The 57,671-nt window shown below is 63.5% G+C and carries 47 protein-coding genes (1 of these 47 running past the window's edge); 29 read left to right on the top strand and 18 right to left on the bottom strand.

All coding sequences use genetic code 11. The features are described 5' to 3' along the window. The 6 genes from ACFHWW_RS10320 to ACFHWW_RS10295 all read right to left on the bottom strand — a co-directional run. Positions 1-1,033, bottom strand: the 5' portion of a protein-coding gene (locus ACFHWW_RS10320; RefSeq protein WP_379938137.1) for an ABC transporter ATP-binding protein. The gene continues 86 nt to the left of window position 1, outside the view; the window shows 1,033 of its 1,119 coding nt (coding positions 1-1,033); the start codon lies at positions 1,031-1,033; its stop codon lies beyond the left edge, outside the window. A 4-nt stretch (positions 1,034-1,037) separates the two neighbouring features. Further along, a complete protein-coding gene (locus ACFHWW_RS10315) occupies positions 1,038-1,895 on the bottom strand; it encodes a carbohydrate ABC transporter permease (protein ID WP_010969796.1) in 858 nt (285 codons plus the stop codon). Between the two features lie 11 nt (positions 1,896-1,906). Further along, a complete protein-coding gene (locus ACFHWW_RS10310) occupies positions 1,907-2,830 on the bottom strand; it encodes a carbohydrate ABC transporter permease (RefSeq protein WP_018095517.1) in 924 nt (307 codons plus the stop codon). A gap of 189 nt (positions 2,831-3,019) precedes the next feature. Further along, positions 3,020-4,465, bottom strand: a complete 1,446-nt coding sequence (locus ACFHWW_RS10305) for an ABC transporter substrate-binding protein (protein ID WP_100671750.1) — start codon at positions 4,463-4,465, stop codon at positions 3,020-3,022. A gap of 115 nt (positions 4,466-4,580) precedes the next feature. Next, positions 4,581-5,540 carry a sugar-binding transcriptional regulator gene (locus ACFHWW_RS10300; RefSeq protein WP_379938264.1) on the bottom strand — a complete coding sequence of 320 codons (960 nt, stop codon included), beginning with the start codon at positions 5,538-5,540 and terminating at the stop codon, positions 4,581-4,583. A gap of 208 nt (positions 5,541-5,748) precedes the next feature. After that, positions 5,749-6,552 (bottom strand): LuxR C-terminal-related transcriptional regulator, encoded by an 804-nt coding sequence (locus tag ACFHWW_RS10295; RefSeq protein ID WP_018095520.1) that lies wholly within the window; start codon positions 6,550-6,552, stop codon positions 5,749-5,751. A gap of 142 nt (positions 6,553-6,694) precedes the next feature. On the opposite strand from ACFHWW_RS10295, the gene ACFHWW_RS10290 reads away from it, so the two are divergent. From ACFHWW_RS10290 to ACFHWW_RS10270, 5 genes are all read left to right on the top strand, one after another. Further along, entirely contained in the window at positions 6,695-7,816 is a 1,122-nt protein-coding gene (locus tag ACFHWW_RS10290) for an ABC transporter ATP-binding protein (RefSeq protein ID WP_379938136.1), read from the top strand. Between the two features lie 51 nt (positions 7,817-7,867). Next, entirely contained in the window at positions 7,868-9,031 is a 1,164-nt protein-coding gene (locus ACFHWW_RS10285) for a spermidine/putrescine ABC transporter substrate-binding protein (RefSeq protein ID WP_379938135.1), read from the top strand. 150 nt (positions 9,032-9,181) lie between these two features. Continuing rightward, the gene (locus ACFHWW_RS10280) at positions 9,182-10,048 is read left to right on the top strand and encodes an ABC transporter permease (RefSeq protein ID WP_379938134.1); all 867 of its coding nucleotides are present in this window, start codon (positions 9,182-9,184) and stop codon (positions 10,046-10,048) included. After that, positions 10,048-10,866 (top strand): ABC transporter permease, encoded by an 819-nt coding sequence (locus ACFHWW_RS10275; RefSeq protein ID WP_379938133.1) that lies wholly within the window; start codon positions 10,048-10,050, stop codon positions 10,864-10,866. The genes ACFHWW_RS10280 and ACFHWW_RS10275 overlap by 1 nt, the downstream gene beginning before the upstream one ends. Positions 10,867-10,870: 4 nt before the next feature. Further along, positions 10,871-11,632 carry an SDR family NAD(P)-dependent oxidoreductase gene (locus ACFHWW_RS10270; RefSeq protein ID WP_379938132.1) on the top strand — a complete coding sequence of 254 codons (762 nt, stop codon included), beginning with the start codon at positions 10,871-10,873 and terminating at the stop codon, positions 11,630-11,632. Between the two features lie 91 nt (positions 11,633-11,723). On the opposite strand, the gene ACFHWW_RS10265 is transcribed toward ACFHWW_RS10270, so the two are convergent. Continuing rightward, on the bottom strand, positions 11,724-12,695 hold the full coding sequence (locus ACFHWW_RS10265; protein WP_275597610.1) for a GlxA family transcriptional regulator: 972 nt from the start codon (positions 12,693-12,695) through the stop codon (positions 11,724-11,726). Between the two features lie 109 nt (positions 12,696-12,804). On the opposite strand from ACFHWW_RS10265, the gene ACFHWW_RS10260 reads away from it, so the two are divergent. From ACFHWW_RS10260 to ACFHWW_RS10220, 9 genes are all read left to right on the top strand, one after another. Next, positions 12,805-13,707 carry a 3-keto-5-aminohexanoate cleavage protein gene (locus ACFHWW_RS10260; RefSeq protein ID WP_018095527.1) on the top strand — a complete coding sequence of 301 codons (903 nt, stop codon included), beginning with the start codon at positions 12,805-12,807 and terminating at the stop codon, positions 13,705-13,707. Between the two features lie 138 nt (positions 13,708-13,845). After that, complete coding sequence (locus tag ACFHWW_RS10255; RefSeq protein WP_379938131.1) at positions 13,846-15,336, top strand: carnitine 3-dehydrogenase; 1,491 nt, start codon at positions 13,846-13,848, stop codon at positions 15,334-15,336. Positions 15,337-15,521: 185 nt separating this feature from the next. After that, positions 15,522-16,682, top strand: coding sequence for an acyl-CoA dehydrogenase family protein (locus ACFHWW_RS10250; RefSeq protein WP_127711286.1), 1,161 nt, complete (start codon positions 15,522-15,524; stop codon positions 16,680-16,682). A 77-nt stretch (positions 16,683-16,759) separates the two neighbouring features. After that, the gene (locus tag ACFHWW_RS10245) at positions 16,760-18,823 is read left to right on the top strand and encodes an acetate--CoA ligase family protein (protein ID WP_379938130.1); all 2,064 of its coding nucleotides are present in this window, start codon (positions 16,760-16,762) and stop codon (positions 18,821-18,823) included. Positions 18,824-18,827: 4 nt separating this feature from the next. Then, positions 18,828-19,610 carry a carnitinyl-CoA dehydratase gene (locus ACFHWW_RS10240; RefSeq protein ID WP_018095531.1) on the top strand — a complete coding sequence of 261 codons (783 nt, stop codon included), beginning with the start codon at positions 18,828-18,830 and terminating at the stop codon, positions 19,608-19,610. A 339-nt stretch (positions 19,611-19,949) separates the two neighbouring features. Then, entirely contained in the window at positions 19,950-21,539 is a 1,590-nt protein-coding gene (locus tag ACFHWW_RS10235; protein WP_018095532.1) for an ABC transporter substrate-binding protein, read from the top strand. Further along, a complete protein-coding gene (locus ACFHWW_RS10230) occupies positions 21,524-22,648 on the top strand; it encodes an ABC transporter permease (protein ID WP_338282489.1) in 1,125 nt (374 codons plus the stop codon). Before ACFHWW_RS10235 ends, ACFHWW_RS10230 begins: the two co-directional genes overlap by 16 nt. After that, positions 22,645-23,472 carry an ABC transporter permease gene (locus tag ACFHWW_RS10225; RefSeq protein WP_379938129.1) on the top strand — a complete coding sequence of 276 codons (828 nt, stop codon included), beginning with the start codon at positions 22,645-22,647 and terminating at the stop codon, positions 23,470-23,472. Before ACFHWW_RS10230 ends, ACFHWW_RS10225 begins: the two co-directional genes overlap by 4 nt. Next, on the top strand, positions 23,465-25,096 hold the full coding sequence (locus ACFHWW_RS10220) for an ABC transporter ATP-binding protein (protein WP_379938128.1): 1,632 nt from the start codon (positions 23,465-23,467) through the stop codon (positions 25,094-25,096). Before ACFHWW_RS10225 ends, ACFHWW_RS10220 begins: the two co-directional genes overlap by 8 nt. A 29-nt stretch (positions 25,097-25,125) precedes the next feature. On the opposite strand, the gene ACFHWW_RS10215 is transcribed toward ACFHWW_RS10220, so the two are convergent. Continuing rightward, positions 25,126-25,920, bottom strand: coding sequence for a helix-turn-helix domain-containing protein (locus ACFHWW_RS10215; RefSeq protein WP_379938127.1), 795 nt, complete (start codon positions 25,918-25,920; stop codon positions 25,126-25,128). Between the two features lie 123 nt (positions 25,921-26,043). Here ACFHWW_RS10215 and ACFHWW_RS10210 point away from each other — a divergent pair, with 123 nt between their 5' ends. Beyond that, positions 26,044-27,633, top strand: a complete 1,590-nt coding sequence (locus tag ACFHWW_RS10210; protein WP_379938126.1) for an ABC transporter substrate-binding protein — start codon at positions 26,044-26,046, stop codon at positions 27,631-27,633. Positions 27,634-27,712: 79 nt separating this feature from the next. Beyond that, positions 27,713-29,710, top strand: coding sequence for a CocE/NonD family hydrolase (locus tag ACFHWW_RS10205; RefSeq protein WP_379938125.1), 1,998 nt, complete (start codon positions 27,713-27,715; stop codon positions 29,708-29,710). A 62-nt stretch (positions 29,711-29,772) separates the two neighbouring features. Here the strand turns inward: ACFHWW_RS10205 and ACFHWW_RS10200 are convergent, their stop codons facing one another. Together ACFHWW_RS10200 and ACFHWW_RS10195 are read right to left on the bottom strand one after the other, a co-directional pair. Further along, a complete protein-coding gene (locus tag ACFHWW_RS10200) occupies positions 29,773-30,186 on the bottom strand; it encodes an ACT domain-containing protein (protein ID WP_018095539.1) in 414 nt (137 codons plus the stop codon). 7 nt (positions 30,187-30,193) lie between these two features. Beyond that, positions 30,194-31,117 (bottom strand): alpha/beta hydrolase, encoded by a 924-nt coding sequence (locus ACFHWW_RS10195; RefSeq protein ID WP_379938124.1) that lies wholly within the window; start codon positions 31,115-31,117, stop codon positions 30,194-30,196. A gap of 120 nt (positions 31,118-31,237) precedes the next feature. Here ACFHWW_RS10195 and ACFHWW_RS10190 point away from each other — a divergent pair, with 120 nt between their 5' ends. From ACFHWW_RS10190 to ACFHWW_RS10145, 10 genes are all read left to right on the top strand, one after another. Next, the gene (locus ACFHWW_RS10190; RefSeq protein WP_018095549.1) at positions 31,238-32,146 is read left to right on the top strand and encodes a LysR family transcriptional regulator; all 909 of its coding nucleotides are present in this window, start codon (positions 31,238-31,240) and stop codon (positions 32,144-32,146) included. A 123-nt stretch (positions 32,147-32,269) separates the two neighbouring features. After that, on the top strand, positions 32,270-33,430 hold the full coding sequence (locus tag ACFHWW_RS10185; RefSeq protein WP_100671764.1) for an ABC transporter substrate-binding protein: 1,161 nt from the start codon (positions 32,270-32,272) through the stop codon (positions 33,428-33,430). Positions 33,431-33,621: 191 nt separating this feature from the next. Further along, complete coding sequence (locus ACFHWW_RS10180) at positions 33,622-34,617, top strand: ABC transporter ATP-binding protein (RefSeq protein ID WP_275597603.1); 996 nt, start codon at positions 33,622-33,624, stop codon at positions 34,615-34,617. Next, the gene (locus ACFHWW_RS10175; protein WP_018095552.1) at positions 34,614-35,564 is read left to right on the top strand and encodes an ABC transporter permease; all 951 of its coding nucleotides are present in this window, start codon (positions 34,614-34,616) and stop codon (positions 35,562-35,564) included. Before ACFHWW_RS10180 ends, ACFHWW_RS10175 begins: the two co-directional genes overlap by 4 nt. Then, positions 35,554-36,369 (top strand): ABC transporter permease, encoded by an 816-nt coding sequence (locus ACFHWW_RS10170; protein ID WP_018095553.1) that lies wholly within the window; start codon positions 35,554-35,556, stop codon positions 36,367-36,369. Before ACFHWW_RS10175 ends, ACFHWW_RS10170 begins: the two co-directional genes overlap by 11 nt. A 27-nt stretch (positions 36,370-36,396) precedes the next feature. Then, positions 36,397-37,824: a gamma-aminobutyraldehyde dehydrogenase gene (locus ACFHWW_RS10165; protein WP_127711318.1), complete on the top strand. Its 1,428-nt coding sequence runs from the start codon at positions 36,397-36,399 to the stop codon at positions 37,822-37,824. A gap of 415 nt (positions 37,825-38,239) precedes the next feature. After that, positions 38,240-40,414, top strand: coding sequence for a TonB-dependent siderophore receptor (locus tag ACFHWW_RS10160; protein WP_379938122.1), 2,175 nt, complete (start codon positions 38,240-38,242; stop codon positions 40,412-40,414). Between the two features lie 28 nt (positions 40,415-40,442). Further along, a complete protein-coding gene (fhuF, locus tag ACFHWW_RS10155; RefSeq protein WP_324763464.1) occupies positions 40,443-41,174 on the top strand; it encodes a siderophore-iron reductase FhuF in 732 nt (243 codons plus the stop codon). A gap of 1 nt (position 41,175) precedes the next feature. After that, the gene (locus ACFHWW_RS10150; protein ID WP_324762078.1) at positions 41,176-42,312 is read left to right on the top strand and encodes an ABC transporter substrate-binding protein; all 1,137 of its coding nucleotides are present in this window, start codon (positions 41,176-41,178) and stop codon (positions 42,310-42,312) included. A 107-nt stretch (positions 42,313-42,419) separates the two neighbouring features. Then, positions 42,420-42,941: a hypothetical protein gene (locus ACFHWW_RS10145; protein WP_379938121.1), complete on the top strand. Its 522-nt coding sequence runs from the start codon at positions 42,420-42,422 to the stop codon at positions 42,939-42,941. Between the two features lie 15 nt (positions 42,942-42,956). Here the strand turns inward: ACFHWW_RS10145 and ACFHWW_RS10140 are convergent, their stop codons facing one another. The 3 genes from ACFHWW_RS10140 to ACFHWW_RS10130 form a co-directional block, all read right to left on the bottom strand. Beyond that, entirely contained in the window at positions 42,957-44,501 is a 1,545-nt protein-coding gene (locus ACFHWW_RS10140) for a trimethylamine methyltransferase family protein (protein WP_275597600.1), read from the bottom strand. Positions 44,502-44,643: 142 nt separating this feature from the next. Beyond that, entirely contained in the window at positions 44,644-47,091 is a 2,448-nt protein-coding gene (locus tag ACFHWW_RS10135; protein ID WP_275597599.1) for an FAD-dependent oxidoreductase, read from the bottom strand. Further along, positions 47,088-49,535 carry an FAD-dependent oxidoreductase gene (locus ACFHWW_RS10130; protein WP_379938120.1) on the bottom strand — a complete coding sequence of 816 codons (2,448 nt, stop codon included), beginning with the start codon at positions 49,533-49,535 and terminating at the stop codon, positions 47,088-47,090. Before ACFHWW_RS10130 ends, ACFHWW_RS10135 begins: the two co-directional genes overlap by 4 nt. A gap of 121 nt (positions 49,536-49,656) precedes the next feature. Between ACFHWW_RS10130 and ACFHWW_RS10125 the strand changes: the two genes are divergently transcribed. Further along, complete coding sequence (locus ACFHWW_RS10125; protein WP_100671776.1) at positions 49,657-50,508, top strand: LysR family transcriptional regulator; 852 nt, start codon at positions 49,657-49,659, stop codon at positions 50,506-50,508. Positions 50,509-50,567: 59 nt separating this feature from the next. Here ACFHWW_RS10125 and ACFHWW_RS10120 read toward each other — a convergent pair whose 3' ends face one another. Next, positions 50,568-52,247, bottom strand: coding sequence for an alpha/beta hydrolase (locus ACFHWW_RS10120; RefSeq protein ID WP_379938119.1), 1,680 nt, complete (start codon positions 52,245-52,247; stop codon positions 50,568-50,570). Between the two features lie 235 nt (positions 52,248-52,482). On the opposite strand from ACFHWW_RS10120, the gene ACFHWW_RS10115 reads away from it, so the two are divergent. Beyond that, positions 52,483-53,766, top strand: coding sequence for a cystathionine gamma-synthase family protein (locus ACFHWW_RS10115; protein WP_379938118.1), 1,284 nt, complete (start codon positions 52,483-52,485; stop codon positions 53,764-53,766). Between the two features lie 133 nt (positions 53,767-53,899). On the opposite strand, the gene ACFHWW_RS10110 is transcribed toward ACFHWW_RS10115, so the two are convergent. Both ACFHWW_RS10110 and ACFHWW_RS10105 read right to left on the bottom strand, forming a co-directional pair. Further along, positions 53,900-54,262 carry a glyoxalase superfamily protein gene (locus ACFHWW_RS10110; RefSeq protein ID WP_379938117.1) on the bottom strand — a complete coding sequence of 121 codons (363 nt, stop codon included), beginning with the start codon at positions 54,260-54,262 and terminating at the stop codon, positions 53,900-53,902. Continuing rightward, entirely contained in the window at positions 54,259-54,855 is a 597-nt protein-coding gene (locus ACFHWW_RS10105) for a TetR/AcrR family transcriptional regulator (protein ID WP_379938116.1), read from the bottom strand. Before ACFHWW_RS10105 ends, ACFHWW_RS10110 begins: the two co-directional genes overlap by 4 nt. A gap of 84 nt (positions 54,856-54,939) precedes the next feature. On the opposite strand from ACFHWW_RS10105, the gene ACFHWW_RS10100 reads away from it, so the two are divergent. After that, positions 54,940-55,731: a crotonase/enoyl-CoA hydratase family protein gene (locus tag ACFHWW_RS10100; protein WP_275597594.1), complete on the top strand. Its 792-nt coding sequence runs from the start codon at positions 54,940-54,942 to the stop codon at positions 55,729-55,731. Between the two features lie 63 nt (positions 55,732-55,794). On the opposite strand, the gene ACFHWW_RS10095 is transcribed toward ACFHWW_RS10100, so the two are convergent. After that, complete coding sequence (locus ACFHWW_RS10095) at positions 55,795-56,274, bottom strand: DUF1772 domain-containing protein (protein ID WP_100671782.1); 480 nt, start codon at positions 56,272-56,274, stop codon at positions 55,795-55,797. A 49-nt stretch (positions 56,275-56,323) separates the two neighbouring features. Beyond that, complete coding sequence (locus tag ACFHWW_RS10090; RefSeq protein WP_338282534.1) at positions 56,324-57,637, bottom strand: glucoamylase family protein; 1,314 nt, start codon at positions 57,635-57,637, stop codon at positions 56,324-56,326. Positions 57,638-57,671 lie beyond the last annotated feature (34 nt).

Raw genomic sequence — 57,671 nt, 5'->3', positions numbered from 1 at the left:
GACCGTCGACTGCGATATGCGCCGGTCCGGCGACCGGGCCGGGGGTACCGGCAGGACGGGACACCAAGATCTCGCGGCCGCGGGCGGTCAGCGCCAGCGTCACGGTCTTCTCGTTGAGCGGCGTTTCCGCCTCGACCGTCACGGGGATCGCGCCCTGCGCGGTGGCTTCGGTAAAAGCGATCGTCTCCGGGCGCAGGCCGAGAACGCATTGCTTTTCGACAATTTGCGCGCCGAAGCCCGGCAGGCGCAGCCGCATGTCGGAGAGTTCGACGAAGGCGCCGTCCGGTCCGCGCTGCGGCACGACATCGAGCAGGTTGATGGTCGGATCGCCGAAGAGCCGGGCGATCTCTATATCGGCGGGCGCGTTGTAGATTTCCGCCGGCGTGCCGATCTGGCGGATACGCCCATGCGCCATGACCGCGATGCGGTCGCCGAGCGCCATTGCCTCCTTATAGTCCTGCGTGACGTAGATGACGGTTGCCCCTTGAGCGGCGAGCAGGCGCGGCAGTTCCAACCTCATTTCGAAGCGCAGCTTCGCGTCGACGTTGCGAAGCGGATCGTCGAGAAGCAGCAGCGGCGGCGAGCCCACGAGGGCGCGGGCAAGTGCCGTGCGCTGCTTCTGGCCGTTGGAGAGCGCCTTCGGATGATGGCTCAGCACATGATCGATCTTCAGGAGCTTTGCGACCTTGTGCACGCCGGCGGCGATCGTGTCCCGGGACGATTTCCGCGAGGTCAGCGCGCTGGCGATGTTGTCGAAGGCGCTCATATGCGGGAACAGTGCAAAGTTCTGGAACGCCATGCCGAGCCCGCGATGCTCCGCGTCCACGTCGGTCATGTCTTCGCCGCCGATCAGGACCCGACCACCATCCGGTTCGATGACGCCGGCGATCAGCCGGAGCAGAACGGTCTTGCCGGAACCGGACGGGCCGAAGAGCACCAGTCGCTCGCCATTGGCCACGTCGAGCGAGAGATCGTCCAGAACCGCCTGGCTCTTGTAGCGCTTGACGATGTTTTTTAGTTGCAGTGTTGTCATTCGATTATCCCTTCACCGCACCGAGCGACAGGCCTTCGACGAGGTAGCGCTGGGCGTAGAGTGCGAGTGCGAGCGTCGGCGTGATCGAGAGCACGATCGCGGCGGCGATCTGGCCGTACTGGATGCCCGAGGCCGTGACGAAAGCCAGCGCGCCGACTGTCACCGGCTGCTTGTCCGCAGACGCCAGCACCAGGGCGAACACGAAATTGTTCCACGCGAAGATGAAGGCGAGCAGACCGGCCGCTGCGATCCCGGGACCTGCCAGCGGCAGGGCGATCTTGCGGAACGTCGAGAACCAGGAGTGGCCGGCGATGCGATAGGCATATTCGACATCGGCCGAGATGTCCTCGAAGTAGCCGCGCACGATCCAGAGGATGAGCGGCAGGCAGATCAGCTGGTAGATCCAGATGAGACCGAAATAGGTGTTCGAGAGGCCGAGCCACTGAAAATACTGCGTCAGGGGCAGCAGCACGAGCAGCGGCGGCGCAAAGCGGAAGGAGAGCAGCGTGAAGGCGATGTCCTCCGACCCTCTGAACTTGTGCCGCGCGAAGGCATAGGCCGCCGGCACGCCGAGGACCAGCGCCAGAGCTACGGAAGCGACCGACAGCAGGACCGAATTGCCGAGATTGCGCATGAAGGCGATATCGAGCGTGCCGGAAGCCGTCTGGAGTTTGCCGGTGATCAGCGCCGCATAATTCTCGAGCGTCGGCGTGAAGACCACCGATGGGGGTATTCTGAGGATCGTCTCGTTCGTCTGGAACGACATGAGGAAGATCCAGACGATCGGAAACATGAAGAAGACGACGACCAGGGTGAGCGCGACGCCGCGCAGGAGCCTTTCGACCGGAGAGGTGGTTTCCATTTTCGGCCTCCTTACGCTTCGCCGCGGGCGCGTTCGCGCAGCCGGAGCCAGTTCTTGATGAAGATGTTCGACAGGGCGTAGGTGATCGCCCACAGGATGATCAGCAGCGCCGCGGAACGCCCGACATTGGTCGACTGGAAGAAGTTGAGGTAAGCCTCGACCTGGAAGACCGTCAGCGTGTCCCCGGGTCCGCCCTGCGTCATCGCGTAGATGATGTCGAACTGCTGGATCGAATCGAGCAGCCGGAAGAGCGTCGCCGTCAGAATATAGGGTGTCAGCATCGGCAAGGTGATACGGAAGAAGACGAAACTGCGCGGCACGCCGTCGAGCGCCGCCGCTTCGAAAGGCTGCGTCGGCAGCGAGCGGAGGCCCGCGAGCAGCAGGATCATGATGAAGGGCGTATAGACCCAGATGTCGACCAGCACGACGGTCAGCAGAGCCGTGTCCGGCGACGAGGCCCAGCGGAAATTCTCAAGGCCTACGAGGCTTGCGAGATAGCTCAGGATTCCGAAGCCGGGATTGGTCATCAGCTTCCACATCAGCGCGGCGAGCGCCGGGGCCGTCATCAGCGGCAGGAGCAGCATGATCGAGATGAAGTTGTTGACCGTGGAGCGGCGCTGCAAGAGCAGCGCGATGCCGAGACCGAGCAGCAGCTCCAGGGTCACGGTGACGCCGGCATAGAGCAGCGAGATCTTCAGCGTGTTCCAGAAACCCGGATCGGTGAAGAAGTTCAGATAGTTCTCACCCCAGTTGAACTGGCGTGCCCAGGGCTGGCTAAGCCGGTAGCGCTGGAAGGAATAGATCACCGCCGTGAAGAACGGGATCAGGATACCGATGCACACGAGAAGCGCCGGCAGGGAGAGCACATAGGGCAAGGCCCTCTTGCTGATCCCGAACCTGCTGCCCCTTGGGCTGGAGTGCGTTACTGAAGCCATGGCCAGCTCCGTCTAAATGCCTGTGTCTATGACATAAGGGGTCGGCCGCGGCCGGCGCAGCCAGACCCCCTCTTCCGTTTGCTTTTCATGCCGAAACGGCGGCCCGCTGGCGGCGGGCTGGGCCTGGAGCGGGATGGATGCGAACCTTCGATGATGTCCGCCCGCCTCCGCTCCAAGCCGGAGGTGCGATCAGCCGAGCCCCGCTTCCGCGAGCTGCCGGTTGATGCTCTCGACAAGCCTGTCGAGACCCTCGTCGACCGGCACTTCCTTCGCCACCATCTTCTGCAGCGTCGCCGCCCATTCGGTGGTGAGGTCGAAGAAAAGCGGCTGGGGGGTGAAGTGGATCTTCGCGCCCGGCGCCGAAACGTCGTGCATCTCCACATAACCGGGATAGCTCTTGTTCAGCCGCTCGCGGAAGATCTCGTCCTTCCAGACCGATGCCCGGACCGGGTTGACGAAGTCCATCTTGGTCGCGCCGAAGATCGCGTGCTCGAGACCGGATGCCCATTGCAGGAAATACCAGGTCGCATCCTTGTCCTTCGCGAAGTTGGACATGGCCAACGACCAGATCCAGATGTTCGGCGTCGGAGCCTTTGCTTCCGGGTTGGCGGCAAACGGCGCGTAGGCGAGCTTGCCGGCCATCTTGTTATCGCCGCCATTCATGAAGTAGCCGAGAATGTCGGCGTCGTAGATCATGGCCGAGGCGCCGGCGCCGAGGTCCGTGCCGACCTGGTACCAGGTATAGGTCGACCAGTCCTTCGGGCCGCTCTCCTGGATCATCTGCACCCATTTTGCGTGGAAGGCCTTGGATTCAGGCGTATTCATCGCGGCCGAAAGCTTGCCGTCCTCCGAAACGTTCAGATCCTTCTGGCCGAAATTGGCGTAGCCGGAAAGGAAGCCCGGATGAATGGTCGCCCAGGAACGGGACCCGCGCACGCCGATGCCGTAGACGCCGCCGCCCACGTCTTTGTTGAGCTTTGCCGCGGTAGCGACGAGTTCATCGAGGTTCTTCGGAACGCTTGCGCCGACCTTTTCGAACATCTCCTGGTTATAGGAGAGGTTGTTCTGCTCGTAGCCCCACGGAATGCACCATTGCTTGGCATCTTCCGAACCGAGCGCACCGCCCGGCTGTCCGTTCCATGCGCAGGAAGCCTTGACGCCCGGCAGGAAGTCGTCCCAGCCATATTGCGGATTTGTCTTCGCCGGATCCTTGATCCACTCGTTGAGGTCCGTGATCCAGCCGGCCGGACCGTAGGTCCAGGTCATATAGGCGCCGGTCATGAAGGCGTCGTATTCCGACGAGCCGGAAGAGAGCGCCGCCGTCACCTTGTCGAAATAGACGTCCTCCGGGAAGACGTCATAGGTGACTTCGATGCCGGTCAGGTCCTTGAACGCCTGAAGATTGGCGATCATCGCATCCGCATAAGGGTGCTTGTTCAGGAGCAGCTTCAGCGACTTGCCGGAATGTGCCTTCCAGTCGAAGTCGGCGGCAAGCGCCTGGGTCGACATCATGTTGAACAGGGTGCCGGCGGTGCCCGCCGTCAGGCCTGCCGCGCCAAGGCCCTTCAACAGGCCGCGACGGTCCACCTCTCCGCGCAGGAATGCGCCAATGAGGTCTTTCTCCTTGTCGTACATCTGTTTTCTCCTCCACTACGGGTAAAACTGCTCGACTGAGCTGCCGGCTACCCAACCGGTATTGCCTCCCTGGACCGCAGCGCCGATTTTCGTCGCTCCCCGGTCCCGTGTTTTCTCAAGCGGCGAGCGTCTGCGCAGTGCGCTCGTCGGTGATGAGTCCGCTCAGGAACCCGCTCTCCAGGACCGCGCGAATCGGGCGCGTCTTGACCCTGCCCCCGGCAATCGCCACGGTGCGGCGGTTCTTCAGGTCCTGCCGGCCAAGCGTGAAGGTGCGGTTCGAAAGCGCGGTCTCTATCGGCCTGCCCTTCTCGTCGAAGAAGTGACCGAGCAGCTCGCCCACGCCGCCGGCTTTCTGGATCTCCGCTATTTCACGCATCTCGATCATCCCGGTCGCCACAAGCGATGCCTCGCGCTCGGCCGTGCCGATCCCGACCATCAGAAGGTCGGCCGACTTCGCGAGATCGAAGACCTCCCGCACGCCGCGCTGGCTGAAAAGGACATCGCGATCCTCGACCGTATTGGCGAAGAACGGCACCGGCATCACATAGGCTTCGGCGCCCGTGCGCTCTGCCAGGCGGTGGATAACGTCATGCGGATTGGCGGAGAATTTTCGCGTGAGCCCGCCGAGCAGAGAAACGAAGCGGGTGTTGTTGCTCGCCGTGCGCGGCATGTACTCGATGCTGGCTGCGAGCGTGCGTCCGTGGCCGACGCCGATCAGCGCCGTCTCTCCGCGCTCGATCTCGCGTCTGAGAAACTGCGCCCCGGAGATGCCGAGCGCCTTCAGCGGCAGGTCGTCGCTGTCGAAGTCCGGGACCACCTCGCAATAGTCCAGGCCGTAACGGCTGGAAAGCTTCTGCTCCAGCTCGACGCATTCGGAGACGTCCCCGTCGATATAGACTTTCACCAACCCTTCCTGGTTGGCCTTCATGATCAGCCGGTGTGCTTTGAGCGACGTGAGCCCCAGGCGCTTGGCGACCTCGGCCTGGGTCAGCCCGCCGGCGTAATGCAGCCAGGCGGCGCGGGTCGCCATGCTCGCCTCGTCGTCGCGGACAGCCATTCCACCGATGCTCGCCATATCCTCCCACCCGATGCTGCGCTGCATGACAAATTTTGCAGCGCATGATATTTTTATCTCGATATGAAATAATTTTCACGGGTTGAAAAAATTGTCAAGTCTCAGTTGGTCGCATGCCGAAAAAACGCGGGCACATCGGCGATGCGTCCCGCGGAGTTTTCGAAATCCGACGGCGTCAGGTGATCGGCAGAAGCGGAAGCCCGCCTCTCTAATGGCCGAGATTCTTGATGTAGAGAGACAGGAGCTGGGTTTGCGAGGAAATGCCGAGCTTCCGATAGACGTTGCGGCGGTGGACTTTGACCGTGCCCGTCGAAATGCCGAGCTTCAATCCGATCGATTCGGAAGAATGGCCCTGGAGCACGAGTTCGATGATCGCCGCTTCCCGCTCGGTAAGATTGAGGTGCCGCCAGACCCCGTCTGCCGGAGGATGTGCCGCCTTCCGGCGGCCCCGGCCCTTTTTCGCGAGCGCCATATCGAAGCGACGGTCGAGTTCCGCCCAATGATGGCGCACGAGGGCCGCCACCAGCAGCTCCGCCTTCTTCAGCAATGCGAATTCCGTCGCGCTGAAGACCCCCGTCGCCTCCCGCCGCATCAAGGAGAGGACGACGGTGACCTGTTCGCTGACCGGCACGAAGAAGCCGACCTCCTCGGCAAGTCCCGTCTGGACGTAGTAGGTCCGGTAGTACTCGCTCGAGAAAAAGCGGTCGGGCGCCAGTTCGCGCATGCGCCACACGCCGGGCTTGGGGGCACGAGCGGCGTGATAGAACGGATCGAGCAGATAAGGTCCGGCCTGATAGAGGCTCACGAAGAGCACGTGATCCTCGGCGTCGAACGTACTGTAAAGGTCGAGCGGCCGTTCTTTTCCGCGATAGGCGAAGACGACGACGTAATCGAACGTCATCAGGGTGGACATCAGTCCCCGGAATGTGCAGCCGACAGCCTCGTCATCCATCGGGGCGCCGTTCACCAGCGGCGCCATCGCCTGAAAAAGTCTGTCGAGGTCGATGCCCAAACGGTTCTCCCGGGTCGCTCCGCCGCTCTGGGGTATACTCCTCCCACAGGGCGTTTTGGGTTGAAATACCTCTCTTGGGGTATATACCGGCCCGGGCGCTTTTGACTAGGCTATCCGATAATGACGGTGGAAGCGGCGGTGCATGAACCGCGAGCAATTCCAAGAACGACCGCAGGGAACAGACGTGACATCCGCTTCGACGAACGACATCGAATTCCGTTCGGTCGCCAAACGCTATGGCAGCGTGACGGCCGTATCGGACATCAACCTGACGGTGCCGAAGGGCGCCTTCATTGCGCTGCTCGGCCCATCCGGCTGCGGCAAGACCACATGCCTGCGCATGATCGGCGGCTTCGAGCAGCCGAGCGAAGGCATGGTCTATATCGGCGGCCAGCCAATGAACGGCGTGCCTGCCTATCGCCGGCCGGTCAACATGGTGTTCCAGCAATATGCGCTTTTCCCGCATCTCGATGTCGAGCAGAACGTCGCCTATGGCTTGAGGCAAATGCGTCCCCGCATCCCGGCCGCCGAGATCACCCGGCGTGCTCAGGAGGCGCTGGAGATGGTCCGCCTCGGCGGCTTCGGCAAGCGCCGGATCCACGAAATGTCCGGCGGACAGCAGCAGCGCGTGGCGCTCGCCCGCGCCATCGTCAACAAGCCGAAGGTGCTGCTCCTCGACGAGCCGCTCGCAGCGCTCGATAAGAAGCTGCGCACCGCCATGCAGATCGAACTGCAGAGCCTGCAGCGCGAGCTCGGCATCACCTTCGTGCTCGTCACGCACGATCAGGAAGAGGCGCTCTCGATGAGCGACTTCGTCTGCGTCATGAGCACCGGCCGCATCGTGCAGATCGGACCGCCGCAGGAGATCTACGACCGCCCGGCAAGTCTCTTCGTCGCCGATTTCGTCGGCAAGGCCAACCGCATCGCCGGGTCGATCGAACCCGGCGCCGGCGCGGTCCTCCTCACCAATGGCGTCGGACTTGCCAAGCCCGCCCGCGCCAACGGCACGGCAGGCCCCGTCATGGTTGCGCTGCGCCCGGAGGCGATAAGCCTGGTGCGTGACGGCAGCGCTGCGCTGCGCGGCACGGTGACCCACCGTATCTTCCTGGGCTCGTCCGTCGAATATTCGGTCGAGGTCGAGGGCCTCGGCGATTTTCTCGTAACCGCAGACCGCCGCAGCCTGAACGACAGCGATCTCGCCGAGCCCGGCGAAAGGATCGGGCTAAGCTTCGACCCGAATGCAATGCATGTCTTTCCGGCCTGAAGGGCCCGATCTGCCGCAATCAATTGACGTCAACGATAAGGGAACAGCATCATGACCAAGTGGTACAGAGAGAATGCCCCGATCACCGCGGACAAGCTTGCCGACGAGCTGATGCGCCTGAAGCGCGGCTCCGTTTCGCGTCGTCACTTCCTCGGCGTCACCGGCCTCGGCCTCGCGACGGCCGTATTGGCGCGCCAGCCCGGCCTCTTCAACTCCGCCGCTTACGCCGCCGGCGACCTCGGCACGCAGATGTCGATCGCCACCTGGCCGAACTATCACGACCCCGCCACCTTCGAAGCCTTTACCGCTGCGACCGGCGTTGCGGTCGAAGTCAACGTCTTCGGTTCCAACGAGGAAATGCTGGCGAAGCTGCAGGCGGGCGGCACCGGCTGGGACCTCTTCGTCCCCACGAACTACACGATCTCGACCTATGTGAAGCTCGGCCTGATCGACGAGCTCGAACTTTCCAAGCTGCCCAACTACGACGCCTCTACGGAAAATGAGCGCTTCACCAATGAAGGCATCGTCGACGGAAAGACCTATGCCGTGCCGAAGAACTGGGGAACCACCGGGATCGCGGTGAATTCCGACAAGATCAAGGCGCCGGTTGCGAGCTGGAAGGACTTCTTCGAGGTCGCGATGACGGAAGCCGACGGCCGCGCCATGGTGCACGACTATCAGCTCACCACCATCGGCAACGCGCTGGTCTCGCTCGGCTTTTCCTTCAATTCGGTCAAGCCCGAAGAGCTCGCCAAGGCCGAAGAGTTGCTGATCAAGGTCAAGCCGCATCTCTATGCCATCAACAGCGACTATCAGCCCTCGATGCGCGCGACCGATGCGTGGATGACCATGTGCTGGACCAATGACGGGGCCCAACTCAATCGCGACATGCCGGAGATCAAGTTCGTGCTCGGCAAGGACGGCGGCGAGATCTGGTCGGACTTCTATGCGATCCCGAAGAGTGCAGCGAACAAGCCCGCGGGCTACGCGTTGCTCGATTTCCTGATGACCCCGGAAAATGCCGTTAAAGAACACATCGCCAACGGCGCGCCTACGACCGACAGCCGCGTCATGAAGCTGCTCCCGGCCGATGTCACCTCGAACAAGATCGTCTATCCGGACGAAGCGGCCCTCACCCCGCTCGAATTCGGCGCTGCGGTGACGCTGACGGATCCCGGCCGCGCCGAGCTGATGGCGCGCTTCAAATCGGCTTGAACATACGGGCAAGATGCCCCTCATCCCGCTGCCGCGTCCTTCTCCCCGTTTAACGGGGAGAAGGACACAAGCCGCGACGTCCCTAACCTCTCCCCGCCTGCGGGGAGAGGTTAGGGTGAGGGGCAGTTTCATTCCAGTTCACGGACAATCATGCAGGCAGCAACGAACACGAAGAGGAAACTGGTTACGGCGGCGCTGATTGCGCCGGCGGCCGCGTGGCTCACCGTCTTCCTGGTTCTCCCATTCATCGCCATGCTCGTCTTCGCCTTTGGCGAGCGGGCGCCTGAAGGCGGATACCAGCCGGCCTTCACCTTTGCGCAGTTCGCCAATCTGCCGACTCGCGCGGCCGCCTTCTGGAACACGCTGATGCTCGCCCCGGCCGGCGCCCTGCTCTGCCTCATCGTCGCCTATCCGGTCGCCTATTACCTCGCCGTCAAGGCAAATACGCGCTACCGCCTCATACTCGTCTCGCTCGTCGTCGTTCCTTTCTGGACGAGCCTGCTCGTGCGTACCTATGCCTGGATGTACATCCTCGGCTCGCGCGGCATTCCCAATCTCCTGTCGATGATCGGCATCGAAGACGTCCGCATGCTGAATACGCCCGGCGCCGTGCTGCTCGGCATCGTCTACGGCTATCTGCCGCTGATGATCATGCCGATCTATGTGAGCCTGGAAAAGCTCGACCGCCGCCTGCTGGAGGCTTCGGCCGATCTTGGCGGCAAGCCGGTCTCCACCTTTCTCGGTGTCACTCTGCCGCTGTCGCTGCCGGGCGTCATGACGGGCGTCGCGCTCGTCACCATCCTGCTTCTCGGCGAGTATCTGATCCCGCAGCTGCTCGGCGGCGGCAAGGTCTTCTTCATCGGCAATGCGCTGGTCGATCTCTTCCTGCAGTCTCGGAACTGGCCCTTCGGATCGGCGATCGCCGTGACACTCGTCGCCGTCGTCGTCGTCGTGCTCATGGTGGCGATGCGAATCGCCTGGAAGGTCGCAGGAACAAGACAGGTGGATCTCGTCTGATGCGCGCCTTCATTTCCTCCGTCTATCTCTTCCTTTATGCGCCGATCGCCCTGGTCGTGCTCTTCTCGTTCAATGCCGGCCGCAATGCGAGCGAGTTCACGGGCTTTTCGCTTGCCTGGTACGGCAAGGCGCTCGGCAACACCTTTCTCGTCTCGGCGCTGCAGAACAGCCTGATCATCGCCTTCACCAGCGGCACGCTTGCCGCCGTCTTCGGCACCATGGCGGCGCTCGGCATGGAACGGCTTGGCTCCCGCATGCGCGCGCTCTTCGATGCTCTCTTCGCCGCGGCGATCGTCGTCCCGGGCGTCGTCATCGGCATCGCGACGCTGGTCGCACTCGTCGCTGTCTTCTCCTTCGTCAACCCGACGATTGCAGCCCTCTGGCCGGGCGATCAGCCGCCGCAACTGGGACTCGGTTACGGCTCCATCATCGCCGCCCACGGGCTCTTCTCGATGGCGCTCGTCACCATGATCGTCAAGGCGCGCATCGCGAGCCTCGGCCGCGACATCGTCGAGGCGTCGGGCGACCTCTATGCGACGCCGCTCACCACTTTCCGGCTGATCGTGCTGCCGCAGATCCTGCCGTCGATCCTCGCGGGCTTTCTCCTCGCCTTCACCTTCTCCTTCGACGACTTCATCATCGCCTTCTTCGTCGCCGGCTCGAAGACGACCCTGCCGATCTATGTCTTCGCCTCGATCCGCCGCGGGGTGACGCCCGAAATCAACGCGATCGCGACCCTGGTCCTGGTCGCCTCGCTGTTCCTTATCCTGACCGCCCGCGTGCTCATGCGCGAAAAGAAAAGCAAATCCGGGGAGTGAAACCATGATCCTGAATGACCGGATCGCGATCGTGACCGGAGCGGGCTCCGGAATCGGCCGGGCGGGTGCCGCCATCATGGCCCGCGAAGGCGCCCATGTGGTCGTCGTCGACCGCAGCGTGGAAGCCGCGGGCGAAACCGTGGCGGCGATCGCCACCAGGGGCGGCAGCGCTGAAGCGCTCGCGGTCGACGTCACCGACGACGAAGCGCTTGCGGACGGCATCGCCGATATCCTCTATCGGCACGGGCGGATCGACATCCTGCACAATCACGCCGGCGCGCAGGTCGCCGGCGACCTGGAAAAGGTCGAGGTGGCGGGTTTCGACCGGTCCTGGAACCTCAACGTCCGCGCCCATTTCATGGCTGCACGCCTCGTCATGCCCTCGATGAAGGCGGCCGGCCGCGGCGTGATCGTGAACACGTCGTCTTCGTCCGGCGTCCTCTACGATCGTGAGATGATCGCCTATACGACGACGAAACACGCGGTCATCGCCATGACCCGGCAGATGGCGGGGGACTATGCGAAATACGGTGTCAGGGTGAACGCTCTCTGCCCCGGCTGGGTCGACACGCCCTTCAACGAACCCTTCATCGACCAGATGGGCGGGCGCGAGGCCATCGAAGCCTATATCCGCGAGAGGGTTCCGCTCGGCCGCTGGGCGAGCGTCGACGAGATCGCCGAGTCGATCCTCTTCCTTGTTTCCGACCGTTCCTCCTACATGACGGGACAGATCCTCGTGGTGGACGGGGGCGAGACGGTGGTCTGATCGCTGAATCATCTCTCGATGGATTGGCCGCAGACCTCTGATTCGACTCGCAAAACTCAGCTTCGCTCATCTTCCGCCTGAAGCCCTTGAATCAGTTCTTCAGCTTGAGCCGCCGGCGCGTCTCGCTGGGGCTTTCGCGATAATGCGCGCGATAGCTGCGCGAAAATGAAGATGATGAATTGAAGCCGGAAATCGCCGCAATGTCGGCGAACTCCATCCGCGTTTCGATCACCTTGCGCCGCGCTGCGTTCAGCCGCAGCGCCAGATAGTGTTCGTGCGGCGCGACGCCCATGGTCTCCTTGAAGAGATCCTGAAGGTGCCGGGCACTGACCCCCACGCGGCGCGCCAGCCGCGCGAGCGTCAGCGGAGCCTCGACCGTTTCTTCCATCAGCTTGACCGCGGCGCCGACGCGGGTCTCGAGAATGCGCATGTTGCCGATCGCGGGTACCTGCAGGAGGTCGCCGCGGGTGCGTTCCTGCTCGTAGATGAAGAGGCGCGACACTTCGAGCGCCAGCGAATAGCCGTGCGCGCGGCGGATCAGTTCCAGCATCAGGTCCAGCGTCGGCAGCGAGCCGCCGGTGGTGATGCGTTTTCGGTCGATGACGAAACGCTCGCGCACCATCGTCACCTGCGGATAGGCGGCGGCGAAATCCTCGAAATCCTCCCAGTGGGTGGTGGCCGAGAAATTGTCGAGGAGGCTCGTCTCCGCCAGCAGCCAGGAGCCGGATTCGATTCCGGCCATCATCTCCCGGTGCCGCGCCGTCTGCGACAGGAGCATCTTGAGCTGCGAGGTGGCGCTGCGCTGCCAGTGGTAGCTGGAAAGCACGAAGAGCGGCGCCGTCTCGCGCTGCGGGCGGAAGGCGCCGGCCACCGGGACGGGAATGCCGCTCTTCGTCTCGATCGCCCTCCCGTCCGGACTGAACAGGCTCCAGCTGTAAAGCGTGCGCCCGGCGATGCGATTGGCGGCGCGCAACGGTTCGACAACCGATGCGACAAGGATGAGATTGGTCTCCGGCAAGATCAGAAGGTCGATATGCTGCGCCTGCGCGATGCTGCTGTCCACGGCAAAACTTCCTCCAGAGAATTCCGATAATGTATAGGATGCTTCTCTTAATGCAAAGCAACGCGGCACTTTCTGGCCCGTAATACGGGCAACGAAAGGGAGGACATCAATGCCGCTCAGCATGAACCGCGAGGTGTTCATCACATGCGCCGTCACCGGCGCAGGAGACACCGTCTCGAAATCCAGCCACGTTCCGGTCACGCCGAAACAGATCGCCGAATCGGCGATCGAGGCCGCCAAGGCGGGTGCCGCGGTCGTCCACTGTCACGTCCGCGATCCCGACACCGGCGCGCCTGCGCGGCGGCTCGACCTCTACAGGGAGGTGACCGACCGCATCCGCTCCGCCGACATCGACGTGGTGCTCAATCTGACCGCCGGCATGGGCGGAGACCTCGTATTCGGTAACGTCGAGAGCCCCTTCCCCGTCAACGAGAAGGGCACGGACATGGCCGGCGCCACCGAACGCGTCGCGCATGTCGCCGAATGCCTGCCGGAAATCTGCACGCTCGACTGCGGCACCATGAATTTCTCGCTCGGCGATTACGTCATGACCAATACGCCGTCGATGCTGCGCGAGATGGCACGGCAGATGACCGCACTCGGCGTGCGTCCGGAGATCGAGGCCTTCGATACCGGGCATTTGTGGTTCGCCAAGCAACTCGCCGAAGAAGGCCTGATCGAGGATCCGGTGCTGATCCAGCTCTGCATGGGCATTCCGTGGGGCGCGCCGGACGATCTCAACACCTTCATGGCCATGGTCAACAACGTTCCCTCGAACTGGACCTTTTCCGCCTTCTCGATCGGCCGCAACGCCATGGCCTATCCCGCTGCCGCAATCCTTGCCGGCGGCAACGTCCGCGTCGGCCTGGAAGACAATCTCTATGTCGGCAAGGGCCAGCTGGCGACCAATGCCCAGCTCGTGGAGAAAGCGGTTTCCGTCGTCGAGAGCATGGGCGCGAAGATCATCGGTCCGGAGGAGGTCCGCAGGAAGCTGAAGCTGACGAAGCGGTAACAAGACCCCTCCCAACCCTCCCCACAAGGGGAGGACTTAACCTGCCGCGGCAGGCGCCACCTGTCCCTCCCCTTTGTGGGGAGGTCGGTCCCGAAGGGATCGGGAGCGGCTCTTACGACATTTTGAATGGAGAGGGGAATGACCACAATCACCAGGGCCGCCTGTATCGGCGGCGGCGTCATCGGCGGGGCCTGGGCTGCGCGTTTTGCGCTTGCAGGAATAGACGTCAACATCTTCGACCCGCATCCGGAAGCCGAGCGCATCATCGGCGAGGTCATGGCCAACGCGGAACGCGCCTATGGCATGCTGACCATGGCGCCGCTTCCGCCGCGCGGCAAATTCACCTTCTGCAAGAGCATTCAGGAAGCAGTCGAGGACGTTGACTGGATTCAGGAAAGCGTGCCCGAACGGTTGCCGTTGAAGCGCGGCGTCATCAACGAGATCGATGCGGCCGCCCGGCCCGATGCCCTCATCGGCTCCTCCACTTCGGGCCTGCTCCCGTCCGACCTGCAGGCCGAGATGAAACACCCAGAACGCATGTTCGTGGCCCATCCCTATAACCCGGTCTATCTGCTGCCGCTGGTGGAGCTCGTCGGCGGCAAGAAAACGTCGCCGGAAACGATCGGGCGCGCCGAGGAAGCGGTCGCCGAGATCGGCATGAAGGGCGTCGTCATCGCCAAGGAGATAGAGGCCTTCGTCGGCGACCGCCTGCTCGAGGCGCTCTGGCGCGAAGCACTCTGGCTGATCCAGGACGACATCTGCGATACCGAGACTCTCGACGACGTCATGCGCTATTCCTTCGGCATGCGCTGGGCACAGATGGGTCTCTTCGAGACTTATCGCATCGCCGGCGGCGAAGCGGGCATGCGCCATTTCCTCGCCCAGTTCGGCCCTTGCCTCAAATGGCCCTGGACGAAATTCACCGACGTGGTCGATCTCGACGACGCGCTCGTCGAGAAGATCGGGGCACAATCGGACGCGCAGGCCGCCGGTCGCTCCATCCGCGAACTCGAACGCATCCGGGACGAAAACCTCGTCGGCATCATGCATGCCTTGAAGGCCGGCGACGGCGGCAAAGGCTGGGGTGCCGGCAAGCTGCTCGCCGATTTCGAGAAGCGGCTTTGGGAAAAGGGCGGCAGTCCGTCGAAAAGCCTGGACGCGTCCGGGCCGCTGCGTCTGGTCGATACCAGGGCCAACGCCGCCTGGGTCGACTACAACGGCCACATGACAGAGCATCGATACTTACAGCTCTTCGGCGACACCTCGGACGCACTGCTCAAGTTGATCGGCGTCGACTTCGCCTATGTCGAGGCCGGCCACAGCTACTACACGGTCGAGACCCACATTCGTCATCTCGGCGAAGCCAAGCTCGGACAGGCGCTCTATACGACCCTGCAGCTTCTTTCGTCGGACGAGAAGCGCATTCACTTCTTCACGCGCATTCACGATGCGGCGTCGGGCGACGTCATCGCCACCGCCGAACAGATGATGCTGCATGTCGACGCCAAGGCCGGCAAGTCCGTGCCGGCACCGGCGGAGGTGATGGCCAAGCTGAAGCCGATCGCGGAAGGTCATGCGAAGCTGGACGCGCCCGAGGGCGCGGGACGGCATGTGGGGCAGAAACGGTGATGGCGATGCTGGCGGGATAAGAGCCCCTCATCCGCCTGCCGGCACCTCTCCCCGTCCCAAGGACGTCCCGACGGGGAGAGGGATAGTCCTCGGATTAGCCCGAGGAGAGGGGCACCGCCCGAGAGCCCGCAGCAGATCGTTGAGGAGCGATCTGCCGCGCGCACCAGAATTGACGAGGGAGAACAATGAATTTCGCACTGACCGAAGAACAGCAGATGATCGTCGACACGGTCCGCACCTTCGTCGAGACCGAGATCTATCCGCATGAGAACGAGGTCGAGCGGACCGGAGTGGTGCCGCGCGAACTCGGGCTGGAAATCGCCCGCAAATGCAAGGAACTCGGCTTCTTCGCCTGCAACTTCCCGGAAGAGGTCGGCGGCGCCGGCCTCGACCATCTGACCTTCACTCTGGTCGAGCGCGAGCTCGGCCGCGGGTCCATGGGCCTCACCGTCTTTTTCGGGCGGCCCTCCGGCATCCTGATGGCCTGCAACGAGGATCAGCGAGAGCGATACCTGCTCCCGGCCGTCCGCGGCGACAAGTTCGACGCGCTCGCCATGACCGAACCGGATGCCGGCTCGGACGTGCGCGGGATGAAATGCTTCGCACGGCAGGACGGCGACGACTGGATCGTCAACGGGACGAAGCACTTCATCAGCCATGCCGACATTGCCGATTTCGTCATCGTCTTCGTCGCCACCGGCGAGGAGCAGACGCCGCGCGGACCGAAGAAGAAGATCACCTGTTTCCTGGTCGATCGCGGCACCCCCGGCTTCGAAATCCGCGAGGGCTACAATTCCGTCTCGCATCGCGGCTACAAGAACTGCATCCTGACTTTCGACGACTGCCGCCTGCCTTCCGCCCAGATCCTCGGCGAGGCCCATAAAGGCTTCGATATTGCCAACGACTGGCTCTACGCCACGCGCCTGACCGTGGCGGCCACCTCCGTCGGCCGCGCCCGTCGCGCCTTCGATTACGCACTCTCCTACGCGGCCGAGCGCAAGCAGTTCGGCAAGCCGATCGGCGCCAACCAGGGAGTCTCCTTCAAGCTTGCCGACATGATCACCGAGATCGACGCGGCCGACCTTCTGACACTCTCGGCCGCCTGGCGGCTCGACCAGGGCCTGCCGTCCAACCGCGAGATCGCTTCGGCCAAGGTCTATGCCACCGAAATGCTCGCCCGCGTCACAGACGAGGCGATCCAGATCTATGGCGGCATGGGACTCATGGACGACCTGCCGCTCGCCCGCTTCTGGCGCGACGCCCGCGTCGAGCGCATCTGGGATGGGACGTCCGAGATCCAGCGACACATCATCAGCCGCGATCTGCTCCGGCCGCTGGGGGCCTGAACGATGGGCGAGCTTCCGCAAATTACCCCCCTCTGCCCTGCCGGGCATCTCCCCGGCGCACTCCCCGGGGGCGCGGCATGACCTCCACTCCCCGCTCCCTCGACCGTCTCATCCGCCCACGCTCCATCGCCGTCTTCGGCGGCAAGGAGGCGCGCCGCGTCATCGAGCAATGCGACAAGATGGGCTTTGCCGGCGACATCTGGCCGGTCCACCCGCGCGAAGAAGAAATCCTCGGCCGCCGCTGCTATCGCTCGGTGTCCGACCTGCCGGGGGCGCCGGATGCCTCCTTCGTCGGGGTCAACCGCGCGCTCACGATCGAGATCATCCGCGATCTCGCGGCGCGCGGCGCCGGGGGTGCCGTCTGCTACGCCTCCGGTTTCCGCGAGGCGGCAAACGAGCTTGCCGACGGCAACGACCTGCAGGAGGCGCTCGTCGCGGCGGCCGGCGACATGCCGATCGTCGGGCCCAACTGCTACGGTTTCATCAACATGCTGGACGGCGCGCTGCTCTGGCCCGACCAGCACGGCATGCTTCGGGTCGAACGCGGCGTCGCGATCCTCACGCAATCTTCCAACATCGCCTGCAACATCTCCATGCAGAAGCGCGGGCTGCCGCTGGCCTATGTCATGACGGCCGGCAACCAGGCGCAGACGGGCCTTTCCGACATCGCCTGCGCCGTGCTCGAGGATCCGCGCGTCACCGCCGTCGGTCTCCATATCGAAGGCTTCGACAGTATCGAGGCGTTGGAAAGGCTTGCCGCCCGCGCACGCGAGCTGGGCAAACCCGTGGTCACGCTGAAGGTCGGGAAATCGGAAGCAGCCCAGCTTGCAACCGTCTCCCATACCGCCTCGCTAGCCGGCAACGACCGGGTCTCCTCGGCCCTGCTCGCCCGCCTCGGCATCGGCCGCGTCGATACGCTGCCCGAGTTGCTCGAAACGCTGAAGCTGCTGCATCTTCATGGGCCGCTGCCCAGCGCCGATATCTCCTCGATGAGCTGTTCGGGCGGCGAGGCATCGCTGATGGCGGATGCCGGCGTCCGGCGCAAAGTCAATTTCCGGGCACTCAGGGAGGAACAGCGCCAGCCGCTGCGCGAAAGCCTCGGCGAAATGGTGACGATCGCCAATCCGCTCGACTACCACACCTTCGTCTGGGGAAATCGCGAGAAGCAGACGGCCGCCTTCACGGCCATGATGCGCGGCGGCTATGCCCTCAACCTGATCGTGCTCGATTTCCCGCGGCTCGACCGATGCGACGCGGCCGACTGGGTCACGACCTGTGAGGCGATCATCGATGCGACGAAGGCTACCGGCGCGGTCGCCGGTATCGTTGCGAGCCTCGGCGAGAACATGCCCGAGGAAACCGCGCTCTCGCTGGTGTCGGCGGGCGTCGTGCCCTTCTTCGGCATCGACGAGGCGCTCGCCGCCATCGAGACCGCCGCTGCGATCGGAGCGATCTGGGCGAAGCCCGCAGCACCTCCCCTCCTCCGCTCGCGCCCTGAGGGAGGCGAGATCGTCACCCTGAGCGAAGCCGAAGCGAAGGCTGAGCTCGCGGCAGCGGGCGTCATCATTCCCGGTGGCAGGAGCGCCGCGACAGTCGAGGAAGCCGCAGCGGCGGCCGAGGCCCTCGGCTTCCCCGTGGTCCTCAAGGGCCTCGGCGTGGCGCACAAGACCGAAGCCGGTGCGGTCAAGGTCAATCTGACAAGCCGTCAGGAGGTCATCACAGCGGCGCGAGGCATGGCTGCGGTTGCCTCCGGTTACCTCGTCGAGAAGATGATCGCCAGGCCTGTGGCGGAGCTGATCGTCGGGGCGATGCGCGACGCGGTCGCAGGTCCGGTGCTGACGATCGGCGCGGGCGGAATTCTCGTCGAATTGCTGGAGGATTCCGCGATCCTCACGCTGCCGGTCACCGAAGAGATGATCCGCGATGCGATTGCGGGCCTGAAGATCGCCAAGCTGCTCGACGGCTATCGCGGCAATCCCAAGGGCGATATCGCCGCCTTGGCGGGAACTGTCGCTGCCGCGGCATCCTATGTCGTTGCAAACGCTTCCAAACTCGAAGAACTCGATATCAATCCTATAATGGTGCTGCCGGACGGCCACGGAGCCGTTGCCGCCGACGCCCTGATCCGCCGGAGGAAATGAGCCCATGACCGGACCGATCCTTACGCGCCGCGAAGGCGGCATTCTCGAAGTCACGATCGACCGGCCGAAGGCCAACGCCATCGACCTGAAGACCAGCCGCGTCATGGGCGAAATCTTCCGCGATTTCCGGGACGACCCGGCGCTCAGGGTCGCGATCATCACCGGCGCCGGCGAGAAATTCTTCTGCCCCGGCTGGGACCTGAAGGCGGCCGCGGAAGGCGATCCAGTCGATGGAGACTACGGCGTCGGCGGTTTCGGCGGGATGCAGGAGCTGCGCGACCTTAACAAGCCCATCATCGCGGCCGTCAACGGCATTTGTTGCGGTGGCGGCCTGGAGATCGCGCTTTCGACCGACATCATCCTCGCAGCCGAACATGCGAGTTTCGCACTCCCGGAAATCCGCTCGGGCACGCTCGCCGATGCCGCTTCAATCAAGCTGCCGAAGCGAATCCCCTACCATATCGCCATGGACATGCTGCTCACCGGCCGCTGGCTCGACGTGGTCGAAGCGAACCGCTGGGGCTTCGTCAACGAGATCCTGCCGGCCGGACGGCTGATGGACCGGGCCTGGGAACTGGCGCGCCTGCTCGAAAGCGGCCCGCCGCTCGTCTATGCCGCAATCAAGGAAGTGGTCCGCGATGCCGAGGGCCGGGACTTCCAGACGACCATGAACAAGGTAACCCGTCGCCAGTTCAGGACAGTCGATGTCCTCTATTCGAGCGAGGACCAGCTCGAGGGCGCCCGCGCCTTTGCGGAGAAGCGCGACCCGGTCTGGAAGGGACGCTGAGATACGCGGCCTCTTCGGCCGCGGACAGAGTGGAAGCCGGAGGATGCCGGCCTTCAGCGTGACGCGTCGCGAGCACCGGCGCGTGCGGCTGAGCAGTCTTTCCATAAGACATGCTTATGGAAAAGATTTATAATTTAGGACGTTACAAGCCACGTCCAAGCGTTTAGCCTTATGGGTGAACAACGCGGATAACGCGCAAAGAGACGACAAGGAGGTCAGGATAGAGACGATCCCGGTGGACTGCAAACCACCTCCGGCCATCTCGACCGATGGCAAATACGCGAACACTCTACCAATCACAACGAACGGCGAATGCCGGCTGAAGAAGGGAACAGGGGAATGAGCGATTACAAAGACTATTTGGCACGTCAGGTCATGCTCGGCAAAATGAACCGGCGTGAATTTCTCGGACGCGCCGCCGCCCTCGGCATTGCTGTGTCTACGGCGAATACGCTCTTCGCGTCCAGCGCCGCGGCGCAGGAGCCGAAGCGCGGCGGTCACCTGAAGCTCGGCCTCGAAGGGGCAGCCGCCACCGATTCGCGGGATCCCGCAAAGGCGCTGTCGCAATTCATGTTCGTGGTCGGCCGGAACTGGGGCGACATGCTCGTCGAGAGCCACCCGACGACCGGCGAACCGGTGCCGGCGCTTGCAGAATCCTGGGAGCCCTCCGCCGACGCCGCCACCTGGACCTTCACCATCCGCAAAGGCGTCAAATTCCACGACGGCAAGGAACTGACGATCGACGACGTCATCAAGACCCTGCAGCGACACACGGACGAAAAGTCCGAGTCCGGCGCGCTCGGCGTGATGAAATCCATCAAGGAAATCAAGGCCGACGGCGACAAGCTCGTCTTGACGCTGACGGAGGGCAATGCGGACCTGCCGCTGCTGCTGACCGATTATCACCTCATCATCCAGCCGAACGGCGGCACGGACAATCCCGACGCGATGATCGGGACCGGCCCCTATAAGGTCGCAAGCTTCGAGCCGGGCGTGCGGGCCACATTCGAAAGAAATGCCGACGACTGGCGCACCGACCGCGGCTACGTCGATTCCGTCGAACTGATCGCGATGAACGACGCGACGGCGCGCATCGCGGCGCTGTCCTCGGGCCAGGTCCACTTCATCAACCGCGTCGACCCGAAGACGGTCAACCTGTTGAAGAAGGCGCCGACCGTCGAAATCCTCAACACGTCGGGCCGAGGACATTACGTCTTCATCATGCATTGCAACACGGCGCCGTTCGACAACAACGACCTGCGCATGGCGCTGAAATACGCGATGGATCGCGAGACGCTGGTACAGCGCATTCTTGGCGGCTACGGCAAGGTCGGCAACGACTTCCCGATCAACGACACCTATGCGCTCTTCCCCGAAGGTATCGAGCAACGCGCCTACGATCCGGACAAGGCGGCATTCCACTACAAGAAGTCCGGCCATAGCGGCCCGGTGCTGCTGCGCACCTCGGACGTCGCTTTCCCGGGCGCGGTCGATGCCGCCGTCCTCTACCAGGCGAGCGCCAAGAAGGCGGGCATCGAGATCGAGGTCAAGCGCGAGCCGGGCGACGGCTATTGGTCCAACGTCTGGAACGTCCAACCCTTCTCGACATCCTATTGGGGCGGGCGTCCGACCCAGGATCAGATGTACTCCACCGCCTATCTCTCGACAGCCGACTGGAACGATACCCGCTTCAAGCGTCCGGATTTCGACAAGATCCTGCTCGAAGCACGTTCCGAGCTGGACGAAGCGAAGCGCAAGGACATGTACCGCACCATGGCGATGATGGTGCGCGACGAAGGCGGCCTGATCCTGCCGATGTTCAACGACTTCGTGAACGCGGCCGGTAAAACGGTGAAGGGCTACGTCCACGACATCGGCAACGACATGTCGAACGGCTATGTCGCGACCAGGGTATGGCTGGACGCCTGATGATGGAAAGCGGACCGATCACGGGTCCGGTCGTGACGGATGCGACCGCAGGCGAGACAGCCCTGCGGTCCCCCGATCTTTCCGGTGTCCCAGCCAAATCCGACCCGGCCGCCGACGAGCTCGGCGGCACGTTCTGGCGGCGCTTCGCCTTTCGCCGTCCTCTCGCGGCGCTGATCCTTCAGCGCCTGGGACTGAGCGTCGGCCTGCTCTTCGCCGTGTCGCTGATGATCTTCGGCGGCATCGAGGCGTTGCCCGGCGATTTCGCCACCACCTATCTCGGCCAGTCGGCGACGCCGCAGGCTGTCGAGAACATCCGCAAGGATCTCGGGCTCGACCGCCCCTGGAGCGAGCGCTATCTCAGCTGGCTCGGCGGCGCCGTGCAGGGTGATTTCGGCACGTCCTGGGCGAGCAGGAATTCCGTCAGCGAGCAGATCGGCAACCGCCTCGGCAACTCGCTCTTCCTCGCTTTCTTCGCGGCGCTCGTCTCCGTACCGCTGGCCGTGGGGCTAGGGATGCTCGCGGTGCAATTCCGCAACCGCCTGCCTGACAAGATCATCAACGTGATATCGCTTGCGGCGATCTCTCTGCCGGAGTTCTTCATCGGCTATCTGCTGATCATGTTCTTCGCCGTAAAATGGGGGGTCGCCACCTTCCCGGCCACCGTCTACGCCAGCATGGGCTTCATGGACCGCCTTTCGGCGATCGCACTTCCGGTTGCGACCCTCGTGCTCGTGGTCCTCGCCCATATGATGCGCATGACGCGCGCGGCCATCCTCAACGTCATGTCGTCGGCCTACGTGGAAACCGCCGAACTCAAGGGGCTCGGCACGTTCCGCATCATCGCACGGCACGCCGCCCCCAATGCCGTGGCCCCGGTGATCAACGTCATCGCGCTGAACCTTGCCTATCTGGTCGTCGGCGTCGTCGTGGTCGAGGTCGTCTTCGTTTATCCCGGCATGGGGCAATACATGGTGGATGCCGTGACGGTGCGCGACATGCCCGTCGTGCAGGCGTGCGGGCTGATCTTTGCGGCCTTCTACATCTTCCTCAACATGGCGGCCGACATTCTCGCCATTCTCGCCAATCCGAGACTGAGGCACCCGCGATGAACCTGAAATCCATTCCCTTCAGTGCCTGGGTAGGCATCATCGGCATCGCGATCGCGCTTCTGTGCGCTCTCTTCGCGCCCGTCCTGGCGCCCTTCGGCGAGCGTGAGGTGGTCGGCGAGATCTGGCTCCCGGCCGGCGGCGATTTCCTGCTCGGCACGGACAATCTCGGCCGCGACCTGCTCTCGCGCCTGATCTACGGTGCCCGCACGACCATCTTCGTGGCGTTGGCTGCAACCGTGCTCTCCTTCGCTCTCGGCATGATCCTGAGCTTCACCGCAGCCGTCACGGGCGGCTTCGTCGATCAGTTCTTCTCCCGCTTCAACGATCTGATGATGGCGGTGCCGACGCTGATCTTCGCACTCGTCGTTCTCGCGGTGCTGCCGCAGCATCTGTGGATCCTGGTCCTCGTCATGGCCGTGCTCGACTCGACGCGCGTCTTCCGCATCGGCCGGGCCGTCGCCCTCGATGTCGCGGTGATGGAATTCGTCGAGGCTGCGCGGTTACGCGGCGAAGGCAATGTCTGGATCATCTTCCGGGAAATCCTGCCGAACACGCTGTCGCCGCTGCTCGCCGAGTTCGGTCTGCGCTTCGCCTTCTCGATCCTGTTCCTCTCCACCCTCTCCTTCCTCGGCCTTGGCATCCAGCCGCCGGCCGCCGACTGGGGCGGCATGGTCAAGGACAACAAGGATGGCATCATCTTCGGCATATCGGCCGCGCTCATCCCGGGCGGAGCGATCGCCGCCCTCGCCATCTGCGTCAATCTCGTCGTCGACTGGCTGATGAAGCGCACCTCGAGCCTGAAAGGAGGCCGCGGCGATGCCTGAGCTGCTTTCCGTCAAGAACCTGAAGATCGAAGCGACGAGCTATCCGCCGGGCGAACCGCCGAAGGTGGTGACGTTGGTCGAGGGTGTTTCCTTCGATCTCGAAAAAGGCAAGGTGCTCGGTCTCATCGGCGAGTCCGGTGCCGGCAAGTCGACCATCGGCCTTTCGGCGCTCGCCTATGGCCGCGGCGGCGTGAGGATCACCGGCGGTGAGGTGCTGCTCAACGGCCGCGACATCCTGAAGCTCGGCCGCAGCGGCATCAACGCGGTTCGCGGGCGCAATGTCTGCTACGTCGCGCAGTCCGCCGCAGCCGCCTTCAACCCGGCGCACAAGCTCGGCGATCAGGTGATCGAGGCGTCGGTCCGTCACGGCGTCATGAGCCGTGAAGAGGCGAACAGGCGCGCGCTCTATCTTTTCGAGGTCCTCGGCCTTCCCAATCCGGAGACCTTCGGCGACCGCTATCCCCACCAGGTGTCGGGCGGGCAGTTGCAACGCGCCATGACCGCCATGGCACTCTGCCCCAATCCGGAACTGATCGTCTTCGACGAGCCAACCACCGCGCTCGACGTGACGACCCAGATCGACGTGCTCGCGGCCATCAAGCACGCGATCGAAGAGACCGACACGGCGGCGCTCTACATTACCCACGATCTTGCGGTCGTCGCCCAGATCTCCGACGACATCATGGTGCTGCGTCACGGCAAGACCGTGGAATACGGCACCACGAAGCAGGTGATCGAGGCCCCGAGGGAAGAATACACCCGCGCCCTCGTCAGCGTCCGTCAGGAAAAACGCGTCGAGGCCCCGGACCAGACCGGCACGCTTCTCAAGATCGAACATGTGCATGCCGGCTACGCCAACGGCTTCAAGGTGCTGCACGACGTTTCGATGCATCTGCCTAAGGGGCAGACGCTTGCAGTCGTCGGGGAGTCCGGATCGGGCAAGTCGACGCTCGCACGCGTCATCACCGGCCTGCTGCCGCCGAGCGAAGGGCGCATCACCTTCGAAGGAAAGGAACTGCCGAAAGCCTTGAAGGGGCGAACCAACGACGAGCTTCGGCGGATCCAAATGATCTATCAGATGGCCGATACGGCGATGAACCCGCGCCAGACGGTGCGCGATATCGTCGGCCGGCCGCTCTCCTTCTACTTCGGAATGCATGGCGCCAAGAAGACCGAGCGGGTGAAGGAATTGCTCGACCAGATCGAAATGGGCACCCGCTTCCTCGATCGTTATCCGGCCGAGCTTTCCGGCGGACAGAAGCAGCGCGTCGCGATCGCCCGGGCGCTTGCCGCCCAACCGGAACTCATCCTTTGCGACGAGCCGACCTCGGCGCTCGATCCGCTGGTGGCGGAGGGCATTCTGAACCTGCTTCTGAAGCTGCAGGAGGAAACCGCCGTCTCCTACGTCTTCATCACCCATGACATCGCGATCGTCCGGGCAATCGCCGACAGCGTCGCCGTAATGCATCGCGGCCGGCTGGTGCGCTTCGGTCCGAAGTCTAAGGTCCTTTCGCCGCCCTTCGACGACTATACCGATCTGCTTTTGAAGTCGGTTCCCGAAATGGAAATCGGCTGGCTGGAAAAGGTCCTGCAGACGCGACGGATGGAGAGCGCCGGCAATTGAATGCGCGTGGCGGCCGCCACGCGCACTCGTCAGTATTCTGCGGGAATGGTCAGCACTTCGGCCTCCGGCGTCTCCAGGAAGCGCCGGACCGCAGAAGGCAGATGCCGCGACCCGAAAGGAAGCAGCCCGCAGCGCGAAAGCATCTGGCGTTTGTCCGGATCCAGCCCTATATGCCGCCAGATCATCCGCGAGGCGTAGGGCAGGTTCTCCTTGCGCCACGAGACCCCCATCGTGGTGCCGCGCAGATAGACTCGCTGGTGCACCTCGAAGGGCATCAGGATCGTCTGCGCCAGCATCGACGCCTGCCCCACGGTGCGCTCGGCTATGAAGATGCGGTTTCGCCAGAAGGTGACAAGGCCGACATATTTCGAGAACTGTTCGATTTCGTTCGCCTTATCGCGAATGCGCTCGATCGATTTCACCCGGATCGAGCCGCCTTCCTCATAGATATGCGCGCAGGAACAGACCACGAAGCCGGGCCAGGAGAGCGAAAGGTGATAGGTCTGGTAGTAGCCGAAATGGTGGCGAAGGGCTGCGGCATCGCCCGGGAACCCTTCAAGGAGCTGACCCGCTTCCAGCCGGTGTCGCTCGGGGCGGATCATGCGCGCCTCGAACAGCTTGGGTGAGAGCGAAAAATCCTCCGCCGCAAGTCCGAAGAACGCGGCAATCCGTTGCACGTTGTGCGCCGAAGGCCGCGCCTCGCCGTTGATGTAGCGGTTGAACTGTTGCCGGTTGATGCCGATCTCGCGGCAGATCTGGGAGATCGAGCGCCGCGTCGCACAGGCAAAACGCAGATTTGTTACGAATGTGTCGTCCTGCTGCAAGTGCTCCACCCCTCGAATTGCAGCCAGCGTAAACTAGCGTAAAATCGCGTCAAGTCGCGAAATTGTCTGGGGCCCGGCAGGCGTTAGGTTTCTCTCGAACAAGACACACAAGGGGAACTGGAAATGACCGAATTCAAGAAGCGTCCCGACGGCCTCATCGTACCCGCCGGCATCAACCGGCGCGGCTTCCTCGCAGGCACGGCAGCGCTCGGCCTCGCCGCCGGCATCGGGAGCTCCATCGGCTTGGGCGAGGCACGGGCGCAGGAGCCCAAACGCGGCGGCCACCTGAAGCTCGGCCTCGACGGCGGAGCGACGACCGATTCGCTCGATCCGGCAACCTATAGCGGTTCGGTATCTTTCGTGATCGGCCATCTCTGGGGCGACACGCTGGTCGAGTCCCATCCCGAGACCGGCGCTCCGCTGCCCGCGATCGCCTCCTCCTGGGAGTCGTCGGCGGATGCTTCGGTCTGGACGTTCAAGATCCGGTACGACATCGCTTTCCACGACGGCAAGAAACTCACCGTCGCAGACGTGATCGCAACGTTGAAGCGGCATTCCGACGAAGGCTCCAAGTCGGGAGCGCTCGGGCTGATGCGGTCCGTCAAGACGATCGAAGAAAAAGCCGGCGACCTCGTCCTGACGCTGATGGAAGGCAATGCGGACCTGCCCCTCCTGTTGACCGACTATCATCTCATCATCCAGCCCGGCGGCGGCGTCGACAACCCCGCCTCGCCGATCGGCACCGGCCCCTACAAGCTGGCAAGCTACGAGGCCGGCATTCGGGCAACCTTCGAGAAGAACACCGCCGACTGGCGTTCGGACCGCGGCTATGTCGACAGCGTCGAGATCATAGTCATGAACGACAACACGGCCCGCATTGCGGCACTTTCCTCCGGGCAGGTGCATTTCATCAACGGCGTCGATCCGAAGACCGTGCCGCTGCTGAAGCGTGCGCCCCGCGTCGAGATCCTGCAGACCTCGGGCAAGGGCTTCTACAGCTTCCTCATGCATTGCGACACGGCCCCCTTCGACAACAACGACCTGAGGCTCGCGCTGAAATATGCCATAGATCGGCAGGCTATTCTCGACCGTGTGCTCGGCGGCTACGGCACGCTCGGCAACGATTATCCGGTCAACGAAAACTACGCGCTGGCACCTGAAGGCATCGAGCAGCGCGCCTACGACCCCGACAAGGCCGCCTTCCATTACAAGAAGTCCGGCCACGACCGGCCGATCCTGCTGCGCACCTCCGATGCCGCCTTCCCGGGTGCGGTCGATGCTTCCGTCCTCTTCCAGGAAAGCGCCCGCAAGGCCGGGATCGAAATCGAAGTACGCCGGGAGCCGGAAGACGGCTACTGGACCAATGTCTGGAACGTCCAGCCCTTCTGCGCTTCCTACTGGGGCGGCCGCCCGACGCAGGATTCCCGCTATTCCACGTCCTATCTGTCGAGTGCGGAATGGAACGATACGCGGTTCAAGCGGGAGGACTTCGACAAGCTGCTCCTGCAGGCGCGCTCCGAACTTGACGAAGCCAAGCGCAAGGAGCTCTACCACACCATGGCACTCATGGTGCGGGACGAAGGCGGTCTCATCCTGCCCGTCTTCAACGATTATGTGAACGCCGCCTCCGCTTCGCTGAAAGGCTTCGTGCACGACATCGGCAACGACCTTTCCAACGGCTACGTCGGAAGCCGCGTCTGGTTCGACAGCTAAAGTGCAATGAGCAGGCGCAGGTGGTTTTCCGCCTGCGCCTCGCGTCTCAACAGTCACGCACCGATCGGAGGCAGCCAACATGGTCGAGCGCAATTTCACCGTGATCGAAAACGAATGGATAACCCTCAAGGACGGGACCCGGCTCGCCGCGCGCATCTGGATGCCCGAGGGCACCGAGCAGAAGCCGGTGCCGGCCGTCCTGGAATACCTGCCCTACCGCAAGCGCGACGGAACCTGTGCACGCGACGAATCCACCTACCCTGCCTTCGCTGCCGCCGGGATTGCCGGCGTTCGCGTCGACATCCGCGGCTCGGGCGAGTCCGAGGGCGTGATCGACGGCGAATATACGCCGCGTGAACTCTCCGACGGCTGCGAGATCATCGAATGGATTGCGGCACAGCCCTGGTCGAACGGCAAGGTCGGGATGATGGGCATCTCCTGGGGCGGCTTCAACTGTCTGCAGGTGGCGGCACTCAAGCCCCCGGCTCTCAAGGCGGTGATCTCGATCGCCTCGACCGTCGACCGCTACAATGACGACATCCACTACAAGAACGGCTGCCATCTCTCGGCTCAACTCTCCTGGGCGGCAACCATGCTCGCCTATCAGTCTCGATCGCCCGATCCGGAACTCGTCGGCGAGCGCTGGCGGGAGATGTGGCTGGAGCGCCTCGAGAACGAGCCCCTCTTCCTGGAGGAATGGCTGGAGCACCAGCGCCGCGACGATTTCTGGCGGCATGGCTCGATCTCGGAGGATTTCGACGGCTTTCCGATCCCGGCGCTGGTGATCGCCGGATGGGCGGACGGCTACCGCAACACGCCGATCAAGGCGGTCGAGGGGCTCGGCGGCAAGGCCAAGGCGCTCATCGGTCCCTGGGTCCACAAATATCCGCATTTCGCCTGGCCGAAGCCGCGGGCAGACTTTCTCGGAGAGGCGATCCGCTGGTGGAACCGCTGGCTTCGCGACGAAAAGAACGATGCCGAGCAATTGCCGCAGATGCGCGCCTATATCCTCGACGGCCCGAGGCCCGCGGTCAGGCGCAATGAAGACCCGGGCCGCTGGATCGCCAAGGACGTCTGGAGCACGCCGGAAATGCGGACCTTCGCGGTTTCGAGCGAGGGAGGCCTGGCGGCCGGTTCCCCGTCCAGGCGCGGGATCGGCGATGTTTACCTGCGTTCGCCGCTCGATACCGGCACCGCTGCCGGTGAGTATTTCACGCTGAAGCCCGACGCCGAGATGCCCGGCGACCAGCGCATCGACGATGCGGGCTCGCTCACTTTCGACACGCGCCCGCTGCTCGAGGCGGAGGACTATCTCGGCCAGCCGGTGCTCGACCTCGAGCTTTCCTGCAGTGCCGAAACCGCCAATCTCGTCGCGCGTGTCGTCGATGTCCATCCGGACGGAACGGCAACCCGCGTCGCCTTCGGCGTCCTCAACCTGGCGCACCGCAACGGCAATGCGCAGCCGGTGCCAATGGAGAAGAACCGCAAGACGCGCGTCACGCTGGTGCTCGATGCCTGCGGCTATCGCTTCCGCGCCGGTCACCGCATACGCCTGTCGCTGTCGACCTCCTATTGGCCGATCATCCTGCCGTCGCCGACCGATCCGGGCGTCACGATCGATACGGCCAGCGTCTCGCTTTCCCTGCCGCTTCTCGGCAACCACCGCGAGATCGTCGTGCCGCAGCCGGCCAATCCCGACCCGTTGCCGCACTATATTGAGCATTCGCCGTCCGAAACGCGCCGCACCGTCGAACGCGACATGACCAAGGGCCTGACGCATTATCGGATCTACGAGAATACCGGCCTCGTCGAGCATCCCGGCACGGGCAATGCGACGCAGGACATCCGCGAAGAAACCTGGACGATCGCGCCGGACGATCCACACTCGATGACGGGCGCTTCGACCTGGACCTGTATTGCGCGGCGTGGGCAGCAATCGCTGAAGACCGTCTCGACCTCCCGCCTCGGCTGTACGGAAAGCGAGTGGATCACCTCCGCCAGGGTCGAGGCTTTCGAGGGAGAGACGAAGATCTTCGAGAAGAGCTTCGAGAAGCGGATCCGGCGGGATTTCATGTGAGGCTCGGCGCGACTGCCCCTGGTCCCGCTACCCGCGACGTGTCGGGCGGGGCCGGGGCAATTTCATCGGGCGCTCGCGTTTCCGTGGCTGAGCGCCCGCAACACTTGGACGGCTCTTTCTGCATCTGCCGCGGGCACGAAAATGTGGTCGTGGTAATAGGCCGCTACCACATTGGCGCTGATGCCCGCCTGCGTCAGTGCCCCGGAAACCGCCGCCGTCAGCCCCACGGCTTCGAGTGCGGAATGGACGCCCAGCGTAATCAGCCGCAGCACCGGTCCATAGGAAAGTCCCGCCGCCTCGGCACGGGTCTGCTCGAGGATGAGCGTAATCCCCTCATTTTCGCGAAAGGTTCCGATCGGCTCAAGCGCAAACCAGGCCGCAGCACGACTTTCAACCGTGCAATAGACATATTCGCCGTCATGTAGCACCGGCTCCAATTCTGCAAGCAGCCGCTGGAGATCGGTCTCGCCGCTCATCGCCGACTCAAGCCGTGCCGGTCAATCGTGCCACAGCTTGCACGAGACGCACGAAGCCGTCCCGCGCACCGGGGCTCATGTGGCGCGCTCGAAGCCAGGAATGCACCATCTGCGGCTCTTCCTGGTAGGTGACGTCCACGCCGGCCTGGGCGAGCCGGGCTGCATAGGCGCGCGCATCATCCCGCAGCGGATCGAAATGGGCTCCAGTGATATAGGCCGGGGGAAGCCCGGACAGGTCCGCGGCCTTCAGCGGGTGCGCAAACGGCTCATCCGCCGGCGCTTTCAGCACCTCGCGGTAATAGTCGACGTCGGCGGTGGAAAGCAGCGGCGCCTCTGCCATCTCGATATAGGAGCCGCGCGTCAGATCGCCGCCGAGGCCGGGATAGATCAGAACCTGGCCGACGATGCCGGCGAGCCCCTCATCCTTCGCTTTCAGTACGATTCCGGCTGACAGGTTGCCGCCGGCGCTGTCGCCGGCGACGACGAGCGGACGCCCATCGGCAAGAAGCGCTTCGAGCACGTCATAGCAGTCTTCGAAGGCTGCGGGCCATAGATGTTCGGGGGCAAGGCGATAGTCTACCGACACCAGCTCGACCCGTGCACCATGGGCAAGCTCGGCGCAGATCGCATCATGGCTCTCAAGCGAGCCGACGACGAAGCCGCCGCCATGGATATAGAGAACGCGCGTCTCGCTCGCGACCTCCGCCGGACGGTAGTACCGCACCGGAATTCGTCCCTCCAGCCGCCCGTCCCGCCGGGTCAGTCCTTCGGGAGACGGCGCGTCGAATTCGGCGCAGAGTGCATCGTACCATTGCCGTTGCTGCTCGACGGAGGCATTGACCGCATCGGCGGGATAGAACGCCTCGCAACGTTGGTGAAAGGCGCGAATCCCCGCTTCTGTCGGCATCGGCTTTGTTGTTTTCGAATCCATCCCATTCCCCCCTCACCGCACCTTAACAGCGTCGCTCCGGCGTGCACGACGAAATGCGTCACCCCTGCCGCAGTTCACGCCGTGCTTGCGTTCCCTGCGGCGCACGGTGTTAATTCGCACATGGCATTCACACTCCGGCAGTTGCAATATTTCGTCGCCGTCGCCGAGCAGGGCTCGGTCACCCGCGCGGCGCAGAACCTCTCCATCTCTCAATCATCGATCACCGAGGCAATCAAGGAGCTCGAAACCGATCTCGGGGTCGAGCTCTTCGACCGGCACCCCCGCGGCCTTGCGATCACCCATAACGGGCATCAGTTTCTGCGCCATGCGACCAAGATCCTCGCCGATGTCTCCGATGCGCGGCGCAGCTTCTCCGACAGCCGCGAGGAACGCGGCGGCAAGCTCAATCTCGGGGTCACGTCCCTCGTCGCCGGCTACGTGCTCTCCGACCTGCTTGCCCGCTACCGCCGCGCCTGCCCCGGCATCGAGGTGAGCGCCATCGAGGACAACGGCTCCTATCTCGAGCACCTCTTGATCGGCGGCGAGCTAGACGTCGCCGTGATGGTCATTTCGAACCTGCGCGACCGCATGGCGCTGCAGGCGGAAATCCTGGAAACCTCCCCTTACCGACTGTGGCTGCCGATCGGCCACCCGCTCGTCAGCGCCGACATCATCTCGGTCGAGGATATCGCACGAGAGCCGCTGATCATGTTGACGGTGGACGAGATCGAGGAGAATACCGGCAAACTCCTGACGGCGCTCGGCGCGCGTCCGCATGTCGCCTTCCGCACCCGCTCCGTGGAGGCGGTCAGAAGCCTGGTCGCGACCGGTGCCGGCATCGCGCTTTTGCCTGATCTCGTCTACCGACCGTGGTCGCTCGAAGGCGACCGGATCGAAAGCCGCGACGTTTCCGGGGCGCTGCCGGTCGTGCAGGTCGGCATGGTCTGGCGCAAGGGTTCGAGCCTGCCCCAGTCCGCGCGCGATTTCGTCGGCGTCGCCGAAGCGCTGCGCAGCGCCCGCCCGCGATGAACCGCGATATCGGAAATTCCGATATCGGCATTCTGATTAATGAATTTGCGAATACGGAGAAACCAAGGCACGCTTCGATCCGGGAACAAAGCCGCTAACGGCATGAAACTGGGGAGACTTCCGATGAAGCAGATCCTGAAATCCTGCACGGCACTTACCCTGTCGCTGGGCCTCGCCGCCCCCGCGCTGGCGCAGGAGCCGCTGAAAGAGCTCGGTCAGGGCGAAGGTGCGCTCTCGATCGTCGCCTGGGCGGGCTATATCGAGCGCGGCGAGACCGACAAGAACTACGACTGGGTCACCGATTTCGAGAAGAAGACGGGTTGCAAGGTCAGCGTCAAGACGGCGGCGACCTCCGACGAAATGGTCGCGCTGATGAACGAAGGCGGTTTCGACCTGGTGACGGCCTCCGGAGACGCATCGCTGCGCCTCGTGGCTGGAAAGCGCGTCCAGCCGATCAATACAGATCTCATCCCCAGCTGGAAAACGATCGACGAACGCATGCAGAACGCCCCGTGGCACACCGCCAACGGCGTCCATTACGGCACCCCCTATGTCTGGGGCCCGAACGTGCTGATGTACAACACCGAAGCTTTCAAGGATCAGCCGCCGAAGAGCTGGAAGGTCGTCTTCGAGGAGATGACGCTGCCCGACGGCAAGTCCAACAAGGGCCGCGTCCAGGCCTATGACGGCCCGATCCATGTCGCGGACGCCGCCAACTACCTGATGGCGCACAAGCCCGATCTCGGCATCAAGGATCCTTACGAGCTCAACGAAGATCAGTACAAGGCCGCACTCGATCTGTTGCGTACCCAGCGCACCCTCGTCGGCCGCTACTGGCACGATGCGATGATCCAGATCGACGACTTCAAGAACGAGGGCGTCGTCGCCTCCGGCTCCTGGCCCTTCCAGGTCAACCTGATGCAAGCGGAGAAGCAGCCGATCGCTTCCGTCATCCCGGAAGAAGGCGTGACGGGCTGGGCCGATACGACCATGCTCCATGCCGACAGCGAGCATCCGAACTGTGCCTATATGTGGATGGAGCATTCGCTCTCGCCGAAGGTCCAGGGCGATGTATCCGCCTGGTTCGGCGCCAATCCCTCGGTCGGTGCCGCCTGCAAAGGCAACGATCTTCTGACCGACGAGGGTTGCAAGACCAACGGCTATGACGACTTCGAGAAGGTCAAGTTCTGGAAGACGCCCGTGACGAAATGCGAAAGCCAGGGCGAATGCGTGCCCTATCATCGCTGGGTCTCCGACTATATCGGCGTCATCGGCGGGCGGTAAGCCGGTCTCAACCGCGTCGCAAGCATCGCCCCTCATCCTGGCCGTCTTCCGCTCGCGGGGACAGGGAACGCTTCCGCAAAGGCCTCGCCCCGGAATACAGGCGAGGCACCGACCGCGAGTCCCTTCTCCCCGCAAGCGGGGAGAAGGTGCCAGCAGGCGGATGAGCGGCAATAATTACCTGGAGCATTCCTATGACCGCCGTCCTCTTCGACAATGTTTCCCGCTATTTCGGCGCCGTCCGTGCCGTCGATCGCGTGAACCTTGCGATCGCCGAGGGCGAGTTCTTCGCGATGCTCGGTCCGTCGGGCTCGGGCAAGACCACCTGCCTGAGGCTGATGGCAGGCTTCGAGCAGCCGACCGGAGGCCATATCGAGATCTTCGGCGAGACTGCCGAAGGCGTGCCGCCGTACCGGCGCAGCGTCAATACTGTCTTCCAGGACTACGCCCTCTTCCCGCATCTCTCCATTCTCGACAACGTCGCCTATGGCCTGATGGTCAAGGGCGTCGGACGCGAGGAGCGCCGCAGGGCGGCCGAGGATGCGCTCGCCATGGTGAAGCTTCCGGGCTACGGCACGCGCCGGCCCGGACAGCTTTCCGGCGGCCAGCGCCAGCGCGTGGCGCTCGCCCGCGCGCTCGTCAACAAGCCCAAGGTTCTGCTTCTCGACGAGCCGTTGGGCGCGCTCGATCTGAAGCTTCGCGAACAGATGCAGGAGGAATTGAAGACGCTGCAGAAGTCCCTCGGCATCACCTTCGTCTTCGTCACCCATGATCAGGGCGAAGCCCTGTCGATGGCCGACCGGATCGCCGTCTTCAACGAGGGGCGTATTCAGCAGCTCGGAAGCCCGGAAGAAGTCTACAACCGCCCGCAGACCCGTTTCGTGGCCGATTTCGTCGGCTCCTCCAACGTGCTTTCGGAGGACCTCTGCCGCAGATTGGGACTGAAGGCTTCCTTCGCGAGCCTCCGCCCGGAGGCCGTTGCCATCGCGCCGCCGAGCGACGGAGCGCTGAGCCTTTCCGGCACCGTCGCTTCGCAGAGCTTCCTCGGCGCCACCAACCGCATCGTGATCGACGTCGAAGGTGCCCGCATCGCCGTGGCGAGCCCGGCGGCGCGTCGCGTTCCCGCGGTCGGCAGTCCGGTCACGATCAGCTTCGCCGCGCACGACCTCCACCCGATGGAGGACGCATGACGATCGTCGCCGAAAGCATCGTTCTTCCGCAGCGCCGCAGCCCGGCCGGCCGCCTTTCGGATTTTTTCTGGCGGCACCCGCATGTGCTGCTGGCGATCTTTCTCGCACCGCCGCTTCTCTGGCTCGGGATCGTCTATCTCGGTTCGCTCTTCGCGCTGCTGCTGCAGAGCTTCTTCTCTATCGACGACTTCTCCGGGCTCATAAATTACGAGTTCACGCTTGCGACCTATCGGCAGCTCTTGAGCGAAGCCAATCTGGACATCATCATCCGCACCGTCTCGATGGCCGCTCTGGTGACGCTCGTCTCGGCGCTCATTGCCTTTCCGATCGCCTATTACGCCGCCCGCTACGCGCGCGGGAAATGGAAGGCGCTCTTCTATCTCGCCGTCATGCTGCCGCTCTGGTCGAGCTATCTCGTCAAGATCTATGCCTGGAAGCTGATCCTGGCCAAGGAAGGCATCCTGACCTGGTTCTTCGCAAAGCTGAACCTTCTCTGGCTGATCGATGCCTGGTTATCTCTTCCGGTCGTCGGCGGCAACTCGCTGTCGGTCAGCTATACGGGCACCTTCATCGTCTTCGTCTATGTCTGGATGCCGTTCATGATCCTGCCTATCCAGGCGGCGCTCGAGCGCGTGCCGGCCAATCTGGTCGAAGCCTCGTCGGACCTCGGCGGAACGCCCGCCCAGACCTTCCGCCATGTGCTCTTTCCGCTGGCGCTGCCGGGCATCGTCGCCGGATCGATCTTCACCTTCTCGCTCACGCTCGGCGACTACATCATTCCGCAGATCGTCGGCTCGTCGCGGCTCTTCATCGGTCAGGCCGTCTACGCGCAGCAGGGCACCGCCGGAAACATCCCGCTCGCGGCCGCCTTCACGGTCGTGCCGATCGTCATCATGGGCGCCTATCTCTGGATGGCCAAACGCATGGGGGCCTTCGATGCGCTCTGAGAAGGCGAATTCCGCTCCATTGGGTCTGAAGATCGCGGCCGCCGCCGGCCTCGCCTTCCTGCATCTGCCGATCCTGCTGATTTTTCTCTACGCTTTCACTACCGAGGAAAAGAGCTACCAGTTTCCGCCGCCGGGGCTTACCACGCAATGGTTCGCCGTCGCCTGGAACCGGCCGGACGTCTGGGCGGCGCTGACGCTCTCCGTCAAGGTCGCCTCGATCGCGACTGCGGTCGCCCTCGTCCTCGGCACCCTGTGCGCCGCTGCCGTCAGCCAGACCCGCTTCTTCGGCCGCGAGACGATCTCGCTCCTCGTTATCCTGCCGATCGCGCTTCCCGGCATCATCACCGGCATTGCGCTGCGTTCGGCCTTCTCCATGGCCGACATTCCCTTCTCCTTCTGGACCATCGTGCTCGGCCACGCGACCTTCTGCATCGTCGTCGTCTACAACAATGCGGTCGCCCGTTTCCGCCGGATTTCCGGCTCGCTGATCGAGGCTTCCATGGATCTCGGCGCCGACGGTTTCCAGACCTTCCGCTACGTGATCCTGCCGAACATCGGCACGGCCCTGCTCGCCGGCGGCATGCTCGCCTTCGCGCTTTCCTTTGACGAGGTGATCGTGACGACCTTCACGGCCGGGCAGCAATCGACCCTGCCTATCTGGATGCTCGAAGAGCTGATCCGCCCGCGTCAGCGCCCGGTGACCAACGTCGTCGCCATGGTCGTCGTGATGGCCACCTTCCTGCCGATCCTCGGCGCGTATTACCTGACCCGCGACGGCGACCAGATCGCCGGCGCCGGCAAATGACATTTCGCACTTGAAGGGAGAACAGACATGGACACCCAGCTCTTGATCGGATCGCGCTTCGAAGCCGGAACCGAGGCCGAGGAACACATTCTCAATCCGAGGACGGGCGCCGGGATCATCGACCTCGCCGAGGCCTCCCACGCGCAGATCGATGCCGCCGTCGACGCTGCCGAGCGCGCCTTCGTCGGCTGGTCGCAGACGACGCCGGCCGAACGCTCCAACGCCCTCTTGAAGGTCGCCGATGCCATCGAGAAAGAAGCCGACGAATTCGCCGCGCTGGAGGCGCTGAACTGCGGCAAGCCGATCAATGCGGTGAAGAACGACGAGTTGCCCGCGATCATCGACTGCTGGCGCTTCTTCGCCGGCGCGGTGCGCAATCTGCATGCGCCGACGGCGGGCGAGTATCTGCCGGGCCATACGTCGATGATCCGCCGCGACCCGATCGGGGTCGTCGGCTCGATCGCGCCGTGGAACTATCCCCTGATGATGATGGCCTGGAAGCTGGCGCCGGCAATCGGCGGCGGCAACACCGTCGTCTTCAAGCCATCCGAGCAGACGCCGCTGACGGCGCTGAAGCTCGCGCGGCTCCTCGCCGACATTCTCCCCGAAGGCGTCGTCAACGTCATCACCGGCCGCGGCGAAACCGTCGGCAACGCGCTGATCAACCATCCGAAGGTCGGTATGGTATCGATCACCGGCGACATCGCCACCGGCAAGAAGGTGCTCGCGGCCGCCGCCAAGACGGTGAAGCGCACCCATCTCGAGCTCGGCGGCAAGGCGCCGGTCATCGTCTATGACGACGCCGACCTCGAGGCGGTGGTCAACGGAATCCGCACCTTCGGCTACTACAATGCCGGACAGGACTGCACCGCCGCCTGCCGCATCTATGCCGAAGCCGGAATCTACGAGAAACTCGTCGCCGACCTCACATCGGCCGTCTCGACCATCCGCTACAATCTCGACGACGACACGGAAAACGAGATCGGTCCGCTGATCTCCAGGCGCCAGCGCGACCGCGTGGCAAGCTTCGTCGAAAGGGCCGCCGATCAGAAGCACATCGAGATCACCACCGGCGGCGGCACGGGCAGCGAGCAAGGCTTCTTCTTCCAACCGACGGTCGTCGCGGGCGCCACTCAGGAGGACGAGATCGTCCGCCGCGAAGTCTTCGGCCCGGTCGTCTCCGTCACGCGCTTCACCGGAAAGGACGATGCCGTGGCCTGGGCGAACGACAGCGATTATGGCCTCGCCTCCTCGGTCTGGACGAAGGACATCAGCAAGGCGATGCGAGCGGCATCCCGCCTGCAATATGGCTGCACCTGGATCAACACCCATTTCATGCTGACCAACGAAATGCCGCATGGCGGCATCAAGCAGTCGGGCTATGGCAAGGACATGTCGGTCTATGCGCTGGAGGACTACACCGCCGTCCGTCACATCATGATCAATCACGGCTGAATTTTCCGCGCCCCTCATCCGCCTGCCGGCGACCTTCTGCCGCCGGTCCGGCGAGGCGGCCCGCGGCAGCCTCGCCCCGGTCCCTCGCTTCCTCGAGAGAGGTAAGAGCACTTCCAGGAAAAGGGTGTAACGGTTTCCGTCCGGAAGTGCGTTGGATCAATCGGTTAGAGCATTTCAATGTTTCCATGAAACATTGAAATGCTCTGGGGGGCATGCCGCGTCGCACTCCACTTGCCCATCCAAACCCTCACGGGCCGGCTGCTCCCCTGCCCGCGCATTCGCCGATGTTGCACTTTTCACACATACTTCCGGAACATGACTGAAAAAGTCATGAAAAGAGCTTGCGCCCGCAACAATCATGAGTGAATAGCTCACCTTATAGAACATAACTTATATCTCTATAAGGTTGCGTTGCATGCCCTCGAAATCCGCCTTCCTCCTGCCCCTCATTCGCGCTGCCCTCGCCGGAACGTCCGCCCTCGCCCTTGTCGCCACGGCCCAGGCGCAGCAAGCAGAACAGGAAGCCGCTTCCGGCGGCAATTCGACCGAGCTCGAAACGCTGGTGGTCAACGGCAGTGGCGGCGTGATCACGGCCGAAGGCTATGTCGGCATCAGCAGCGCCACGGGCGCCAAAGTCGACACGCCGTTCCTCGAGACTCCACAATCGATTTCCACGGTGACCGAACAGCAATTGAAGGATCGCAACCCGCAGACGCTGCTGGAGACGCTCGCCTATACGCCGGGCACGCGCGTCGGCGCCTATGGTTTCGATCCTCGCTTCGACGCATTCTTCGTCCGCGGTTTCGACGTAACCTTTACCGGCATCTTCCGCGACAATCTCCGCCAGCCGGCGGCTGTCGACTCGGTCTTCAAGAACGAACCCTACGGGCTCGAAGGCGTTTCGATCCTGCGCGGACCCTCCTCGGCCCTCTACGGCGCAACAGGCGCCGGCGGTCTTTACAACCTCATCACCAAGCGGCCGACGGAAGATGCGCTGAGAGAGGTGCAGGTCCAATACGGCAGTCACGACCGCTATCAGGGCCAGTTCGACTTCTCGGGCCCGGTGAACGAGACCGACCCGGTCTATTATCGCCTGACCGGCCTGCTGCGCGATGCCGACACCGAGCAGGTCGGCCTTGCGGACGACCGCGCCTATATCGCACCGGCATTCACCTGGAAGCCGGACGAAGACACGAAGCTGACGGTTCTCGGCGAGTATTCGCGCACCAAGACCGGAGGCACCGCGACCTATTACAACGACCCGCTGACCGGCGAAGTGACCGACATATTTGCCGGCAACCCTGACTTCAACGATTCGATACAGAAGCAGGGACGCATCGGCTACGAATTCGAGCACCGGCTCAACGACACCTTCGTCTTCCGCCAGAATGCGCGTGTATCCACGCTGAACATCGACGCCGACTGGGACTTCGCCTACGCCCCGAACGCTGACGACCCGACTTTGCTCGACAGCGCCGCCGGCACCTATGACGAGCGGCTGACCGCGTTCGTCATCGACAACCAGCTCGAAGCAAAATTCGACACCGGCGCTCTGGAGCATACGCTGCTTGCGGGGATCGACTATACGAAACTGCGTTTCCGTGCGCTCGACGGACGCGGCGTGTCGCCGCCGCTCGATACCGACAATCCGACGCAGGGGCGTCCGGTCGACCCGATAGACTTCAACACCCGTACGGTCCAGGACCAGTGGCAGCTCGGCACATATCTGCAAGACCAGATCCGCTACGACGCCTGGACGTTGACGGTGGGCGGACGCTACGACTGGGTATCGACCGATACGGACACCACCGACCTTGCCAGCGATTCGCTGACGTCGGTTTCGCAGAAGGACAAGGAGTTCTCCGGCCGCATAGGGCTCACCTACCAGACCGACTTCGGACTGGCGCCCTATATAAGCTACTCGACGGCCTTCACACCCAATGCCGGCACCAACCAGGAAACGCACCAGCCGTTCAAACCGACCGAGAGCGAACAACAGGAGGTCGGCGTCAAGTACCTCCTGCCGAACAGCAATACGCTGATCACCGCCGCTCTCTTCAACATCGATCAGAAGAATGGCCTTTATTTCGAGGCCGACGGCGTCACCAACATACAGGTCCAGCGCGGCAAACTGCGTTCGCGCGGTTTCGAAATCGAAGCGAACACCAGCCTTGACAACGGCCTTTCGCTTATCGCTTCTTACGCCTATACCGACGTCAAGATCATTCAAGGCCCCGAAGGCACGATCGGCAACTATGTATCTTCCGCACCACAGCATATGGCGTCGATCTGGGCCCATTATACATTGCCGGAAGATAGCCCGTTTTACGGGTTCAGCCTGGGTGGAGGCGCGCGTTTCGTGGGATCGAGTTACGGTAATGACGAAAACACCTTCAAGAATAGTTCGCGCGTTCTCTTCGATGCTTCTGTCGGCTACGATTTCGCAGCGATCGACCCGAAATACGAGGGTCTGCATCTGCAGGTGAATGCCACCAATCTCTTCGACCGCCGCGAGGCCGTGTGCACTGCCGGCTACTGCCATCGCGATCAGGGCCGCATGGTCATCGGCTCGCTGCGTTACAACTGGTGAGCTCATGACAACAGCCGGGCATGGAAGCGTGGCGGTAATCGACGAGCCGAAAGGTCTGTCGGCGGCCTTTGCCGGCCCGCATGCCTGGTGCAACGAGAAGATGATGCTGTCGGCTAATCTTTCCGACGGCATTTCGCTGCCGGAATTTTTCGCTTCCGGCGCCTTCGACCGGACGCTCTCGCACTATGCCGAGGCCTCCGGCGGCACCGACCGCCGCGCCGTCGCCTCCATGTGGTCGCTCTACTATTTCTCGGCCCTGACCATCCCCTATGTCGTCGCCCGGGTGCTGGACCACCAGGCGCTGCCGGCGGATTTCGACCAAATGACGGTGGCGCTCTCGGACGACGGGCTGCCCCGCGCCTTCGGGGTCGCGACGGCAGGTCAGTGGCGCGACGATGACGGGCGTGACATCTTCGCCCTGATCGGCTCGCTCATGGACGAGCATCTTGCCAAGGTGGTCCCGCATCTCAAGGCAGCCGGCGGCATATCGCCGAGGCTCGCCTGGAACAATGCCGCCGTTTACATCGATTATGCGCTTCGAACCGCGGGGACCGACCCCATGAGCGACCAGGCCGATGCCATGGTCGGCTGCCGTCTGATGCCCAACGGCGCTCCCAATCCTTTCTTCGACTGTCTGCGTCAGGAGGAAGAGGACGGGACGCGCGTCTGTCGGCGCAAGATCTGCTGTCTGAGATATCTCCTCCCCGGCATTCCGAGCTGCGGCAGCCTCTGCGCCCTTCCAAGCCAAAGGAAACAATAGCTTGTCTCGTCCATTCCCACGCCGCCGCGGCCTCTTCCTTCAGGCCATTGCCCTCCTGTCGATCCTCTTCTTCCCGTTCGCCGCGCTGGCGCAGGCACAATGGCCGATCACGGTCACGGACGCAGTCGGAAGACAGGTAACGATCCCCGCGCCCCCCAAGGCGGTGCTTCTCGGCAGCGGCTTCAATCTCGTCGCCCTCTCGCTCATCCATCCGGACCCGGTAAGTCTGCTCGCCGGCTGGTCCGGCGACATGAAAGGCGACAATCCGGAAATCTATGAGAGCTTCGTTCGCAAGTTTCCGAAGCTCGCAGACGTGCCGCTGATCGATGACGGCAGCGGACCGGGCCTTTCCTTCGAAACGATCCTGACGCTGAAGGCCGATCTTGCGGTTCTCGCCAACTGGCAGGCGGATACGGAAGCGGGCCAGCGTGCGATGGAATACCTCGAGAGCACCGGCGTGCCCGTCATCGTCGTGGACTTCAACAACGAAGCTCTCAAAAACACGCCTGCCAACATACGTCTCCTCGGCAGGGTCTTCGAGAGAGAAGAACAGGCGGAGGAGTTCGCCCGCTTCTATGAGGAACGTCTTGCCCGCATCCGCGATCGCGTCGCCAAGAGTTCCGAGGCCGGCCCTAAAGTCCTCATGGAAGCGTTTCCCGCGCCAGACCGTTGCTGCTGGGCCTACGGCGTCGGCGGATTGGGCGAATTCATCGCCGTCACCGGCAGCCGCAACATCGCCGAGGGCGCGCTGCCGCGCCCGGGCGGCATGATGAACGCGGAAGCCGTCATGGCCGAAAACCCGGACGTCTATATCGCCACCTCGTCGCCGGGCGGGAAATATAGCGGCTTTTCGATCGGGCCCGGCGTCAAGGCCGAAGAGGCGGAGCGGACCCTGGCGCAGGCCGTGGACAAGCCGGTGATGGAGAGCATCGCGGCCGTCCGCAACGGGCGTGTGCACGGCCTCTGGAATTTCTTCAACGCGGTTCCGCTGAACATCGTCGCAGCGGAAGCCTTTGCCTCCTGGCTTCGCCCCGACCTCTTCCCCGACGTCGATCCCGCGGCGACGCTTGCCGAAATCGACCGGCGCTTCGCTGCAGTTCCCTTCGAGGGCACCTACTGGATCAGTTTGAAGAAATGACCGCCGGCTGAACCTGCCCCGGATTGGCAGAAGGGTGTCGGCCGGGCGTACCCCAAAGATTGCCAGCGCCGCCTCGCCCTATATAAGGTTCTCGCAGGAGGAACTTCATGGCGTGGCTGATTGCGTTACCGTTGGGCTTGGCGATCGTGTATCTCGCGGCCCGTTACGGTCGCTTCCGCAGCTGGATCGAGCCGGTCCTGTCCATTGCGGTTGCGCTGGGGCTCAGCGTCGCGTTTCTCGTCTGGCTGAACGAAGCTGCTCCGGACAAAGCCCCGGAGCCGGCGCCGAACCGGCCCGCCGCCGGGCTGACCGTCGCCGAACTCACCCTGCGGGACATGGCGTTCGAACCGAACGAAACCGAGGGCACCTTTCGGGTCCGTGGCACCGCAGCCAATGCGTCGGACGTCACGCTCGAATATTTCCGCCTCACGGTGACGCTCGAGGACTGCCCGCAGGACGCCTGCAAACGTATCGGCGAGGATACGGCTCTCATCTTACTCCGGGTGCCGGGCGGCCAGAACCGCCCATTCGAGACGTTCCTGACCTTCCCCTACAGGCCGGATGAAGCGCCGACTGCGCCGAAATGGACCTATAGGGTAAGCGAGGTCAGAGGTGCCGGTCGACGCTGACGGCGAATCGACACGTCAACAAAAGATGCCGAACCGCTCCCGTATCGCCCGGTCGGCCTCCGGCGAGATCAGCGACGGGGCAGCGTCTGCCAGGATGCGGTTCTTCCTCTCGATGGCGCGGGCGACGAGATCCGGCCGGCCGATCTCGACCCATTCCTTCGGGCTCGTGCGGTCGGCGACGGCCGGATAGATATATTCCGTCTGCATCAGCCCGAGTGTCTGCGGATGGCCGAGATAGTGGCCGGGGCCGTCGAGGCAGACCGAACGCATGGTCTCGAGCGAAACCGAATCCTCCGTTACGTCGATGCCGCGGATGCAGCGCTGCACCTGGCCCAGCATGTCGTCTCCGAGCACCAGCGACTCCAGGCAGAAGCCGAGGAGCGATGCATGCATGCCGACCGCCTCGTAGACCATGTTGAGCCCCGAAAGCCCCGCCATCACGTTGGAGATCGCCTGTTCCCAGCCGGCCTGCATGTCGGGAAGCTTCGCATCCGCGATGCCGGCGGCGGCGCCGCCGGGCAGGCGATAGAACTGGTGCATCTGCGCGCAGCCTGCGGTCAGCAGAGCCTGTTCGCCGGAGCCGCCGGACATGGCGCCCGTCCTCAGATCGGAGACGAACGGCCAGGTGCCGAAGACGGCCGGATGACCGGGCGAAAGCGCATTGACGTAGACGACGCCGGCAAGGCACTCGGCAACCGCCTGCACGATTGCGGTCGCGAGCGGCGCTGGGGCTGTCGCCCCCGCCTGTCCCGCGGATAGCAGCAGGACGGGCATGCCGCCACGGATGCACTTCTCCATGGTGATGCAGCTTTCCTCGGCGAATTTCATCGGCGGCACGACGAAGCAGTTCGAGTTCGAAACGAAGGGCCGCGCCCGCCACTTGTCCTCGCCGCCTGCGATCATGTGAATGAGGTCGAAGCAACCCTCCACATGCGACGGATCGGAGAAGCTCGTGCCGACATGCTTCGTCGTTCCGGCGCAGCAGGCGTAGAGCGTGTTGATGTCCATCAGGAAATTGTCTGAAACGTCCCGGCAGACCATGGCTCGCTGGAAGAAATGGACATTGTCCAGGTGATGGACGAGCTGCGCCGCGTTCAGGAGATCCTTGGCGGTCGATTCGCGGTATTCGCGCTTCTCGACGTCGACCACGTGAACCGCCGCGCCCGCTGTACCGTAATAGACGCGCGTACCGCTGAGTTCGAGGTCCTGTTTCGGATCGCGCGCGTAAAGGGTGATGTCGCGCGCAGCGATGGCCAGCATGTCCTCGACCAGTGCACGCGGGAAGCGGAGTCGTCCATCCTCGCCGAGGATAGCCCCGGCGCCGGTCATGATCTCGACGCCGGATCGCGGCGCGTTGGCAAGGCCGATCTGTTCCAGCGCATCGAGCGCCGCCTCGTGAATCCGTCTGACGTTGGCCTCCGTCAGCGGCTTGTACTGTCCGCCGGAAAGGCCCGGACGAACGGGGCGGATGTTTTCGGCGAGCGGCGACGAACGAAGCGCAACGCGCGCCGCCCGTCCGCCGGACCGTCTCGAAGCCGCAACTGCGCATTCCTCAGCCATCATTCATCTCCCAATGGCGCTGTCGTCGTCTGTTCTTTGCCCCTCTCCCTCGGTTTTCGCACGCGGGGGTGGGCTGCACGGCATCTCCCTTCTCCCCGTCAAAACGGGGAGAAGTGCCGGCAGGCGTATGGGGGCAGTCTTTTCAGGCCCGCACCCGCTCCGCCTTCGGGTCGTACATCGGCTTCAGCGAAGCCTCGGCCCTGACCCGCGTTCCGGCGATTTCGATCTCGTAAGCGGAAGCCAGCACATCGGCCTCGCTTTCACCCTGGCAGGCCACATAGCCGAGCCCGATCGCACCCCCGAGATGGTGGCCGTAATTGCCCGACGTGATCGTGCCGACGATCTCTCCGTCGCGCACGATCGCTTCGTTGTGGAAGAGCAACGGCTCCGGATCTGAAAGCCGGAACTGCACCAGCCGGCGCGAAAGACCCTCGTCGCGCTTGGTGAGCACCGCCTCGCGGCCGATGAACTCGCCTTTTCTGGGCTTCACCGCAAAGCCGAGCCCCGCTTCGAGCACATGATCCTCGTCGGTGATATCGTGGCCGAAATGCCGGAAGGCTTTCTCGATCCGGCAGCTATCGAGCGTATGAAGGCCACAGAGCTTCAGCCCGACATCGGCCCCCTCCAGTTCCAGTGTCTCGAACACATGCGCCGCCTGGTCGGTGGAGACGTAGAGCTCCCATCCGAGTTCGCCGACATAGGTGACGCGGTGGGCGCGGGCGAGGCCCATCCCGATCTCTATCTCGCGGGCGGTGGCGAAGGGGTGCGCCTCGCTGGAAAAATCATTCGGGCTCACCCTCTGCATGAGCTCGCGTGCCCTTGGCCCCATGACGCAGAGTACGCTTTCGGCAGCGGTGACGTCGGTGATCACCACGAACTCGTCGCGCACATGTTTTCGCAGCCAGGCAAGATCGCGCTGCAGCGTGGCCCCCGGCACGACGAGGAAGAAGGTGGTCTGCGAAAGCCGCGTGACGGTCAGGTCGCTTTCGATGCCGCCGCGGGCGTTCAGCATCTGGGTGTAGACCACACGGCCGGGCTCGACATTCATCTCGTTGGCGCAAAGCCGCTGCAGGAAGGCGAGCGCATCGCGGCCCTCGACGCGGATCTTGCCGAAGGAGGTCATGTCGAAAAGGCCGACCCCATTGCGGATGGCGAGATGCTCCTCCCGCTGGTTTTCGAACCAGTTCTGCCGTTTCCACGAATAGCGGTATTCGCGCTCCTGGCCGTCCCTTGCGAACCAGTTTGGCCGCTCCCATCCCGCCACTTCGCCGAAGACGGCACCGCGCGCCTTCAGATGTTCGTGGATGGGCGAGCGGCGAACGCCGCGGGCGGTCGCCATCTGGCGATAGGGGAAATGATCGGCGTAAAGCAGACCCAGCGTCTCGCTGACACGTTCCTTGAGGTAGGAACGGTTCTTCTGGAAGGGCTGCGCCCGGCGGATATCGACCTCCCAGAGATCGAAGGGCGGCTCGCCGTCGTTCATCCACTGCGCCAGCGCCATGCCGGCGCCTCCCGAGGAGACGATCCCGATCGAGTTGTAACCGGCTGCCACCCAGTAGCCCTTGAGCTCCGGCGCCTCGCCGAGATAGTAGCGGTCGTCTGGCGTGAAGCTTTCCGGACCGTTGAAGAAGGTATGGATGCCCGCCGTCTCAAGCATCGGCATGCGGTTGACGGCCATTTCGAGGATCGGGGCGAAATGGTCGAAGTCCTCCGGCAGTTGGTCGAAACAGAAATCCTCGCGGATGCCTTCCATGCCCCAGGGCTTCGCCTTGAGCTCGAAGGCGCCGATCAGCATCTTGCCGGCATCTTCCTTGTAGTAGGTGCACTCGTCCGGCACGCGCAGCACCGGCAGGCGGCTGAGGTGAGGTATCGCCTCGGTGACGATATAGAAGTGCTCGCAGGCGTGCAGCGGCACGGTGACGCCGGATTGCCGGGCAAGCTCCCTGCCCCACATGCCGGCGCAGTTGACGACATTCTCCGTCTCGATCGTGAAACTCTCGCCGTTCTGCTCGCAGGTGACGCCGGTTATTCGGCCGTCCTTCTTCAGCACCGAGGTGACTTTCACGCCCTCGACGATTGTCGCACCGTTCTGCCGCGCACCCTTGGCAAGCGCCATGGCGATGTTGGCCGGATCACACTGCCCGTCGAGCGGCAGGTGGACCGCCGCCTTCACGTCGGCAACGTTGAGGTGGGGGTAAAGCTCCTTGACCTCGTCGGGCGTGATCTCGCGTACGTCGACGTTGAAGGCGCGCGCCAGCGAGGCCTGCCGGTAGATCTCTTCCTTGCGCTCTTCCGTCAGCGCCACGGTGATCGAGCCGTTCTGGCGCATGCCGGTAGCGATGCCGGTTTCCGCCTCGAGCTTCACGTAAAGATCGGCCGAGTATTTCGCGAGCCGTGTCATGTTCTGCGAAGCGCGCAGCTGGCCGATCAAACCGGCCGCATGCCAGGTCGTGCCACAGGTCAACTGCTTGCGCTCGAGCAGAACCACATCGGTCCAGCCGAGCTTCGCCAGATGATAGGCGACCGAGCAGCCGGAAACGCCACCGCCGATGATGACCACACGCGCTTTTGCGGGAATGGGCTTCGTCATGCCTTCAGTCTTTCATTCGAGGGATCCCAGAGCGGCTGGTCCGGCTGGACGACGGCCTTGAAGCGGTCGCCGAAAATCTCTACCTCGACCTCCTGGCCGGGAACGGCCAGATCGGCGCGCAGCATGCCGAGTGCGATCGACTTGCCGGTGCGGTAGCCCCAGTTTCCGGACGTGGTCTCGCCGACGACCTCGCCGCCCGACCAGAGCGTCGACATATAGGGCGCGTCGCAATCGCCGGGCTCTACCGTCAGCGTCACGAAGCGCTTCGTGACGCCCTGCTGCTTCTCACGCTCCAGGGCGGCCTTGCCCCTGAAATCCGGCTTCGACCAGTCGACGAAGCGTTCGAGCCCGCCCTGCAAAACCGTGTAATCGGTGGAGAGATCGCCCTTCCAGGCGCGGTAACCCTTCTCGATGCGCAGACTGTCGAGCGCTTCCATTCCGAAGGGCTTGAGGCCGTGCTTCTGCCCGGCTTCCCGAACGGCATCGAAGACCGGGGCGGTATCCTCCACTTTCGTGTGGATCTCCCAGCCGAGTTCGCCGGCGAAGGAGACCCGCACGAGCTGGCAATAGCGGCCGGCGATCTGCGCCGTTTGATGCGTCAGCCACCCCTTCGCAAGGTCGGCGTCCGAGACCTCGGCCAGGATCGCGCGCGATTTCGGCCCCGTCAGGATCTGGCAGGCGAATTTCACCGTCACGTCATCCAGCGTGAAGGCGGCGTCCGCCGGGCGATGCTTCTGCAGCCACTCGAAATCATGCCACTGCGCCGTCGCCGCGGTGATCAGGAAGAAGAAATCCTCCTCGATCGCCATGACGGACATTTCGGTGAGGATGCGGCCCTTGTCGTCGGCGAAATAGGCCAGCCCGATGCGGCCGGGCTTCGGTACGCGGCCGGTGATGAGGCCGGAGAGCCAGTCGCGCGCGCCCTCCCCCTTCAGCCGGAAGCGCGAAAAGCCCGGCAGGTCGAGAATGCCGGCGGCATCGCGCACGGCCAGGCACTCCTCCTCGATCCGCTTCGCCCAGGGACCTTCCCTTCCCCAGGTCTGCGTCGCAGCCTCTGACGTGTCGTCGCCGGGTTTCGCGTACCACATGGCGCGTTCCCAGCCGTTATAGGGCTTGAACTGCGCGCCGAGCGCCGCAACGCGATCATGGATCGGCGAGAGCTTCCTGCCGCGCCCGGCCGGCCAGTAGTGCTTCGGGAAATGCATCGCATATTCGTGGCCGTAGATCTCCATCCCCTTGGCGATGCAATAGTCCTGGTCGGTATAGTCCGTGTAACGGCGCGGGTCGCAGGACCACATGTCCCATTCGGTCCGGCCTTCGGTCACCCATTCGGCGAGCACCTTGCCGGCCCCGCCCGCCTGGCAGATGCCGAAGGTGAAGACGCAGGCCTCGAAGGCGTTCGGCACGCCGGGCATCGGCCCGATCAGCGGATTGCCGTCCGGCGCATAGGGAATAGGTCCGTTGATGACGCGCGAAAGACCTGCCGTCCCCAGGATCGGCACGCGCTCGACCGCATCGTTCAGATACCATTCCAGTCTTTCAAGGTCGTCCGGGAAGAGCTGGAAGGAAAAATCCTCCGGCATCGGGTCATCGGGCCTCACCCAGTGAGCGCGGCAGTTCTTCTCGTATGGCCCGAGATTCATGCCATATTTCTCCTGGCGGAGATAATAGGAGGAGTCGACGTCGCGAAGGAGCGGCAGCTTGTGCCCGGCTTCCTTCGACCAGGCGGCAAGTTCCGGAATCTCGTCGAAAAGAACGTATTGATGGCTCATCACCATCATCGGCACGTCGCGGCCGAACATCTTCCCGACCTCGCGGGCATAATATCCGGCGGCGTTGACGACGTATTCGCAGCGGATTTCGCCCTGCGCCGTCTCGACCACCCATTCATCCCTTTCGCGCCGGGCACCGGTCACGGGACAGAAGCGGATGATCTTCGCGCCCATGTCGCGCGCGCCCTTGGCGAGCGCCTGGGTCAGCTGCGCCGGATCGATGTCGCCGTCATAGGGATCGTAAAGCGCGCCGGTCAGGTCATGCGTTTCGAGGAAGGGATAGCGGCTGCGCATTTCCTCGGGCGTCAATATATCGAGGTCCATGCCCTGGTAGCGGCCCATGCCGACGACGCGCTTGAACTCCTGCAGCCGCTCCTTCGAATGGCCGAGGCGGATGGATCCCGTCACATGATAATTCATCGGGTAATCGACGAGCGCTCCCAGGTCGCGATAGAGCGAAGCCGAATAGCGCTGCATATTCATGATCGACCAGGATGAGGAGAAGGTCGGCACGTTGCCGGCCGCATGCCAGGTGGAGCCGGCCGTGAGCTCGTTCTTTTCAACAAGCACGCAGTCGGTCCAGCCGGCCTTGGCAAGATGGTAGAGCGAGGAGGCGCCGACGGCTCCCCCACCAATGATCACGACACGTGCGTGAGACGGCAAATTCGACATGCTGGCTCCCTCTGTTACGGCGATCTTTGACGGGGAAGCCTGATGCCATCAAGCGCGGCGATTCAGCTTTATTGATCGAAGAATTCGATTAGATTGGCGGGAGGAGCAAGGAGCGACACAAATGCAGGTTGACCTGATCGAGACCTTTCTTGACCTGATGGAAACGCGCAGCTTCAACCGGACCGCCGAGCGCCTCAACATCACACAATCCACGGTTTCTCATCGGGTGAAGGCCCTGGAGACGCAGTTCAACCGCAAGCTCTTCACCCGCAACAAGGGCGGAACCCTTCCGACCGCCGCCGGACTGCGCTTTCTCGATTATGCGAAAGCCTTGCAAAACCAGTGGCATGAGGCCACCCGTGCAGTCGCGAGTGCAGGCGCTCTGGAACGTTCGATGCGGCTCGGAATCCAGCACGACCTGGCCGAGACCATTGCCGGCCGCTGGGTCGCTGCGATCCGCCGCGACCTGCCGACAACCGAGATCTATATGGAGGCGGATTATTCGAACCAGATGAACCGCGATCTTGCCGCCGGGGAGCTGGATCTCGCGATCCTCTACACACCGCATTTCCTGCCCGACCTTCACTATGAACGGATCGGCGAACTGCATTACGTGCTGGTCAGCACCGATGCTTCCGAGATGGCCGGTGTGAAGCCTGAAACCTATATCCGTTCGAGTTACTCGCCGGCCTTCGACCGGGCGCACCGCCTGGCGCTTCCGCATCTTTCGGGAGCTTCGCTCGCCGCCGGCCAGAACATGGCCGTCACGGACCTGTTGCGCACGCTCGGCGGCGCAGCTTACGTGACGCAGGCGACTGCCGATCGGCTCGCCGACCGCGTTGCCGTCGTGGCCGACGCGCCGGTCATCCCGCAGACCGTCTATGCGGCAACGAGTCTCCGCACCCGCCATGCCCATCAGCATCGCAAGATCATCGGCGCAATGGAGGGGCTGCTGTCGGGGTTCGTGACCTAGACGTATCGGAAGCTTGCGGCGTCCCGGCCTCTCTCTGCGGTCGGAGCGATGAAGGCAGCTCACCGCTTGCTGAATTGCGCCTTCAATCGCGTGATATCCTGGGCCGTAATCCCTTGCGGATCGGTAACCGCCATCCAGGCGTCGATGTAGTGTTCCGGTGCGTAGACATGGCCGTAGCCCATCGGCGAGGTCGTCGCCAGCGCCATGTCGGCAAGCAGCTGCAGTCCGGTGACCACGGGAAACCAGCTCAGCGCCGGCGAAACGTCCGGCCCCCGCGGGGGCTTCATCCAGTCCGGCTCCCGGTAGAAGGAACGGGGATCGAAAAAGGTCACCGGATCGCTGGCATATTGCAGATAGACGATCCGCATCGCGCCCCAGCGCGCACCGGGAATGTCCAGCGCATTCTCCTGACTGGTGAAGCGGATGGCGGAGCTGTCGCGATAGCGCGGCAGCCAGGCGGTCGAGCCGGCGACGCGGTCAGCCGTCACCGAACGCCAGAGCGTGCTCGGAAACGGCGGTCCGCTCCAGAGCGCGCCCTGGAAGGGGTCGCTGATGACATCGAAGAGATCGACCGATCCTTGCGAATTCATCGCGCCAAGGCTGAGCCCGTGCAGATAGAGCTTGGGCCGACGATCCCTGGGCAGCGTCGTCCAGTAGCCATAGACCGCGTCGAAGAGAGCGTCGGCCGCTTCGGCACCATAGCCCGGCTCGACCAGCAGGGAGAGCCAGCTGGTGAGATAGGAATATTGCACGGCCACGCTCGCGACGTCGCCGTGAAGCAGATATTCGAGCGTATCGAGCGCCGCGGGGTCGATCCAGCCGGTGCCGGTCGGCACGACGACGATCAGCGACTTGCGCTCGAAGCCTCCGGCGCGCTTCAGCTCCTCCAGTGCCAGCTTCGCCCGCTCCCGCGCGGTCTCGGCGGAATTAAGCCCGACATAGACACGCACGGGATCGGGAGCTGCAGCCCCGAAGAACGCCCCGATGTCGGCGCCGGTCGGGCCGGACGCGATGAACTGCCGTCCCTGCCGCCCGAGCTCGTCCCAGTGCACGAGCGACGCGCCGCTCCCCGTCCTGGCGGGATCGGCAGGCGGTGCGATCTCGGGATCCATAAGTGCATCGAGTTGCTGGAAAGAACTGTCTGCGGCACGAAGCGCGAACTTGAAGATCACGCCGTTCGCAGCCGACCAGAACAGGGCGAGCGCCACCAGCCCGCCGAGAGCATTGGCGATCGGCCGCGTGAGGAAATATTGCAGCCATCGGGAAAGAACGCGAAAGGTCAGCCGGAACAGCCGCGCCAGGAGGACCAGGACGATGAACATGAGCACGGCTGTCAGGCCGAGCTGGAGCGGCTCGGCGCTCTCGATGGGCTCGAGACCCAGGATGTGCCGTACTGTGTTTTGCCAATGCGCCGCCTGCCACAGGAATACGGCCGCGGCCGCTATCGAAACGATCGCAGCGGCGATTTTCAAAGTTCGCGCGCGCCGCACCGTGGGCTCGGGGAGTTCGAAGAAGGACCAGAGCCAGCGCAGAAACACGCCGATCGCGTAGCCGGCTGCAAGGGAAAATCCGGAGATCACGGCCTGAATCAGATAGGGCCTGGGTATCAGACTCGGAGTCAACGAAACCGCAAAGAACAGAATGCCGACGAGGAGGCCGCTTGTGGAAAACGAACGCAGGAAGGTGGAGATGTGACGGTGCACCGGTCTCTGCAGGTCCGTCTGCTGAACGTGTTCCATGGCGGACTCCACTTCGCGCGCTGGCGGCAATGTCGCTTTCCGCCGGCGTGTAGTCAATTCCCGCTGGCCTGCTGCAAAGGACAAAAAACGTGCAGCAGAGGCACTGTCGAGGATTTTGCACCGGCAAGAGATGCGGGCATCAAAACGAAGTGATCGCAAATAGCAAGGATCGGACGCAGACGTTTGGTATATTTAAGCCGGAAGTAGAGTCTGCCTGCGCCAAGGAGAAAAACCCATGACCGCGCCGCACCCCTCCAAGACCCATATCGGCAACCACAAACTGCATCCCGAAACGCTGATGCTGAATTATGGTTACGACCCCGAGCTCTCGGAGGGTGCCGTCAAGCCGCCGATCTTTCTCACCTCGACTTTCGTCTTCCACTCCGCCGAGGAGGGCCGCGACTTCTTCGACTTCGTCTCCGGTCGGCGCGAACCGCCCGCTGGCGTGGGTGCCGGGCTCGTCTATTCCCGCTTCAATCACCCGAACAGCGAGATCGTCGAAGACCGACTCGCCATTTTCGAACGAGCGGAAGCCGGCGCGCTCTTTTCCTCCGGCATGTCGGCGATCGCCACGACGCTTCTCGCTTTCGTGCGGCCGGGAGACTCCATCCTGCATTCCCAGCCGCTTTACGGCGGCACCGAAACGCTGCTCGCCAAGACCTTCCTCAACCTGGGTGTCTCCGCGGTCGGCTTTGGCGATGGTACGGACGAGGCGGCCGTCAATGCCGCGGCTGAAGAAGCGATGAGCAAGGGGCGGGTCTCCGCGATCCTGATAGAGACGCCGGCCAATCCCACCAACAGCCTCGTCGACGTCGCGTTGATCCGGCGCATTGCCGAAAGAATCGGAGAAAGACAGGCGCATCGGCCGATCGTCGCCTGCGACAACACCCTGCTCGGCCCTGTCTTTCAACACCCGATCGAACACGGGGCGGATCTTTCCCTTTATTCCCTGACCAAATATGTCGGCGGCCATTCCGACCTGATCGCCGGCGCCGTTCTCGGCTCCAAGGCGCTGATCAGGCAGGTGAAGGCCCTGCGCGGCTCGATCGGCACACAGCTCGATCCGCATTCCTGCTGGATGATCGGCCGATCGCTCGAAACCCTGTCGGTGCGTATGGAAAAGGCAAACGACAACGCCCGCATCGTCGCCGAATTCCTGCGTGACCATCCCAAGGTCGAGCGGATCCATTATCTGCCGTTCCACGACGCGGACACGCCGGTCGGCCGTGTATTCGCCACGCAATGCACCGGCGCGGGATCGACCTTCTCCTTCGACATCGCCGGCGGCCAGGAGGCGGCATTCCGCTTCCTCAACGCACTGCAGATCTTCAAGCTCGCCGTCAGCCTCGGCGGTACGGAATCGCTCGCGAGCCACCCGGCGGCAATGACGCATTCCGGCGTGCCGACCGAGGTCCGCGCCCGGATCGGCGTGCTCGAATCCACGATCCGCCTGTCGATCGGCATCGAGCACCCGGACGATCTCGTCGCCGACGTCGCAAACGCGCTGACGATGATCTAGGCTGCTGCTGGAAATGTCGGGCCTGTTGTCGTTGACGGCGGTCAGCCGCTCGAAATCCTCCCGCACCATGCGGCGGCCGATGATGTGGGCCCGCGCGAGCGCCGCGGCATTCGATTTTAGGGGAAGATCGGGGTCAAGCCCTCGCCCGATGCGAAAGGACGTTGACGATATTGCCGAACGGATCGCGCAGAAAGAACCGGCGCACGCCCCAGCTTTCGTCGGTGATATCGTAGACGATCTCCGCACCGGCGGCCGTAGCGCGGTGATAGGTTTCGTTCACGTCATCCACCTCGATCGAGAGCGCCGGGACCGGCGTTCCGGACCCGCCTTCGGTGGCGAAACTCACCTGCGGCATGGCGGAGCGGCCAACCGCCGCAAATGTAACGATCCAGCCGTGATCCATCACCACCTCCAGGCCGAGCAGGTCCGCATAGAACCGCTGCGCCTGAAGCGGATCGGACACCTGAAGATTAGGAACGATGCGTCGTACTGTCATTCGACCCTCCCGATTGTCCGCTCCGATAGCGCCAGCTTGACGAGCGAGGCCGCGGCCGTCCCCGCCGTCTCCATATAGCTCGGATCACGGTGAAGCAGAACGACGGCGAAGCTGCCGTCGAGGAGCAACAGGACCTGCCGCGCGAGCGCTTCCGCCTCTAGGATCCCTTCTGCCTCGAACACCTGCCGGAGCCAGTCCTCGAATTTTTTCTTGTGCGCGGCGCCGATACGGATCGCCGGGTGCCCCGGCATGCCGGCGAGTTCGGCGGAGGTGCGCAGGAAGCCGCAGCCCTTCCATTTCGGCTGTCGGGCGACGCGGGCAAGATTGAGGAAGATGCCCTCGACTTTCGATGCCACCTCGCCTTCGGTTTCGCTGAACCATTTCCGGAAGTGCTTGAGGTTCGGCTGATCGCGCCCCTCGAGATAGGCGGCAATCAGGTCGTCCTTGCTTTTGAAGTGATAATAGAGCGTTCGCTTCGTCACGCCGGCCGCTTCGGCGACTGCGTCCACGCCGACGGCGCGGATCCCTTCGGCATAGAACAGCTTGGAAGCGGCGGAAACGATGCGTTCGCGTGTGTTCGGTGCCGTCGTCATGGGCTATGTATACCGACTAGTGAATATACATTCCTTTGTCGCCGACTTAGCCTCCACTCGTCAATACTTGATGGGAGACAATTCATGTCCGATACGGTTCTTATCGAAATTTCGGCCGGCATCGCCCTGCTTACCCTCAACCGGCCCGAAAAGCTGAATGCCCTCAACTACGAACTGATCGATCGACTTTTAGCCCTTCTCGACCGTGTCGAAATCGACGAGACGGTGCAGGCAGTCATCCTCACCGGCGCCGGCGATCGCGCCTTTTCCGCAGGCGGCGACATTCACGAATTCGCCGGCAGCGTGGCCAAAGGCGTGAACGCCGCCGGCCGCGATTTTGTCCGGCGGGGGCAACAGCTGACGCATCGCCTGGAGGCTTTTTCGAAGCCTGTGATCGCTGCCGTCAACGGTCTCGCCTATGGTGGCGGCTGCGAAATGACCGAAGCGGTGCATCTCGCGATAGCGAGCGAGCGGGCTCGCTTCGCCAAACCGGAAATCAAGCTTGCCATGCCGCCGACATTCGGGGGTACGCAGAGACTGCCTCGCCTGGCAGGGCGAAAGCGTGCGCTCGAGCTGCTCCTGACCGGGGACGCATTCTCGCCCCAACGCGCGCTGGACATAGGGCTCGTCAATGCCGTCGTGCCGCATGATCAACTGATCGCCTCGGCCCGAGCGCTTGCCGATCGCATCATCCGCCATTCCCCTCTTGCCACCGCCGCCATCATCACGGCCGTGACGCGTGGTCTCAACATGGCCATCGGAGAAGGTCTGCTTTGCGAAAGCGAGCAATTCGCACGATTGGTTCCGAGCCATGATCTCAAGGAAGGGCTTGCCGCCTGGAGAGAGCGGCGAGAGCCACGCTATGCCGGGCGCTGATCCGGTTCTTCAAAACGATCCGGTTCCGCACGGAGAACCGTTCGTCACTTTTCCAGGAGTGTTCTAAATTCGCGCGAAGCCGAGCACGAAAAGGGCGAGCGCGCCTGTCGAAGCGAAGGTGCGCACGTGGTTCCAGCGGACCCAGTCGGTCAGGTATCGCTGCTGCCAGAGCTCGGCGGCTGCCTGGCCGGCAGGGGCGGCCGCAAGCGCGTCGTTCAGCGGAACATTGATCGCGACCGTCACCGCGAGCGTGCCTACAAGGTAGACGAGACCGCCGGCTGCCAGCAGATAACTCCCCTGCCCGCCCCAGATGAAGGCCATGACGAGGAGGATCAGGCCAAGCAGCGCCGTACCCATGAAGGCGGAGAGAAACAGCGGGTTCTGAATGACCACGTTGATGGCGTTCATCGCGGCGACCCCCTGATCAGGCGGGAGCCGCGACAGCGCCTGCATGATGCAGACCGAGAAGACGAAGAAGAGCCCGGCCATCAGACCGGATCCGATAGCGGCGGCAAAAGCCAGCGCAGGAACAAGGGCAACCATCGCGGCACTCCAGACGGGAACGAAGCCGCTTCGGGCCGCTTCCCTCGTTTCAGACTCGAGGCAGCGTCGACGAAAGCCAGCCGCCCGCAAAGCCGGCCCTGCTCAACCCATGGCTGAATGCCGGAATGCTGCGCGTCAGTTCCCAAATCAGGCCGCTTCTCCAGTTCTCGATCATCATGACCACGAGCCCCTGGTCAAGCCCGACGATTCTGTCGTCCACCCAACCCTCGGGGCCGTCCCCAGGCAGGCTGGGATTGAAGCCGCCGGGAAGGCAACCCTCCTTAACGAGCGCGGGATAATGCGACATCAGGTGGGAAAGGCTGCCGAGACACGCGTCCGGCTCGAACGGCAGGCCGGCGAGCGACGCCCATGGAACAAGCGTACCGTCATCGGCGCCGAATGGTGCGCCGCGTGCCTCGTAGCCGAGCAATCTCTGCCGCCGCCCGCCGCGAAGCCGCAGCCAGCCTTTCGGCGCGTGGCAGGCGCTGAAGCCCCATAGATGGCTGCAGTAACCCGCGAAGCCATGGGGATTTTCTTCGGCGTGGGCGCGCTGCAGCCTGATGGCCCGCCGGGAGTTTTCGAAATAGTCGCTATCCCTTTCACGCATCCCCCGGTCGCGAAGGCCGCGAAAATCGATCCAGGCCTGCGGAAACAGGTGGACGAAGAGCGCGCCGGCGTGGAGATGCGCCACCCCGTCGAGCGTGAGCCATTCATGCGCCGCGGTGTAGGCGTCGTAGTTCTGCGGCATGATCGGTCGTGTCGGCGATCCCAGTGCCAGGACATAAAGGAGCAGCGCCTCGCTGTAGCCCCGCCAGCGGTGTTTCAGGAAGCGCCCCGGCGGCCGCCAGCCCATTGTGACGGTATCGCCGCCATTGAGCGCCCAGTTCCAATCGGCCCGTTCATAGAGAAACGCCGTGAGGCTCCTGATCTCCCTCTCCTGCCCGCCCGAGCCGGAAAAATAGGCCGCTGCGGCCAGGGCACCGGCAAGGAGCAACGCGGTGTCGATCGTGGAGAGTTCGCTGCGCCAGGCACGCTCTCCCGACCGCATATCGAGGAAATGATAATAGAAGCCGCGATAGCCGCTTGCCCGTACGTCGCTCTGCTGCCGGCTCGCCGCGAAGAATGCGAGGGTGGCCAACACACGCCGGGCTGCCTCCGCCCGCCCGATCCAGCCGCGCTCGACCGCGACCGGATAGGCTGCCAGTCCGAAGCCGGTGGCGGCGATGCTCGACGGAGAACCCTCGCGCGAGGTGTCGGCCACCAGACCGGTTGCCGGATCGGAATGACGAAGAAAGTAGCCGAACGCCGCGCGCTGCAGCCGGTCGACGCATGCGATATCCGAGTTCCAGCTCGAGTGAAACATTGTGGCCTATTCTTCGATGAGGTTGGTGACATTG

This window comes from Sinorhizobium sp. P24N7 (assembly GCF_042436655.1).
Classification (GTDB): Bacteria; Pseudomonadota; Alphaproteobacteria; order Rhizobiales; family Rhizobiaceae; genus Sinorhizobium; species Sinorhizobium meliloti_A.
Note: the sequence above shows the minus strand (reverse complement) of the source record. Positions and strands in the feature narration are given on the sequence as shown.

Coding starts and splice junctions, on each gene's coding strand:
- ACFHWW_RS10260 (WP_018095527.1), top strand. CDS start 12,805: ATGCCGCTCAGCATGAACCGCGAGGTGTTCATCACATGCGCCGTCACC.
- ACFHWW_RS10120 (WP_379938119.1), bottom strand. CDS start 52,247: ATGGAACACGTTCAGCAGACGGACCTGCAGAGACCGGTGCACCGTCAC.
- ACFHWW_RS10230 (WP_338282489.1), top strand. CDS start 21,524: ATGGCTGGACGCCTGATGATGGAAAGCGGACCGATCACGGGTCCGGTC.
- ACFHWW_RS10110 (WP_379938117.1), bottom strand. CDS start 54,262: ATGACAGTACGACGCATCGTTCCTAATCTTCAGGTGTCCGATCCGCTT.
- ACFHWW_RS10315 (WP_010969796.1), bottom strand. CDS start 1,895: ATGGAAACCACCTCTCCGGTCGAAAGGCTCCTGCGCGGCGTCGCGCTC.
- ACFHWW_RS10270 (WP_379938132.1), top strand. CDS start 10,871: ATGATCCTGAATGACCGGATCGCGATCGTGACCGGAGCGGGCTCCGGA.
- ACFHWW_RS10285 (WP_379938135.1), top strand. CDS start 7,868: ATGACCAAGTGGTACAGAGAGAATGCCCCGATCACCGCGGACAAGCTT.
- ACFHWW_RS10255 (WP_379938131.1), top strand. CDS start 13,846: ATGACCACAATCACCAGGGCCGCCTGTATCGGCGGCGGCGTCATCGGC.
- ACFHWW_RS10300 (WP_379938264.1), bottom strand. CDS start 5,540: ATGGCGAGCATCGGTGGAATGGCTGTCCGCGACGACGAGGCGAGCATG.
- ACFHWW_RS10195 (WP_379938124.1), bottom strand. CDS start 31,117: ATGGATTCGAAAACAACAAAGCCGATGCCGACAGAAGCGGGGATTCGC.
- ACFHWW_RS10130 (WP_379938120.1), bottom strand. CDS start 49,535: ATGTCGAATTTGCCGTCTCACGCACGTGTCGTGATCATTGGTGGGGGA.
- ACFHWW_RS10250 (WP_127711286.1), top strand. CDS start 15,522: ATGAATTTCGCACTGACCGAAGAACAGCAGATGATCGTCGACACGGTC.
- ACFHWW_RS10275 (WP_379938133.1), top strand. CDS start 10,048: ATGCGCGCCTTCATTTCCTCCGTCTATCTCTTCCTTTATGCGCCGATC.
- ACFHWW_RS10210 (WP_379938126.1), top strand. CDS start 26,044: ATGACCGAATTCAAGAAGCGTCCCGACGGCCTCATCGTACCCGCCGGC.
- ACFHWW_RS10165 (WP_127711318.1), top strand. CDS start 36,397: ATGGACACCCAGCTCTTGATCGGATCGCGCTTCGAAGCCGGAACCGAG.
- ACFHWW_RS10235 (WP_018095532.1), top strand. CDS start 19,950: ATGAGCGATTACAAAGACTATTTGGCACGTCAGGTCATGCTCGGCAAA.
- ACFHWW_RS10290 (WP_379938136.1), top strand. CDS start 6,695: ATGAACCGCGAGCAATTCCAAGAACGACCGCAGGGAACAGACGTGACA.
- ACFHWW_RS10095 (WP_100671782.1), bottom strand. CDS start 56,274: ATGGTTGCCCTTGTTCCTGCGCTGGCTTTTGCCGCCGCTATCGGATCC.
- ACFHWW_RS10160 (WP_379938122.1), top strand. CDS start 38,240: ATGCCCTCGAAATCCGCCTTCCTCCTGCCCCTCATTCGCGCTGCCCTC.
- ACFHWW_RS10135 (WP_275597599.1), bottom strand. CDS start 47,091: ATGACGAAGCCCATTCCCGCAAAAGCGCGTGTGGTCATCATCGGCGGT.
- ACFHWW_RS10145 (WP_379938121.1), top strand. CDS start 42,420: ATGGCGTGGCTGATTGCGTTACCGTTGGGCTTGGCGATCGTGTATCTC.
- ACFHWW_RS10170 (WP_018095553.1), top strand. CDS start 35,554: ATGCGCTCTGAGAAGGCGAATTCCGCTCCATTGGGTCTGAAGATCGCG.
- ACFHWW_RS10240 (WP_018095531.1), top strand. CDS start 18,828: ATGACCGGACCGATCCTTACGCGCCGCGAAGGCGGCATTCTCGAAGTC.
- ACFHWW_RS10245 (WP_379938130.1), top strand. CDS start 16,760: ATGACCTCCACTCCCCGCTCCCTCGACCGTCTCATCCGCCCACGCTCC.
- ACFHWW_RS10175 (WP_018095552.1), top strand. CDS start 34,614: ATGACGATCGTCGCCGAAAGCATCGTTCTTCCGCAGCGCCGCAGCCCG.
- ACFHWW_RS10220 (WP_379938128.1), top strand. CDS start 23,465: ATGCCTGAGCTGCTTTCCGTCAAGAACCTGAAGATCGAAGCGACGAGC.
- ACFHWW_RS10125 (WP_100671776.1), top strand. CDS start 49,657: ATGCAGGTTGACCTGATCGAGACCTTTCTTGACCTGATGGAAACGCGC.
- ACFHWW_RS10140 (WP_275597600.1), bottom strand. CDS start 44,501: ATGGCTGAGGAATGCGCAGTTGCGGCTTCGAGACGGTCCGGCGGACGG.
- ACFHWW_RS10310 (WP_018095517.1), bottom strand. CDS start 2,830: ATGGCTTCAGTAACGCACTCCAGCCCAAGGGGCAGCAGGTTCGGGATC.
- ACFHWW_RS10305 (WP_100671750.1), bottom strand. CDS start 4,465: ATGTACGACAAGGAGAAAGACCTCATTGGCGCATTCCTGCGCGGAGAG.
- ACFHWW_RS10180 (WP_275597603.1), top strand. CDS start 33,622: ATGACCGCCGTCCTCTTCGACAATGTTTCCCGCTATTTCGGCGCCGTC.
- ACFHWW_RS10115 (WP_379938118.1), top strand. CDS start 52,483: ATGACCGCGCCGCACCCCTCCAAGACCCATATCGGCAACCACAAACTG.
- ACFHWW_RS10205 (WP_379938125.1), top strand. CDS start 27,713: ATGGTCGAGCGCAATTTCACCGTGATCGAAAACGAATGGATAACCCTC.
- ACFHWW_RS10200 (WP_018095539.1), bottom strand. CDS start 30,186: ATGAGCGGCGAGACCGATCTCCAGCGGCTGCTTGCAGAATTGGAGCCG.
- ACFHWW_RS10280 (WP_379938134.1), top strand. CDS start 9,182: ATGCAGGCAGCAACGAACACGAAGAGGAAACTGGTTACGGCGGCGCTG.
- ACFHWW_RS10190 (WP_018095549.1), top strand. CDS start 31,238: ATGGCATTCACACTCCGGCAGTTGCAATATTTCGTCGCCGTCGCCGAG.
- ACFHWW_RS10105 (WP_379938116.1), bottom strand. CDS start 54,855: ATGACGACGGCACCGAACACACGCGAACGCATCGTTTCCGCCGCTTCC.
- ACFHWW_RS10090 (WP_338282534.1), bottom strand. CDS start 57,637: ATGTTTCACTCGAGCTGGAACTCGGATATCGCATGCGTCGACCGGCTG.
- ACFHWW_RS10100 (WP_275597594.1), top strand. CDS start 54,940: ATGTCCGATACGGTTCTTATCGAAATTTCGGCCGGCATCGCCCTGCTT.
- ACFHWW_RS10185 (WP_100671764.1), top strand. CDS start 32,270: ATGAAGCAGATCCTGAAATCCTGCACGGCACTTACCCTGTCGCTGGGC.
- ACFHWW_RS10225 (WP_379938129.1), top strand. CDS start 22,645: ATGAACCTGAAATCCATTCCCTTCAGTGCCTGGGTAGGCATCATCGGC.